The sequence below is a fragment of the Haloarcula sp. CBA1129 genome, from assembly GCF_008729015.1.
Classification (GTDB): Archaea; Halobacteriota; Halobacteria; order Halobacteriales; family Haloarculaceae; genus Haloarcula.
This window is the reverse complement of the sequence record NZ_RKSM01000001.1, coordinates 57,672-113,494: the sequence shown is the minus strand read 5'-3', so window position 1 is coordinate 113,494 and position 55,823 is coordinate 57,672. Positions and strand designations below refer to the sequence as shown.

The following is a 55,823-nucleotide window of genomic DNA, read 5'->3' as shown; positions in this document are numbered from 1 at the left end:
TCGACGAAGTGTGCGAACGTCCCCATCGTGTTCGAGCCGCCGCCGGCACACGCGATGACGGAATCAGGAAGGCTCCCGGTCTTCTCGATTGTCTGCTCGCGGGCCTCCTCGGAGATGACCGCCTGGAAGTCCCGGACCATCTTCGGGAACGGGTGCGGGCCGACGACGCTCCCGATGACGTAGTGGGTGTTCTCGACGGTGGTCGCCCAGTCACGCATCGTCTCGGAAATGGCTTCCTTCAGCGTACCGCGGCCGACCGTCACGGGATTGACCTCGGAGCCGTTGATGCGCATCCGGAACACGTTGGGTCGCTGGCGCGCGATGTCGGTCTCGCCCATGTAAATCTCACAGGGCATGTCGAGATGGGCCGCCGCCATCGCCGTCGCCGTGCCGTGCTGGCCGGCCCCGGTCTCGGCGATGATGCGCTCCTTGCCCATGTACTTCGCCAGCAGTACCTGCCCGAGCGCGTTGTTGAGCTTGTGGGCCCCGCCATGCAGCAGGTCCTCGCGCTTGAGATACACATCCGTGTCGTAGCGGGCCGAGAGCTGCTCGGCGTACTGGAGCGGCGTCGGTCGGCCGCCGAAGTCGGCCAGCCGCTCCCGGAACTCGTCCATGAAGCCGTCCTCGTTTTCGAGCACGTACCGCTGGTAGGCGTCGGTCAGCTCTTCGATAGCTGGCATCAGTGCCTCGGGCACGTACTGTCCACCGTACTCGCCGAATTTGGGGTCGTGTGCGTCGTCAGTGCTCATGTGTCTGTAGTCGTCTCAACCGCATCGGTTTCCGCGTGTGTCAGTCGCCGCGTGTTCGCTTCCACGTCCGTTGCCGCGCCGTGGTCCATGATGGCCGAGCCGATCAGCAGGGCGTCCGCACCGGCGTCGCGCATCCGCAAGACATCGTCTGCTGTCTGTATGCCACTTTCAGCAATGAGTGTGACGCCCTCGGGCACGTCGGGCGCGACGCCTTCGAACGTTCCGAGGTCAACCGCTAACTCGCCGAGGTCGCGGTTGTTGACGCCGATGATCTCCGCGCCTGCGTCGAGTGCTGTCTCGACCTCAGCAGCCGTGTGGGTCTCCACAAGGACCTGAAAGCCGCGCTCGCGCGCAGCCGTGAGAAGGTCTGTGAGGTCGTCCGTTCCGTCAGCTTCGAGAAAACGGACGATGAGGAGGATAACGTCGGCCTCGACGACATCTAGCTGTTCCTCGTGGAGGATGAAGTCCTTCCGCAGAACAGGCACGTCGACGGCCTCGCGAACCGCTTCGAGCGTCGCCGCTGACCCGCCGAAATGCTCCGGTTCGGTCAGGACAGACAGCGCCGCCGCGCCGCCCTCGACCATCTGTCGGGCGAGGTCGACCGGGTCGTCAGCCCGTTCGCCCTCGGCGGTCGGGCTCGTGGGCTTGATTTCGGCGACGACCGGCGTCCGCCCGGCGTCTACCGCCGCGTCGAAGGCGTCCGGCAGCGATCGGGGCGTCACCGAAACACGGTCACCGCCGCCACCGCGTTCCCGCGCCGCGTCGAGAATCGACTGAACCGCTGGTGCTATCTCCTCACTGTCGTCCATTACTGAACACTAACGTACAGAAGTGTACATAAGAGTTGCCCTATTATCTCGGGGAACAGGACACGACCGATACCCTCCGTTGTCAAACATTCCACAGTTCTATACTTCTCCACGTTACATGTTCACGTATGTCGTTTCAAACCGTCATTCGGCCGGCCGAGTCGGTGGATATCGCGGACATCCGCCGGGTCGCCAAGGCGACATGGCATACCGTGTACGATGACATCCTTGGGGCAGAGACAGTGGAAGCGCATCTGAAAGAGGGGTACGCGCCGCCGCTATTGGAGCAGATGATCGAACTCGAAGAGGTCGGCCTGTTCGTTTCGATGGCCGACGATGACGTGGTGGCGTACATGAGTTGTGGGATGACGGACGCGGCCGGCTTCGGCGACCTCGACATATACGTCCACCCGGACTACTGGGGGGAAGGCATTGGGACGGAGTTACTCTACCGCGGCGAGCAGCACCTACACGACCTCTCCGTGCGGAAAATCCGCGACGAGGTGCTGGCCGAAAACGAGATCGGTAACGGGTTTTACCGGTCCCACTTCGAGAAGGTCGACGAGCGGACGACCGAGGTCGGCGGAGACGGACACCCAGTCAACGTATATGAGCGGCGACTGTAGGCGGGTAAGACGGGTATCCGTTCCCAGTGCGTGTGTGACTCACACGCTCTCGTAGCTCGTGTAACAGCGTTTAAGCCGCTGAAACCGCTTCATCGGTGCAATGAGCTACAAGATCGGACTCGTCGGCAAACCCTCTGTCGGCAAGTCCACGTTTTTCAATGCGGCGACGATGAACGACGTGCCCGAGGGCGCGTATCCGTTCACGACAATCGACCCCTCGATGGGCGAGGCGTACGTCCGCGTCGACTGTGCGGCTCCGGAGTTCGACCACACCTGTACGCCCAACCACGGCTACTGCACGGACGGCGTCCGGTTCGTCCCGACGAAACTCGTCGACGTGGCCGGCCTCGTCCCCGGCGCACACGAAGGGAAGGGGCTGGGGAACCAGTTCCTCACGGACCTCAACGAGGCCGACGTGCTCGTCCACGTCGTCGATTTCACCGGCGAGACGGACCTCGAAGGAGAACCCACCGAGGACCACGACCCGCGCGAGGACATCGACTTCCTCGAAGACGAACTGGATATGTGGTATCTCGATGTTCTGGAGAAGGGCATCGAGCGCTACCGTTCCGGGTACCACGGTGAGGACAAGGCTATCGAGGACGACCTCGCCGAGCAGATGTCGGCGTTCAAGATCAACGCCGACGAAATCAAGCAGGTCGTGCTGGCTCTGGATCTGGAACTGGACCCCGACACATGGGACGACGAGGACAGAGAGGCACTCGCTCGGGAAATCCGCATCCGGACCAAGCCGATGCTCATCGCGGCGAACAAGATGGACACCCCAGCGGCGCAAGAAAACTGGGAGCCAATCACCGAGGACCCAGAGTACGAACATCTCACGTTCGTCCCCGTCTCGGCCCACGCCGAGAAGGCGCTGAAAAACGGCAACGAGCAGGGTGTGCTCGACTATCGGCCGGGCGACGAGGACTTCACCGTGACGGCTGACCTGCCCGAGGAGAAGGCTGCGGGGCTGGAACAGATACGGGACTTCGTGACGGCGTTCGGCGGCACGGGCGTCCAGCAGGCCCTCGAAACCGCACTGTTCGAAGAACTGGGCGCTATCGCGGTGTTCCCCGGCGCTCGCAAGCCCCAAGAGGACGGGACCTTCCTGCAGGACTGTTTCGTCCTCCCCGACGGGTCGACCGCAGAGGACTTCGCGTATTTCCTGCACACCGACATCGGCGACGGATTCCTCCACGCCCACGACGTGCGAACCGAGCGGCAGATCGGTGCTGACACCGAACTCGACCACCGCGACGTGGTCGAGATTACGACAACGAACTGACACTGAGAGATTCACCGCTGATACTCCGAGGGTGCGGTTTTTGATAGACCGAGGTAAACGAGTCATATGCACCCCGAAAGGCCCAGTTCCGTCGTTTGTTTGCTACCGGTGTCGAGGTGGCACCGATGACAACGGCAGATGATTCGACGGATCCGCTTGGCCGACTCATGCTTGCGGTCGGCACTGTCCCGATGACAATTGAGCCGTACTTGCCAACGCCGCTCCGTCGGACATTCAGCGCTCGCGTCTTTTTGCTTGCGGCAATGTCGATTGTGGGCGCACCGGCGCTGGCTATCGTGCTGTTTTCCTCCGTGACAGCTGCCGCGGTGTTCATCGGGTTTGTCGTCGCCGTGACCGGTTTTCTGGGCTACTGTGAAATGTACCGCGCGATAATCGAGATCAACCGAAAGGCGACAGCAGTCGACAACGGCCAGTACGACATCGACTTCGGCGCCGACCGGATCGACGAGGTCGGGGACACGTACGCGAAACTCGAACGGGCCGCGGCCTCGCTCGGCCAGAACATCCGGGAGGCAACCGAAGCGCAAGAACGCGCCGAAGAAGCGCGCGAAGCAGCCGAAGAGGCCCGTGAAACCGCAGAGGGTGAGCGAAGTGAGATGGAGGCGCTGAGCAGCCACCTCGAACTGAAAGCGACACAGTACCGCACAGCGCTCGACAACGCAGCCAGCGGCGACCTGACCGCCCGTGTCGACACCGACAGCATGAGCGATGCGATGACCGCCGTCGGAACCGCGATTAACGAGACGCTTGCTGCCCTAGGGACCGCCATCAGCAGCGGCCAGTCGACCTCGACACGTATCGCCACTGGAAGTGAAACCGTGTTGACCGACGGCCAGCAGGTCCGTGACGAGACAGAGTCCGTGGCCGACACTGCATCCGACATCGCCGACGGGGCAGCAACGCAGCGCCAGCAGCTAGATGACGCGACGAGCGAACTCAGTGACCTCTCAGCTACCGTCGAGGAAATGGCGTCGTCCGTGGCCGAGATCGCAGAGCAGAGCAACACTGCCGCGGACCTCGGCCGAGACGCCCAGCGATCCTCCTCGGAAGCCCAGAGCGCCGTCGATGAAATCCGACACTACTCGACGAGCGCCGCGAGCGAGGTCCAGCAACTGGACGATATCGCCGAGGACATGGCCGAAATCGTCGAAGTCATCGACGGCATCGCCGAGGAGACGAACATGCTCGCCCTGAACGCTTCCATCGAAGCTGCCCGTGCCGGCCAAGCGGGGTCGGGCTTTGCCGTCGTCGCGGACGAAATCAAACAGCTCGCAACCGAAACGCAGGCAGCCACCGCCGACGTGGAGGGTCTCATCGGATCGTTGCGGTCTCAGGTCGGTACGTCCGTCGACGCCATGGAGACGATGGAAGACGCTGTCGACCGCGGCAGCAATACTATCTCCGAGACCATTACCACGCTTGAGGACGTGGTCGACGCCACTGTCGATGTCAACGGTGGGATTCAGGAGATCGACCGGGCGACCGACCAGCAGGCGACGAGCGCACAGGAAGTCGTGCGGATAATCGACGACATCAACGACATCGCCGGGGAGACCGCAGCCGACGCCCGTGAAATGGCTACGACGGTCGACCAGCAGGGCCAGACCGTTGCCGGGATGGTCGACTCTGTGGAGCAGTTCGCTGACGACGCCGACACGCTCAACGATGAACTCTCACAGTTCGAGACCACCGGGACCGACGGCGTGGACACGCCAGCCGGCTCCGGCTCTGCGATGAGCGACTGAGACGCGTCGGGTAGCGGTATCCCACACTGTCGGCTGACGGGCGTACGGCTACAGGAAGAGGTGAGCAAGCAACACGATGATGGCGACTTTCTTGACCAGAATCACACCGATAATCAGTTGCGTCGTCGACAGCCCCCGGACGCGCTCGATGCCTCGCCGGAGGAACGCGGGCGACTGGGCGAGTTCACGCACCAGCAACCGGGCCTCCGCGCGGAACGTCTCGACCGCCGACCCCTCGCCGTCGATGTAGGCGGCTTCCGGCCGCGGCAGCCACTGTGAGCCGGTGTATTCGAGTTCGACCAGCGAGCCTTCTAGGTGGCTGGCCTGCTCGAACTGCAGGCCGTTCGCTTCACAGAGCCGCTCGACCTTGGCGATGTCGCGGTCGCTGTCAAGGTCGTAGCGCCGCTGTATCGCATCGGTCGCCCAGTCGAACTGGAACTGACAGACGAGTTCGCTCTCGCCGACCCACACGTCGATGAGTTCGGCCAGTTCGACCGTGCCGACCGTTTCCTTTCGCTTCCGGTGGAGGTGCTCGTACTCGGCGAGGGACTCCCTCGAAGCCGTCACCTTGGACTCCGTCTCGGGCATACCTTCTCGGTATTGGTGTTCGGGTGACGACACTATACGTTTTCTCCCGTGAGACCAGTCGGGACTCCGTCCGAGTCGGAACGAGGGCCGGCCACCGACACAGTCAGATATCGACCGGACAGCCGTTGATCTCGCCGCCGCGCATCCCTTCGGCGAGCCAGTAGACGGACAGAGTCAACACCACGAGTGCCAGCAGTGCGAACTCCAGCCCATCCAGCGGCAGAAACAGCAGCGAGGTCGAGATACCGAGCAGCGACAGCAGCCCCAGCAGAACCGCCGACCCACAGGCCGCACAGCCCGCACCGAGTGTTCCGAGGATGACCCCCGCAGCGCCAGCGCCGCCCTGCTGGAGGTCGAGGCCGTGCTCGCGGAAGTGGTAGGTCACCAGCCCGATGTCGACGCCGGTGAAGACAGCAACGACAATCAGCAGGACCCCCTGTGCGGGGTTGAACGACGTGCCGATGAACGGGTACAGTTCGGCGAGCACGCGCAGTCGGCTGGCAATCGGGAGCGACCCCCCGACCACGAGATCAAGCACCAGCGGGACGTTCAGCGAGACGACGAACACCGTCAGCGAGACGACGGCGGCGATTGCGGCAACCGCCGCGTAGAACGGCAGCGTGAGCACCAGCCTGACCGTCCGGCCCATGAGCCGCCAGTCCCCGCGCGTCGTCGGCAGACGGAGCCCCCGTGCGGTGCTCATCCGTCGCGCTCTCCCAGTGCCTCCGAGATGAGGTCGTAACTGACGCTCCCGTTGACCTTCGTCACGAACTCACCGTCTTCGAACAGCAGAATAATCGGTGTCGTCTCACCCAGTCCAGCGTTCTCGGCCGCCTGAATATCCGCCTGAACAGCGTCGTCGTGTGCCCGCTCCCGCGCGTCGCTCGCGACCGCCTCGCCGTCTACCGCCGTTTCCTCGGTGAGAAACGTCGCTGTTCGCTCTAGAACGTTGTCCGAGTCGAACGACGACTGTTCGGCGAAGTAGTGGTCGAACAGCGCCCAATAGGCCTCGCTGTCGCGGGCGAACGTCGACTCCAGCGCCTGCGTCGCCGGCTCACCCCACGGGTAGATGACAGGATACGTTCGGACGACGTACGCGCCCTTGCCCGCGTCCACGATGTTCTCCCGGATATCCGGTAGCGTGTTCTCGTGGAAGCGGCGACATGTGGGACAGGAAGGGTCTTCGAACGCCAGAATGACGTGGCCGCCCAGTTCGCCACGGCGGGGCTGGGCTTCGAGGTCGGCGGCCGCCGGGTGACTATCGACGGATTCAGCGCGGTCCGCCTCGCTACTGCACCCCGCTACTGCGCCGACGACACCCACCCCGGAAAGTGTGAGAAAGCGTCGTCTGTTCATAGATGACTGGTTGGCCCGCGTTGGTTTAGCGTTTGTTCTACTGTGTGGCCCCGATGAGTAACCGTCTTGTCGCCGGCGGCAGTAGCATCTGCCGGCCGATGACGACGACTCACGGGGCCGAACCGGGGTGACTCCCCGTTGGTGACGAGCCCTATGAGTGCCGAGGCTTTCCCCAACTGCTAGCTGTAGCTGACGACGGTTCGCCGAGTGTGTTCCAACATCTCAATTTCAACTGACATGAACAGTATTTAGCACGTCAGTCATTGTGATGCCACCTCTGTAGAGAGGCCCTCTGTGGACACTGCCGATAGCTAGACTCTAAATTGTACACGGTTGTACTGTTCTAGTATCACTGTTGATACTCTCGGCAACGGCTTTTTGACTCTCATTAGCTACAGGTTGAGCAATGGTAGATGAAAGACGGCAGCCGTGGACCGGAAGCCGGCGACGGTTGCTCGGAATGCTCGCGACTGGTGGAACCGCCACACTGGTTGGTTGTTCGAGCGGCGGAGACACAGAATCAAGTACAGCCGAAAGTGGAGCCGGAGCGGCCGGATCAACCGACGGCTCTCTGTCAGTTGTTGTCAGTTCGAAAGGCTACACGGAACAGTTGAATCTCGGGTACATCGCCTACGAATTGCTCGCCAACAACACGAGCGCGAGTCTCGTGGATGAAACTGGCTTCGGAGGGAACGCGGCACACGCCGAAGCGTATCGGGCCGGCGACATCCACGCGTACTACGATTACATGGGGTCGCTGTGGGCTGCGCACCCACCCCGTCACGACGAAGCCAACTTCGAGACACCCGACGAACAGTACGAGGCGTTAAAGTCCGAGATGGAATCAGAACACCCAATTCGGATTCTCGACCGCGCAGACTGGCAGAACACGTGGGCCGTATTTATCCGCGAGGACGCTATCGAAGGAACCGGTATCGAGACAATCAGCGACCTCGCCGGCTACGTCAACGACGGGAACTACGATATCCGCCCGGCATTTGGCGACGGGTTCAGGACTCGCAGTGACGGGTTCGATGCCTTGCTGGACTACTACGGGTTTGACTCCGAGCACGTGGAACGCTGGGAGGCCGAACAGGAGTTCATCGAGGCGGCGTCGGCGCAGGCAGCTGGTACGGCCGTCGACGAAGGGTATGCTGACCTCAGCTTTGGGTACAGCACCAGCGCGTGGCTCACGACTGTCGAAGACATCGTGTACCTCGATGACGACCGGAACTTCTGGCCGTTTTTCCACCCGGTCGGTGTTGTTCACGAGGACGTCGCAACGGACGCCGTGGTGTCGGCGCTGAACAAGATGCCGGACGTCATTCCTGACGCGAAGACGATGCAAGAGCTGAACAGCCATGCAACCGAGGTCGGCAGCCAGCAGGCGGTTGTTGACCACCTCAAGGCCAACGGCTTCATCTGAATCAGTATGGACGAATCTACAGCACACGCAGACGGCGGTGGCGACGAGTCATCAGATGCACCAGCGTCAGCGGCCTCGGAGACGACAGTACTGGACCGGGCGAAAGCCATTGCGCTACTGCCAGTTCGGTCGTACCTCGTCAAGTTCGCCGTGGCGTTGCTCGTGATTGTTGTACTCATCGCGGCCGGCGGGTTCTGGGTACAAGGGAACGCAACTGCCACACTCGAAGACGACACAGCACAACAGCTCGTACAGGAGGTCAACGCCGAAGCCGGCCTGTTGAACGAGTGGGTTGAGCGCAACGAGCGGCCGGTGCTGGTCGCGTCGAACAATCCGCTACTCGGTTTCAACGCGACCCGCGGAGACCAGCAAGCCTACGTGGAAACACTCGCCGCGGATGAGCTACAGTCCGACCGCGTCGCTGCCGTCCATCTCGCAGATCCCACAGTCGGCACAGCAGGGGAGGCAAGGATTGTGGCGAGTACTGACGACACGCTCCGCGGAACGCGCGTCACATCGGACACCCATCCGTGGGTGGACCGGACTCGGTCTATCGGCCGCGACACAGTAGTCTCGTCGAACCCGTACACGAACGCGAACGACAAACGAGTGGTCAGTTCGATGAGCGTCGCCGCCGACTTCACACACGTACTCGTGGTCGAGTACGACGCTACCGACCTGAGCAAGCAGTTCAGCACTGGTATCGATGGCACGTTCACACAGGTCGTTCGTCCGACGTCGAGTTCGACTGAAGTCCTGTTCTCAGACGCAGGTACCAGTGCTGTCGGGCAGCCGTACATCCCGAACACGTCGCAGTCTGCCATCCCAGAGATTAGCACAGCGACGGAACAGGGCACCTTCACCAGCTCGCCAACAAAGGAAGAACTGCTCGACACCGAGCACGTCGCCGCGTACGCGACTATCCCCGGAACAAACTGGGTCGTTATCAAACACACACCTGCGGCGAATGCGTTCGCACTGAGCGAGCAGATTCGGACTGATATCTTGGCGTTCATTCTGCTCGCGCTCGGTGGTGTTGTCGTCGTCGGTGGAACGATTGGCCGGAACACGGCGACGTCCGTGCAACAGCTCTCTGCGGCCGCCACTGCCATCGAGCAGGGAGAGTACGACGTCAACGTTTCGAGCTCTCGTCGAGACGAAATCGGGCAGTTGTTCACGTCAATCGGGAGTATGCGCGATGCCCTCGTCTCGAAAATCGACGAAGCTGAGGCTGCCCGTGAGCAAGCAACAGACGCCCAGCAAGAAGCGGAGGAAGAGCGTGCCCGCGCCGAGCAGGCAAAGGAAGAGGCTGAGACGCTGGCGGCGGAACTGGAACAGCAAGCAGAGATATACAGCGACGTGATGGAAGCGTGCGCGGACGGCGACCTGACCCGTCGTCTCCCCGAAAGCGAGACCGACAACGAGGCGATGGCGGCTATCGCGTCGTCGTTCAACGATATGCTCGCACAGTGGGAGCGCACTATCGTCGACATTCAGGAGTTCGCGGATACCGTCACAGCCGCCAGCGAGGAGGCTGAAGTCGGGGCGGCTGACGCCGAGCGTGCGAGTGGTGAGGTCAGCGAATCGGTGCAGGAAATCGCGGCTGCCGCCGACGAGCAACGCGATATGCTGGACACGGTCTCGGGAGAGATGACTGACCTTTCGGCAGCCATCGAAGAGGTAGCCGCGTCCGCTGACTCGGTTGCAGAACACTCGAACCAGACCGCCGACGTCGCCCGAGAGGGCGAAGACACGGCCAGAGTCGCGCTCGAAAGTTCGCGCAGGGTACAGGAAGCCATCGACACGACTGTCGAGAACGTCGAACAGTTGGACGAGCAAATGGCGGAAATCAGCACCATCGTCGAGCTGATTGCAGACATCGCCGAGCAGACGAATATGCTCGCGCTGAACGCGAACATCGAAGCTGCACGTGCCGACAAAGACGGCGACGGGTTTGCCGTCGTGGCCGACGAGGTCAAGGAACTCGCCGGGGAAACGCAGGCATCGGCGACCGAAATAGAGCAGCTCATTACCGATGTCCAGTCACAGACGGAGACAACTGTCGACGAGGCCAGAGTAGCTGAGGAATCGATGGAGGCAGGCATCGACGCGGTCGAAGAGGTCATGGCGGCGTTCACAGAAGTATCGGAGTACGCCGACAAAACAGACGCCGGCGTTCAGGGGATCAGCGACACCACTGATGATCAGGCCGCCAGCACTGAAGAGGCGGTGTCGATGACCGAGGAAGTCGCTGACCTCAGTGAATCCACTGCTGATGAGGTACAGAGCGTGTCCGCCGCCGCAGAGGAGCAGGCGGCCTCGATGTCGGAGATTAACGACAGCATCAAATCGCTGAGCGGGCAGGCCGAACAGCTCAAGACGCTCCTCTCGGAGTTTGAGGTCAGTGTCGACGGGGGCGAACACTCCCGGGACCGCTGATCGACAGCCGCGTGAACAGGGCTGGCGCTCGGCGCAGTCCAGTACGCACTTTTCTCTGCCGTTTCGCTACGTGTGTCGACTGCAACGCGGCCCGATACGATCAGTGATCCAGTCGCAGTTCGCGTACGTTGCAGAGACAGCGTAGCTGTTCGTCGAGCAGCTCCGCCCTCGCGGTCGGTTTCGGTGCGTGAGAATCCCCAGTACGCCTTTATTTTGGTCGGCTGAGTAACACACATGAGCGTCATCTGTGAATTCGAGTTGCAGTCCGCAGATATGCCGCTGTGTGCGGTCGCTGCCGAACTAGATACCCAACTGATCGTCGACAGCGTCGTCTCCGGAACGACTGCGGAACCGGCGCTCGTGTTCTCCGCGACGGGTGTCGACCCGGACGCACTCGAATCGGCGTTGCTCGGCGACGAGTCAGTCGTGGAGTTCGTCGCTATGGACTCGGCTATCGTCGAGTCCCGATATCGTGTCGTCCTCGATACGAACTACGTCGAGATGTACACCCAACTCGTCGACCGGCAGACGTATCCGATGGGTGCGCTCGTGACCGAACACGGGTGGAAGGTGAGCACGCAGTTCGCCGACCGAGCAGACCTCGAAGCGTTCCGGGACACCTGTCAGTCACGCAGTGTCACGTTCCGCCCGCACCGGCTCTGCGAGACGGAGCACGGCGGCGACGATTACGGGCTCACCGCGCCACAGCGAGAGGCGCTGCTGGCAGCCCACCGACTGGGGTATTTCACCGTCCCCCGCGGGGCAGATCTGACGGAACTCTCAGCGGAACTCGACGCGACGGCGTCCGCGATCTCAGAGCGCCTCCGCCGTGGGACGGACCAGTTGATCGACCACACGATTGCCAGTTCCGAACAGTGACAGCACACTAGCCAGCGCGCGGCTATTTCGGCGATATCTCTCCCTCTTATAAATTGCTGTACATATGTTGGCAACGGTTAGGGCTGTGACTTGCGTACCACTACATGACGGTGACTCAATATGACTATCCACCAGCACCCACACGTCACTGACCGCGACGCACACTTCGTCGGGGGCGGTATCGCCTCCCTCGCTGGCGCAGCGTTCCTCATCCGGGACGGCAACATGCCCGGCGAGAACATCCATGTCTACGAAAAGCTGGACGTCGTCGGTGGCGCGATGGACGGGGCCGGCGACCCGGACGAGGCGTACCTCATTCGAGGTGGCCGGATGTTCAATTACCCGACGTACGAATGTACGTGGGACCTCTTCGAGTCCATCCCGTCGCTCGAAGACGATTCGCGGTCGGTCAAAGCCGTGATGGACGAGTTCAACGAAGCGAACCCCTCGTACGCGAAAACGCGGCTGATGCACGAGGGCGAACGAATCGACGCGGGCGAGTACGGACTGACGCGCCAGCACCGGCAGTCGATAGCTCGACTGCTCCTCACGCCCGAACCGCGACTCGGTGATACGCGCATCGAGGAGTGGTTCGACGAGTCCTTCCTTGAAACGAACTTCTGGTACGTCTGGGCGACCATCTTCGCGTTCCAGCCGTGGCACAGCGTCGCCGAAGTCCGACGGTACATGTACCGGTTCCTCCACGAGTTCCCGCGCCTGCACACCATGGAGGGCATCGACCGGACGAAGTACAACCAGTACGACTCGATGATCCTCCCGCTCCGGCGCTGGCTCGAAGACAGGGGCGTCAGCTTCGAGCACGGCCACGAAGTGACGGATATGGACATCGTCCCGTCGCGGACGGGGCGCACCGTCGAGCGAATATACTGTGAGACCGACAGCGGCACCGAATCGGTCCCCGTCGAGCCGTCCGACCTCGTGTTCGTGACGAACGGGTCGATGACCGACGGCTCGTCTATCGGCGGGATGGACGAGGCCCCGGAACTGAACGAAACCGGCGCGTCGTGGGAGCTGTGGAAGTCCATCGCCGAGGACAACCCACAGTTCGGCAATCCGTCGGTGTTCGCGGACAACGTCACGGAGACGAAATGGGAGTCGTTCACCGTCACCCTGCACAACACCGAGCTGTTCGACCACATCGTCGACTTCACGAACGAGGAGCCGGGTAACGGGCTCGTCACCTACCTCGGGTCGAACTGGCTGTTGTCGACGGTCGTCGCCGCCCAGCCACACTTCGCGAACCAGCCGGACGACGTGAAGGTGTTCTGGGGCTACGCGCTGTTCCCGGACCGCGAGGGGAACTACGTGGAGAAACCGATGTCCGAGTGTACCGGCCGGGAAATCCTGCAGGAACTGTGCTACCACCTGCAATGCGAGGACCGCCTCCCGGAGCTACTCGACGACGTGACCTGCATCCCGGCGATGATGCCGTTCATCACGGCGCACTTCCAGCCCCGAGAGCCCGGTGACAGGCCAGAGGTCGTACCGGACGGGTCGAACAATCTGGCGTTCCTCGGACAGTACGCCGAACAGCCGCGGGACGTCGTGTTCACTGTCGAGTATTCGGTTCGGTCGGCGATGACTGCCGTCTACGAGATGCTCGACCTCGACCGCGAGGTCCCCTCGGTGACCAAACACTACCGAGGGTGTCATAGAACTCTTCTCACACCGTGATGAGCGTACTTCCCGGATTGTCTCCGCGTTCGTAGTTGGTGATTGCGACGACGAGACGAAGACACAGGGCGAGAAACACCTGTGCTCGGGCGTGGACGCGGCCTCGGGCGTGCGTTCGCCCGAGGCCGCAGTCCTTGACTGATTCGTTGGTTCGTTCGACTCCAGTGCGGCGGTTGTACGTCTCGTCTAAGGTTGATTGCTTCAGCTGAACGTCCTTGCTGTGTTCCTCAATACGGTCTTCGACCCTGTACTCGATGTCTTTCGGATCGTCGGTGTTTCGCGCGTTGTACGGAGCGACTGGCACGACCCCTGCGGCCAGCAGGTGGTCGTGCCAGTCGAGCGTGTCGTAGGCGCTATCGCCAATCATCCATCTCGGCTTGGTGACGGCGAGCGCGTCACGCGTGACGCGCATCGCCGTCTCCTCTGGCGCTTGTTTGCTCTCGGTGAACTCGGCTGCAATTGGGATCTTTTGCCCGGTCGAGACGATCGTACAGCCGTAGCCGTAGTAGTACTCGTCGTCGGTGGGATCGTAGCACTTCGAAGCGTCTTGATCGGCAGGCATCGCTCTCACGTCGGTCGAATCAATGCAGTAGGTCAAGTCGAGCAGGCCGCGCCAGACGGCCTGCTCGACGAGGTGGTCGAAGACCTTGCCAACGACGTGTTCGAGATCGGTGAGAAAGCGATCGACCGCGTCTCTTGACGGCGGTCGATCGAAGCCACAGCTCAGCCAAACTACCGTGTTCTGAAGCTCCCGCTCAACCGGACGAATGCCGTAGATGTCCTTGTAGTAGCAATGGAGGAAGCCACGCATCAGCTCTGGTGGCTCGTGCTCTCGTGTTCGCCCCGTCTCCGCCGGGGCGAACACGTCGAACTCTGCGAGAAACTCGAAGGAGAGATGCTCAAGCAACGCTAACGTCTCCGTCTCCGCGACATTGAAGAACGACTCTACCGAAGGATCATCTTGCAGGGTCGCTGAGTCCATACCACCTCAGCATTCACCCTGCTCTTTGGTGTGGTAACCGTTCTATGACACCCTGACTACCGGAAACCCAGTGTCCTCGCGGACACTGTTCGCGCCGCGTACCGCTGAGAAGCGACGGCGGTACGGGCGAGTGTATTCCAGCATTTTAGTACAGTGACGGAGATGGGTGTGTATGAACGCACCGACGCTCGCCGCCCGGGGGTTGCGATGGTAAATCTCGTACTTTCGGCGGCACAGCTCGTCTTGGCGCTTGGACTCGTTGCACTGAACGGCTTTTTCGTCGCTGCGGAGTTCGCCTTCGTTCGAGTCCGCGGGACCTCTGTCGAACAGCTCGCCGACGAAGGACAGGCCGGCGCAGGCTCGCTTCAGGCAGTGATGGCGGACCTTGACAACTACCTTGCAGTGACCCAGCTCGGCATTACGCTCGCCTCACTGGGGCTGGGGTGGGTCGGTGAGCCCGCCGTCGCAGCGCTTCTGGAACCTGTTCTGGCCCCGGTACTGCCGGAGAGCCTCCTCCACCTCGTCGCGTTTGCGGTCGGGTTCACCATCATCACGTTCCTCCACGTCGTCTTCGGCGAACTCGCACCGAAGACGTTCGCGATTGCCCAGACTGAGCGGCTCTCGCTGTTGCTCGCGCCGCCAATGCAGTTGTTTTACTACCTGTTCTATCCCGGTATCGTCGTGTTCAACGGCTCGGCCAACGCCTTCACGAAGCTGCTGGGTGTCCCACCGGCCTCGGAAACGGACGAGACGCTCGGCGAGCGCGAAATCCGGCGAGTACTGGCCCGGTCCGGTGAAGAGGGGAACATCGACGCGTCCGAAGTCGACATGATAGAGCGCGTGTTCGACCTCGACGATACCAACGTTCGGGAGGTCATGGTCCCGCGGCCAGACGTTGTGAGCGTGCCGGCCGACGCGACGCTGTCGGATATCCGGGCCGTCGTTCTCGACGAGGGGCACACCCGCTATCCGGTGGTCGACGCCGACGACAGCGACCAGATTGTCGGGTTCATCGACGTCAAGGACGTACTGCGGGCCGGCGAGGAAGGAAACGAGAGCGCGACTGCCGGCGACATCGCCCGGGAGATACCGGTCGTCCCAGAGACGACAGCTATCAACGACCTCCTGTTACAGTTCAGGCAGGACCGCCGGCAGATGGCCGCGGTTATCGACGAATGGGGGTCGCTGGAGGGGATTGCGACCATCGAGGACGTGGTCGAGGCCGTCGTCGGTGACCTGCGCGACGAGTTCGATGTCGACGGCCGCGAACACGCCATCCGCAAGCAAAGCGACGGGAGCTACGATGCCGACGGCGGTGTCCCGCTGTCGACAGTCAGTGAAGCGCTCGGTGTCGACCTCGACAGCGACGCGGTCGAAACCATCGGCGGGCTGGTACTGAGTCACCTCGACCGCGCGCCGGAAGTCGGCGACACCGCCGAAGCGGCCGGACACGAGTTCGAGGTGACGAGCGTCGACGGCACCCGTATCTCGACGATCCGAATCAGCGAGAGCGGCGTTGACGACTCGCCGTCGACTGAGTGACCCGGCGTTCATACTGTCAACGGTACTCTGTGGCGGATTCCACTATCCCAGAATAGCGAATCGCTCGAAGTATACAGCGAACAGGCTCAGAAGAACTCGTCCAGATAGACGGATTCGGGCCGGAAAACGTCCGCAAGCGGCTTGCGAACCGAATCATCGAGTATCTCCAGTCCGGCCAGACGGTCAGCGGCGTCGACGCCGTGCGTGCCGACGGCCAGCTGGGAAAGGGTCGCAATGTCGACGGTCACATCGGCTGCCGAGTCGCTGGCCGGAAGCGGATCGACCGTTGCGGTGCCACCGCTCACGGACAGTTCGAACAGGCCGTCGTTGCGGTCGAGCAATGGATCGCTGACCGAGAGCAGACAGTCGAGGTCGCCGTCGGGCCAGTCGAGGCGTTCGAGGTGCCTGACATCGGTGAGCCGCACCATCGGCCCGGCTTCGACGGTACAGTCGACCGCGCCGGGGTCGTCGACGCGGTGGAGGAGGGCAGCGTCGGGTGGCAACTGGAGCGTGACGCGTTGGATCTGTGCGCCGTGGTTCCCGAGGAACGCGAACAGCGCGCGGCGGGCCTCCTCATCGGCGGCCGCGAAGTTCGAAACCGAGAGCGTGTTGTCAGCATCGTCCGCGACGGTGTACACGACGTACCCCCGGAGTTCCCCATCACATTCGTAGCCGTAGCAGTACGGGCTACCGCCGTCGTCCCAGTCAGCGAGCGTCCGCTTGCGCCACCACGCTTCCGAGCGCCGGAGCGAGAGCGCCGTCCCGGCGGCTGCAGCGGTCTCGACCCGACGGAGTCGTTCCCAGCCGTCGGCGTCGAGAGGGACGAACTGTCCGGCAGTATCGTAGTCCGGGAGCGCTGACGGCGGCAGGTCGAAGCGGCGATAGGTGTTCGCCGTGCCCCAGCCCAGCCGCCGGTAGAACGGCGTCGAAAACGGCCAGAGAGTGACGAAGGTGACAGCAGCCTCACGGTACTCGTGCAATGCGTGCCGACAGAGGTCGGCAGCGTACCCCTGTCCGCGGTGTTCGGGCGGCGTCGCGACTGCGCCGAGGCCGCCGACCGTCACCGCTTCGCCGCGAACGGTCGTGTCGTGATAGTAGAGCTTGCAGACCGCCCGGAGGCTGTCGCCGTCGTAGAGGCCTCGCTGGTCGAACAGCGACGGCGGCCAGTCGTCATCCGTCTCCGACAGCACAGGTCCCCGTTCGGGGGCAAACGCGTACTGAAGCATCCGTTGGCAGGCTTCGCGGTCAGTCGTCGGGACAGGGCGCAACTCGGTCATACCGTCCCGAGTGGTCGCCAGCTACAGAAACCTAGTCATCTGCGGGTCGGTGTCACAATCCTTCGCGGGAGTGGGCCGTCACGGCACGTACCAGATACCCCGGTCACGGTCGAGGACCGACCCGACGACGATGTGGGGTAGCGCGACGATACTGATAAACACGCTCCAGAACGCCACCGCGCCGGGGAGCAGGTCGCTCGTGCCAAGCGGGTTCGGGAACGCCCAGTAGACAGCGACGAGGACGCCGAAGGTGGCCAGCGCCCCGACGACGAGGACGACCCAAGCCCGCAGTGCGACGGTCGAGGGCTCCGCACCGCCGAGCAGGTCCCAGCGCTCGTCGCCGACTGGTTCTTGTTCCACGGACGCTGTCCGCGCCACCTGCCGGGCGGAGTACCAGAACGGGAAGTACAGGCCGACAGCGACGAGGACCGGAACGAACGCGAAATAGGCCGCCAGCAGCACCGACTCCCCCGCATCGACGAGCCAAGCGCGGCTGCCGCCACGCACGTATCCCAGCAGGATGTGCGCCGTCAAAGCGAGGCCGTAGGCGGACCCGACGACGAGCCGGGTCGTGTCGAACGAGCCCGCGTACGGCGATAGCGCGCCGGGTTCGACGAGGCCGACCATCAGTGAACTGAACGCGTGGAACGTCTCCGGCCAGAACACGATGGGGACGAGCATCACTGCCCCACCGCGGACGGCTGCCGCCAGCCAGCGCTGGAACCGAGTCTGCAGGTGCTCGGTGCCGCTCGTCGCTTCCAGCACCTGTAGGCCGCCGAGGCCGCCCTTCGCCATGGCAACGGTCAGCGCCAGCGCGAGGCCTGCAACGGGAGCGGCGAGGAACAGGCCGACGAACCCGCCGATGGCCGCCAGATACACCGCGACGTACCGCCAGCGAAATCCGGGACGACGGCGACGGAGGTTCTCGAAGTGCTCGTAGCCGCCATGCGGGAGGTTGAGCGCGACCATCCCGACGAGGTACACGACCATCTGGGCCCGGAGCGGAACCCTGACGCCGACAGCACCGAGGAGACCGAAGGTGACGGCGAGTACCAGCAGGCTCGCCCGCGAAAGCCAGAGCGACGGATGACGGTCGGCGTCCCGGTGGCGGTTCCAGACGGAGCCCAAGCTGATTGTTCGCATACGGCGACGCTAGGGAAAAGCTCAGTATAAACGAAACAAGCGATTCCAGCGAACTGAGAACGGCCCAGTGAATTAATGATGACGGTGTCTGTTGTGAAGTCCTGAGAATCCGAGGAACCCTTTTTCAGGCATAGTCGCTAGCGGTCGATATGCGTGATGGCCTCCCTCGCGACCGGACGGTGACCGTCGTCGGCGGCGGCTTCGGCGGCCTCTCGGCTGCGTGCTACTTGGCCGACGCCGGGGCCGACGTGCGACTGCTCGAACGCCACGACCGCCTCGGCGGCCACGCGGGCGTTCTCGAACGCGACGGCTTCCGGTTCGACACCGGCCCGTCGTGGTACCTGATGCCCGACGTGTTCGAGCGCTTCTTCGACCACTTCGACCGCGAGCCCGCGGACTACTACGAACTGGAGCGGCTGGACCCCCAGTACCGGGTGTTCTGGAAGGACGGCGACCGCGTGACGATGCGGCCAAACCGCGAGAACGCCCGCGAGGTGTTCGAATCCTACGAGGAGGGGGCCGGCGACGCGCTGGCCGACTACCTCGACACCGCCGAGCGCAACTACGACTTGGCGATGGAGCGGGTCGTCTACGAGGGCCGCGAGCGGTTGCGGGACTACGTCGACACTAACCTCCTCCCGCTCGCGCCGCGGGCGCGGCTGTTCGGGTCGATGGACGACTACGTCAGCCGCTACATCGACCACCCGAAGCTCCGGCAGTTGCTCGAATACACGCTGGTGTTTCTCGGCGGCGCTCCTCACAACACGCCGGCGCTGTACAGCATCATGAGCCACGTCGACCTGAACATGAACGTGTTCTACCCGGCGGGCGGCATCGCCGGCGTCGTCGATAGCCTCGGGTCGCTGGCACAGGAACTCGGCGTCGATGTACAGACTGGGACCGAGATCCAGCACATCGCTGGCGAGGCAGGCGCGTTCGAACTGACCACCGAAGACGGCGTCGTCGGCTCCGACATCGTCGTCAGCAACGCCAACCCCGCCTACACCGAACAGAATCTGCTCGACCCGGCCGCGCGCGACCACAACCCCGAGTACTGGGACGACCAAACCTACGCGCCGTCGGCGTTCATGCTGTATCTCGGTGTCGAGGGCGACGTAGACCCGCTGGCCCACCACTCGCTGGTCCTGCCGACAGACTGGGACGGCCACTTCGAGCAGATATTCGACCGCCCGGCGTGGCCTGACGACCCGGCGTACTACCTCTCAGTCACGTCCAAGACCGACGAAACGGTCGCCCCCGATGGCCACCACGCCGTCGTCGTCCTCGTTCCCATTGCGCCGGGGCTGGACGACGGCCCCGAGATTCGCGAGGAGTACCGCGAGTTCGTACTGGACGACCTCGCCGAGCAGACCGGCGTGGACCTCCGTGACCGTACCGTCGTCGAGGAATCGGCGTGTGTCAGCGAGTTCGCCGACCGCTTTGGCGACCCGCAGGGAACGGCGCTCGGGCTGGCCCACACGTTGTTCCAGACCGGGCCTCTCCGCCCCGGCCACCGCGCCGGGCTGGACGGACTCTACTACACCGGGGCCTACACGACGCCCGGCATCGGGATGCCGATGTGTCTCATCAGCGGCGAACACACTGCCCGCGACATCATCGAAGACAGCCCGTTCGAAACGACGCAGGAGCGCCCGGCCTCGACGGCGGACTGAGGCCGTCGCTCTCGGTTGGTCGTGTGGGCAGACTACCCGAGCCACGGTCCGATACAGTCACTCACACACCACGGCCCGGCCTCGAACAGTTTATTATCTCCCTTCAGGTAACGGAGGCATGGAGAAGCTCCGCGAGTCGCTACACGAGGCCCCGATCATCGACAAGGATGGATACTCCTACCTAGTCCACCCGCTCAGCAACGGCGTGCCGATGCTGGAGCCGGAACTCCTCCGCGAGGTCGTCGTCGGCGTGACGCGGGCAGCCGACCTCGACGTGGACAAGATCGTCGCACCGGAAGCGATGGGTATCCACATCGCGACTGCGCTCTCGCTGCAGACGGACATTCCACTCGTAGTCATCCGCAAGCGCTCCTACGGCCTCGACGACGAGGTCCCGCTGCACAAGACCACCGGCTACTCCGAGTCGGAGATGTTCATCAACGACATCGAGGCGGGCGACGACCTGCTCATCGTCGACGACCTGCTCTCGACCGGTGGGACGATGGCCGCGATCTGCGAGGCGCTCGACGACATCGATGCGAACATCTCGGACATCGTCGTCGTCTTCCGGAAACAGGGCGAGTCGGCGCTCGATGACACCGACTACGAGGTGACCAGCCTGCTCGACATCTCGGTCGATCAGGACGGTGTGACCATCCACGATTGAGGCTGGCCGCTGTAACTGATTACGACTGCTCGACAGCGGCGGCCATGTGCTCCCGCGCTTCCTCGGGCGTCATCCCGCGGACGCCACACGCACAGGAGAGCAGTTCGGGGTCAGTCAGATCATCGACCTCCTCGGCGCTTTCCCGTTCGAGCGCGTCTTCGCTGGCGTCGTAGTCGAAGGTCACCCGATACGTGACCTGTGCCACGCCCTCTATCTGGTGGGACTCGTTCGGGTCCGGGTTCGCGATGGCGTCGGCGTGCTCTTCCTGCATCGCCGACTTCCACTGTTCGAGATTCGCCTCGGGGTCCGAATCGTCGGGCATACGCTGGCTGTCGGCGGCGAGACTGAAAAAGCGGGCGTTGCCGAGCCACCCAAACGCGGGTCTCGGAACGCTTTTTTCGCCGGCCATCGCCGGCTTTGCTGTGGTCGACTCCCGATTCGTCTCCGACCGATCTCAGCTCCTGTTGGCCGCCGCGACTGTCGTCGCCGCCGTTGCGACGGCCGGCAGCCTCTATCTCTCGCTTGGTCTCGGACTCACGCCCTGTCGGATCTGCTGGTATCAGCGTATCCTCATGTACCCGCTGGTGGTCGTCCTCGGCGTCGCCGCCGTCGAGGACCGCCCCGGCGTCGTCCGGACGGCGCTCCCGCTTTCCGTGCCGGGAGCCGCTATCGCCGCGTATCACTCTTGGCTGCAGGTGAGCCAGACGACCTGTGGCCTCGGAGCGATTAGCTGTGCACAGGTACAGTATCGGGTGCTCGGTCTGACCGTGCCGAACCTCTCGCTGGTAGCGTTCCTTCTGGTGTCCGGGCTGGTCGTCGCAGCGTCCACGATGCGGTCGTAGGAGTACCGGACAGCCTTCGCCGGGACCGCGCCTCTTTTTCCGCCTGCCCGACGTGCCCCCGATATGGAGTACACCAGACTCGGTTCGACCGGGACAACGGTCTCACAGCTCTGTTTCGGTACGTGGCGCTTCGGCCGGGAGACCGGCGGCGTCGTCGAGACCGACCGCGAGGAAGCCCACGAACTGCTCGACGCTGCGTGGGAACGGGGCATCAACTTCATCGACACCGCTAACGTCTACGGCAACCCCAACGGGACCAGCGAGGAGTACATCGGGGAGTGGCTCGACGACTACGACCGCGAGGACTTCGTCATCGCCTCGAAGGTGTACTTCCCCTTCGACGGCCGCGGCGAGCCCGGTCCCAACGACTCCGGTCTGGGCCGCAAGCACATTCGCGCCCAGATTCAGGGGACGCTCGACCGCCTCGACACGGACTACCTCGACCTCTACTACATCCACCGCTGGGACGAAGAGAGCGACATCGAGGAGACGCTGTCGACGCTTGACGACCTCGTCCGCGCGGGCAAGGTCCACCACCTCGGCGCGTCGACGATGGCCGCCTGGCAGCTGACGAAGGCGCTCTGGAAAAGCGACGTCGAGGACTACGAGCGCTTCGAGGTGACCCAGCCGCTGTTCCACGCCGGCTACCGCGACGACGTGAAGGACTACCTCGATGTGTGTGCCGATCAGGACATGGCCGTCTGTCCGTACTCGCCGCTGGCCGGCGGATTCCTCACGGGCAAGTACGAGCGCACGGACGACGACGACCCGACAGCCTTCGAGGGACCAGCGGGCGCTCGCGGCTCGCTGTCCGACCGTTTCGAGGACTTCTACCTCTCCGAGCGCGGCTGGCACGTCCTCGACGAACTCCGTGCTGTCGCGGACGAACTCGACGCCACGCCCGCGCAGGTCGCACTCCGCTGGCTCATCGAACAGCCGGACCTCACCTGCGTCCCCATCGTCGGCGCTCGTACTGTCGACCAGCTCGACGAGAACGTCGGCGCGACCGACATCTCGCTGTCCGACGACCAGTTCAACCGCATCGTGAGTGCGCGGTACGGCGACGACGGCGAGCGCTGGGGCCACCGGGAATGAGCGTTCGGTAATACGTTAGAGACCGTTATTTATCTCTGCAGGCAGACCTCTAACAGCCAGAAAGCCCCGCGTAGCTGAACTCGGGGGACTCGCTGCGCGCTTCTTCGCTCCCTTCGGTCGCTCATGTAGTGCTTGCGTCGTCCGCCATCGTTCAGCTACCCGCCCCTTTCAGTCCGACCCAACACAGATTGACCAGCCGGCTACGGGTGGGACTTTCTGAATCTTTGCGGTTGTGATCACTCGGAACGTTCCAGAAAAGACCCAAAACTCGTCTACTTACTCCGCTTCGGCGGGGTCGACAACCTCATCAGCGGCCGGATACACACCGACTTGGTCGCAGTGCCCCGCGAGCGGACACGCGTCGGGGTCGTCCAGACAGGCCGGCTTTCTGGCCGAGCAGTACTCTCTGCCGAACTGAATCATCGCGGTATGTCCGAAGCCGCACTTCGCTGCGGGCACGTCGCGCTCCAGAGACTCGCGGACCGTCTCGTGGTCGGCGTCGGCCGGGGCCAGCCCCATCCGGCGGGCGATGCGGTGAACGTGTGTGTCGACGGGGAAGACGCCGCCACGGCCGCCCGCGAACAGCAGGACGCAGTCGGCGGTCTTCGGACCGACGCCGTTCATGTCGAGCAGCGTCGACCGAACTGCCTCGGGGTCGCCGTCTCGGACGAACTCGTCGAAGCCCGCTTCGCCGCCGTACTCCTCGCAGACACGCTGAGCGAGGGCAATGATGCGCTCGGATTTTTGATTGTAGAGCCCGGCCGAGGAGATGGTTTCGGCGAGTTCGGGCTGATCGGCGTCGGCCAGTGCGCGGGCAAGACCGGTCCCGTCGGTATCTCCCTCGCTGTCCACGTCCCCGCCGCTTCCGTACCGCGCCATCAGCTCGTCGTGGGCCGGCTGGCTCGCCTTGTCGGAGGTGTTCTGGCTGAGAATCGTCCGGACCAAGCACTCGAAGGCGTCCCGGCCGCCGTATGTCTTCGTCCAGTACATTTCACCGAGACGGTCGACGATGGCTTCGGCCCGTGTCCCCGCCGTTTCCGGGTCGAACGTTGCCGATTGGCCGCCGCCAGCGGTCCCCCCGCTGATGTTCTCCGCTGGTTCCTCGTCGCTCATAGTCGGTGTCAAGGCTGGCGGACCCAAAACGCCTGTCCCGAAATACCAGCACCAGTGTCGACTCATCGGACACCAGTGGCTGGCAAGAATCAGTGGTTCCAGCGTGGTCCACGGCGAAGGACCTGAAATGGGGCGTCCTTGGGGCGAGACGCCCACGGGACAGACACGAAAAACTCGTGGCGCGCGGCGACGGGCTATGCCCACGGTGGTCGTCGCCGCGAAAGATGGTCGAAGCTGACAGGTCAGTACACGCTCACGTCCAGACTCTCACCTCCCGTCGGGCGGGGTTTGCGCGGACGACAGGGACGGCAGTACCCGACTCGCTACGGCGACAGATGTCCCGCCTCGATGTGGCCTGTTCGTCCGGCATACAATTATTTAGGTAACCCTAAAACACAAAAAGGCATCGGTTTTTAGGCTATCCAAAAAATAGCGGCGCTACTCTTCGACGATAACGGTGCCGACCATCCCCGCGGCTTCGTGCGGAATACAGACGTAGCCGTGCTCGCCGGCCGTCTCGAACGTGTGGACGTAGCTCTGGCCGGACTGCACAGCCCCGTCTCCGTTCTCCCAGCCCTCGCGTGCGGCCGATTCGCTTTCGAATCCACCGGAGGCCCAGTAGGACGCGTCCTCCGGGATGTCATCTTCGATGGCGGTGACTGAGTGGGCTTCGCCGCCGACGTGTTCCCAAGCGACTTTGTCGCCGACGCTGACGGTGAGTTCCTCGGGCGCGAACGCCACTGCCTCCATGTCGACGACGTGGTCCGCGTCGTCGGGAACGCCCTCGACAACGTTCGGGCCACCCGAAAGCGACGATTCGGTCTCCTCGGACGCCTCGCCGCCGTCGCCCGCGGACCCGCTTGGAGCGTTGTCGACAGCGCCGACGACGGCGAACTGCGCGGTTCGCGTCGCGTCCGCAAACACCGTCGGGTCCGCGTCCCCGCCCGTGAGCCCCTGCGAGTAGTCGTTCAGCGCGGCCTCGAAGTTCTCGTAGGCGTCGTGGTCCGCTTCCTCCAGCATCTCGTGAACTTTCGCCCCCTCGAACGTCGCGAAGACATCCTGAATGACTGCCGCCGCGGCCTCCCCGTTGCCGCCAGCACTCCCGGCGATGGCGTACGCTGCCGCGATGGCCTCGGCGTTGAACGCCGTTGCCGCGGCGGTGACGTCGCCGCCGTCCTCAGCGGCGGAGCGAACATCCGCAAGCGTCGCCTCGAAGCTCTCGTAGGTGTCCTCGTCGGCTTCTTCCAGTGCCTCGTGGAAGCCCGCCGCACCGCTCTCGAAGTGAGCGAAGGTGTCCTGAATGACGGTCGCCGCGCGGTCGGTCTCCGACAGCGCTGCGAGTCCAGCCGCGTCGAAGGCCCGACCGATCATGTAGTCCGCCTCCGCGCCGCTGGCGACGGCCGTCGACAGCGCCCCTTCGAAGTCAAGCAGCGCCTGCTGGACTCCGTCGTGGTGGGTCGCCACGGCCGCACTGTCGTCGTTCTCGTAGGCCGACTGGAGCGATGTGAGGTGTTCCTCCTCGAAGCGGTGGTAGAGGTCTTCGCTCTCGTGCTCCATCGTCTCGTGGAAGCCGAGTTCGTTCTCCTCGAAGCGGGCGAAGACGTCCGAGACAATCGTTGCCGCGCTGTCTGCGTCGCCGAGGCGATACAGTTCGCGGGCGTCCGCGATGCGGGCACGGAAGAACGCCGACTCCAGCGCAGCGCGGGCGTCCTCACCGCCGACCAGCGCTTCGATACCCGTCACGAGGTTCGTATCGACCGTTTCGATGGCGCTGTCGATGCCGTCCGCGTTGCCGTTCTCAATAGCACCGGAGAGGTCCTCCAGCCCGCCCTCGAACGCTTCGTAGGCCTCGCCGTCGGCCTCCTCCAGCGCGTCGTGTGCGTTTGCTCCCTCGAAGTGAGCGAAGACGTTCTCGACGGCCGTCGACGCTGCAGCCGCCGCGTCGTTGGCAGCGAGCCAGTCCGCATCGGCGACGCGGGCACGGTAACTGTTCAGCGTGACCGTGTGCGCGTACGCCTGTCCGGGACCGCCAGCGGAGGCGAGTGCGGCTGCGTCCCAACCGCGGGCCTGCATTGTCGAGAGGTGGCCCGCACCGGCGACTACCTCCTCGGAGATTAGCGCGTACGCACCCGAAACAGTCGCATCGAGCGCGGCGCGAGCCTGTTCGGTGACACTGCTTCCGTCTTCATTGCCCGCAGCGGAGCCGATACCAGACAGTGCGCCTTCGAAGGCCTCGTACGCCTCGCTGTCGGCCGCCTCCAGCCTGTCGTGGACCAGCGCGTCCTCGAACGCGGTCGTCGTCTCTTCCGCGATAGCGGCAGCCCCTTCAAAAGCGCCCAGCGTCGCGGCCATGGCAGCGTTACTCGCTCGGCTGCCCAGCAAGAGCAGGTCCAGCACTCTGGTAGCCTGCTGTCCAGCAGCGGCCTGCTGTGCGGTCTGGAGGTGGCCTGACGCCTCGTCTGCTGCCGAAGCGGCCCCCGACACGTCCCCCTCGGACAGCGACGACTGGACAGCGCCGAGTGCGTCTTCGAACCCCTCGTATGCCGATTCGGACGTGGATTCAAGCTGTTCGTGGGCCCCATACTCACCCGATGCACCTTCGAACCGAGCGAAAATATTCTGTGCGACGGTCGCCCCTGCACCGGGCACACCGGCCCGGCCCAGCGCGACGGCGTCGTACAGCCGCGCCCGGTAGGCGTTCCACTCAGTCGCGACAGCGGTCATCGCTCCGACCGAACCGCCGCTTTCGCCCCCATCGTCGGTTTCTGCAGCCGTTACCTGTTCTGTCGCTGCTTCGGTATCCGCTGACGCCGTGTTCGAGTCGGACGACCCCACCCCGGGACAGCCAGCAAGGAGTCCCGTCGCAGCGATCCCCACCGTCTTCAGCAAATCACGTCTCTGTGGCATACAATCGATTAGGCAGGCCTAAAAGACTTAACAGCACCGATTTTTCGGCGAGCCTAAACTGCCGCGAAATCACACGTCGTCACAGTGACATGGTGACTGTGTCGCCGGCACTGACACCGAACGCCTCGTCGCCGCGACCCCGATTGACCGCGAGTTCGACGTTCCCGTGGCTGCCGACGGTCACGAGTCGCTGGTCCTGATCGACGGCGGCGTAGGCGCGGCGGACTGGAGCATCATGCCCGCTAACGCCGATTGTGTCCCCAAACCGGTCCGCGAGTACCTCACCGGGAATGTTCGTCACAGCGTTCCCGAACTCATCGACGACGAGTATCTCACCGGTCGCTCTGTCGCCCTCGACTGTGGCCGCCGGAAACCGAAGGTCGACGTAGTCGTCGGTCGAGTCAGTTTCGGGCCGTGTTTCGATGTCGTCGACGCCGGTGTCGTGGACGGCCGCCGCGGCTGGCGCAAACACGTCCCGTCCGTGGAACGTCGTACTTGGCGGGTCGTCGTACGCCCAAGTGAACACCTCGAAGGTGTCCGCTGCACCGGTTGCGTTCTCGGCCAGTTCGCGGGCGGCCGGCAGGAGGACGCCGTTGTCGGGACCCACGAGCGCGTGCTCGCCTGCGCGAACCACAAGCGCGTCCCTGTCGGTCCCAACGCCCGGGTCAACGACCACACAGTGGACTGCCGGCGGGAAGTACGGGAGCGTCTGCGTGAGCCAGAAGGCCGCCGCCCTGACATCCTGTCGCGGAAAGTCGTGGGCGATATCCTCGATACGTGCGTCCGTCGCCTGACAGATGACACCCTTCATCGCCGCGGGATACGGAGAGCCGAAGTCTGAACTCAGCGTAATCATCAGTCGTCGAGGTCTTCGAGAGACTTCTCGACCGACTCGTCGGCGGCGGTGTACCGTTCGAGCGAGTCGCTGTCCGAGACGTGCTGGAGCCGCTTGATGCCGTGGATCTCCTCGATGACCTCCACGACAGACGACGGGACGCGGTCGCGCCACGACTCGTCGTCGATCATCCGCTGGCGGATCTCGCTGCCCTCCAGCCGGTCACGGTCGAACATCGGCGACTGGCGAACCTCGATGCCGGCCTCCTCGAACAGGCGGACGACAAGCGGGTTGTTCGAGTAGGCCACGTCGAAGTCCGGACACATACTCTCGACGTGACTCACCCAGACGGCGTTGCGGTTGATGTCCTCAAGGGGCACGACATAGGTCGTCAGGTCGTACTCCGCGACGGCCTTCGTGATCATCATGATCCGCTCACCGGCGGTAAAGGGGTCATGTGTGGTGTGTGAATCGTCGGCGCTTCCGATGCCCAAGACGAGCTCATCGACTTCCTCGGCGATGCGCTCGACCATCGAGTGATGGCCGTTGTGGTAGGGCTGGAAGCGGCCGATGTAGAACCCACGCATATTCCCCAGTGGGTGTGGTGGTTTGATAAACCCGACGACGCGGTACTGCCGGGATACAACCCCGGCCAATTCGGGCGCTGTACTGCGGTTTCAGGGGTGTTGCAACAACCGACACGGGGAGAAAGTATATCAGTCGACAGGCCTTCCGTGAGTATGTTAGCAACGTTTGTATGAGCGACAACACCGACACCGACGCGACTCCCGACCCCGACCGGGAGGCATCCGACGCTGGGGAGGAAGAGGCGTCGACCAACGGGGCCAAACAGGACCCCGACGAACCTGCCTCTGAGCCCTCGGCCGACGAGCCATCCGACCCGCCTGAGGACCGATGGGGCGGCGAGGGAGAAACGTCCGAAACGACACTCGGAAGCGATGTCCAAGTTGACGGCGAGTCCGAACTGGACGGAGACGAGGAGAATCTCCTCGGCGGTCTCGAAATCGATTCGACCGCCGACATCGAAGTACCAGACCGACTCGTCGACCAAGTCATCGGGCAGGACCACGCCCGTGACGTGATCAAGAAGGCGGCCAAGCAGCGCCGCCACGTGATGATGATCGGCTCCCCCGGGACGGGGAAGTCGATGCTGGCGAAGGCGATGTCCCAGTTGCTCCCACGAGAGGAACTGCAGGACGTTCTTGTCTACCACAATCCCGACGACGGCAACGAGCCGAAAGTTCGCACCGTCCCCGGCGGCAAAGGGGAACAGATTGTCGAGGCCCACAAGGAGGAGGCCCGCAAGCGCAACCAGATGCGGACCTTCCTCATGTGGATCATCATCGCCATCGTCATCGGCTACGCCCTGATCCTCGTCCAGCAAGTCCTGCTGGGGATTCTCGCGGCCGGTGTCATCTATCTCGCCTTCCGCTACGGCTCGCGCGGCAGCGACGCGATGATTCCGAACCTGCTGGTCAACAACGCCAACCAGAAGACCGCGCCGTTCGAGGACGCCACGGGCGCTCACGCCGGTGCGCTGCTCGGCGACGTTCGCCACGACCCGTTCCAGTCCGGTGGGATGGAGACGCCATCTCATGACCGCGTCGAACCCGGCGCGATCCACCAGGCAAACAAGGGCGTGCTGTTCGTCGACGAGATCAACACGCTCGATATCCGCAGCCAGCAGAAGCTGATGACGGCTATTCAGGAGGGCGAGTTCTCGATTACGGGCCAGTCCGAGCGCTCCTCGGGCGCGATGGTCCAGACCGAGCCAGTCCCCTGTGACTTCATCATGATCGCGGCGGGGAACCTCGACGCCATGGAGAACATGCACCCCGCGCTGCGCTCCCGTATCAAGGGGTACGGGTACGAGGTGTACATGGACGACACCATCGAGGACGACCCCGAAATGCGACGGAAGTACGCGCGCTTCGTCGCCCAAGAGGTCGAGAACGACGGTCGACTCCCACACTTCACCGAGGAGGCCGTTCAGGAACTCATTCTGGAGGCCCGGCGTCGCGCCGGCCGCAAAGGCCACCTCAGCCTGAAGTTCCGCGACCTCGGTGGGCTGGTCCGCGTCGCCGGCGACATCGCCCGCGCCGAGGACCGTGAGCAGACCGAGCGCGCGGACGTGCTCCAAGCGAAGCGGCGCTCCCGATCCATCGAGCAACAGCTCGCGGACAACTACATCGAGCGCCGCAAAGACTACGAGCTCACCGTCAATCAGGGCGACGTGGTCGGCCGCGTCAACGGCCTCGCAGTCATGGGTGAGGACAGCGGTATCGTCCTCCCCGTCATGGCCGAGGTCAGCCCGTCACAGGGTCCCGGCCAAGTCATCGCTACGGGACAGCTAAAGGAGATGGCCGAAGAGGCCGTCCAGAACGTCTCGGCGATTATCAAGAAGTTCTCCGACGAGGACATCTCCGAGAAGGACGTCCACATCCAGTTCGTTCAGGCCGGTGAAGGCGGCGTCGACGGCGACTCCGCCTCTATCACGGTTGCGACCGCGGTCATCTCCGCGATAGAAGACGTGCCGATCAAGCAGAACCTCGCCATGACCGGCTCACTGTCTGTCCGGGGCGACGTGCTCCCGGTCGGCGGTGTCACGCACAAGATCGAGGCCGCCGCCAAGTCCGGCCTCGATACGGTCATCATTCCCGAAGCGAACACCCAAGACGTGATGATCGAAGACGAGTACGAGGACATGATCGAGATCATTCCCGTCTCGCACATCTCAGAAGTCCTCGAGGTCGCCCTCGCCGGCGAAGCCGAGAAGGACTCGCTGGTCGACCGCCTCAAGTCCATCACGGGCAAGGCACTCGACCACGAGGTCGGCCGGCAGAGCGGCAGTCCGAGTCCCCAATAAATGCCCGAGTGGGCCGCGTTCGTCGGCCTCACGGGGTTTCTTTTAACCGCGCTTCTCGGTCTCGCACGGCTCTCACAGGGAGCCGTCCGGTCCGACGGCGGCGTTTCGTCGGCTGTCGACGGGGTCTCGATGCCCGAAGGAGACCCGACCATCCCGCGTTTCGAGACCCAGCGGGCAGCGGCCCAGCGACGACAAATGCGCGACACGCTGGCCCCGGGTGACCTCTCGACCGGGGCGTTACTTGCCAACGTCGCGTTCACGCAGGGGCTGTTCGGTGTCCTGCTCGTCGCCGGTGCGTTCTACTTCGCGATTCCGGCCAGTGCGTTCGGCATCTCCGCGGACGCGCTCTCGACAGGACTGCCGGCGATGGCCGTCGGCATCGGCGCTGGTATCGGGTTCTGGCTGGGCAACGAACTCGCCGCCGCCGTGGCCGACGGCTTCGGCGTCGCCTTCGACGAGTCGCTGCGGGAACTGCTCGCCCCGGACTCGGCTGGCGGCTGGGTCGTCCTGCTCGGGGTCGTCCTGCCAGTCATCGCAATCGTCGAGGAACTCCTTTTCCGGGCGGCTGCTATCGGCGTCCCCGTCGCGGGATTAGGCGCACCAGCGTGGGCGATGGCTGTCGTCGCCTCCGTCGCTTTCGCGCTGGGTCATGGCGCACAGGGCCGGGCGGGTATCGTCGTCACGGGCACGCTGGGGCTTGCGCTCGCGGGCCTGTTCATCGCGACAAACAGCCTGCTAGCCGTCGTCGTCGCCCACTATCTCGTCAACGCCCTCGAACTGATCGTCCACGAAGGGCTGGGTGTCGACCGGCTCTGGGCCTAGAGGCCCTCGATAGCGCGCAGTTTCTGCTCGACGGGCGGCGGCGCGGCGCTCGGCCCGTCACGAACCCGGTGATCCGGAATCAACAGCGGTACGGGGTTCGCGGCCAGTGCTTTCCGGACCTGTGCTATGTCGTCCTCGTCGTCATCGTCCAAGTCGGGCGTCATCCGCGCGACCTGTGCGACGGACGCGTCCTCGCCGTACGGGATTTCTCTGATGGCTTCCAGCACTGTGCGCTGGTCCGTCGGGACCGTGAGGCCGACGGTGACATCCGTGAAATCGTCCTCAGCCCCTTGGAGATACTCGTCGATGCGGTCAAGCAAGGCGTGGTCCTCGCCAGCGTCGGCCTCTGGCTGGGACGGAAACGACAGTGAGATGATCCGGTCGCCGGCCTCACCCAGCTGGACGTACCGGTCGAGATACGACGACTCACGCGCGTAGATTCCTGCATCCCCGGTCGGTGCTTCCATACTGTCGTTGTCGGCCGGTCGCCCCTTCAACATTCGGCCTCGATGTGCGTCAGTTCTGGGACGGGAGCACGCTGGGGTAATCTGAGATGAGTCCATCGACGCCAGCCCGGACGAGCTCCTGTGCCTGATACCATGTGCTAACCGTCCAGACGTTCAACTCCCGGTCTTCGTCAGCGGCGATTTCGGCGAGGTCGACGTCGCTCAGGTCGGAGTCGATGTAGCCGCTGTCGTTGAAGAATGGCGTTCCCTGAACCATGTTCCGGGGGACGTTCATCGCGGCACAGTCGTAGCGGCGGGTGATCTCAAGCCCCTCCTCGATGTCGTCCCAGAAGAGACAGGCAATGGGAATCGAGTCGTCGTAGTCCCGAACAGTCGCGAGCGCGGCTTCGTAGAACGACGAGACGAGAATGTCGTTGTCGTACTCGCTGACGAGGTCGAGCGCGCGCTCGGTGTATGGTCGCCACAGCTCTCGTTGTGTCGACAGCGTCTGGTCCGGCAACGACTCGGCGAAACGGAGGTCCTGACTGCCGGGGTTTTTGAACTCCAGATTGACGGCGACGCTCGGCGGAATCGAGTCCATGACCGTTTCGAGCGTCGGAACCGTCTCCTCGGTCCCGAGAACGGTCGCGCTGGTCACGGTGTCGGTGTCGGTCTCGAAGACCAGCCCATCAGCGCCGGTCAGGCCGCGCTCGCCCCCGTCGCGTTCTGACAGTCCGTTGTCGTGGAAGGTGACGAGCGTGCCGTCGGCCGTTGGCACGACATCGACCTCGATCATGTCGGCGCGCCGGTGGACCGTCTGTGTCCCCGGGCCGCCGAACGAGGCCGCCTCGACGGCCAGTTCCGTATTCTCCGGGTACGCGCCAGCGAACCCACGGTGGGCGATAAGGGTCGTCTCGCCGGTCATCGCTTCGGACTCGTTGTCATCTGCGTCACTGTTGGTCGTTTCGCTGTCGTCCGATTCCTGACGCGGTGTGCTCCCCACGAGCCCCGCGCTTGCCAGCGCCGCCGCTGAGCCTTCAACGAACGTCCGCCGGCCGAGATACTGTGACATGGCAGATACGGCTGGCAAGCGGTCGTGAAAGACCCTTTATATGAGGGATATATTTTTCTCAGTAGACGTGACCCACATCGGCCGGGTCTGTAGCCGTCTACGTCGAACGGGTCACGATTACGTACTGTGGCGCTCGCGGGCCGCGGCCACGACCAGTGGGAGTGTAATCGTCGCGTCGGCATACACCGAGACATTCCGGGCGTCCTTTTCAAGCTTCCCCCACGAGCGGGCCTCGTCGAGCGTCGCGCCGGAGAGACCACCGGTGTTCGACGGGTCCATCGTCAGCTGGACGGCGTAGTCGTAGGCGTCGGGCGAGACCAGCATCGTCTGGAGGACGTAGTTCTTCGGGACGCCGCCGCCGACGACCATCGCGCCGGCACTGTCGGCCTCGTAGGCGATGTCCGTGATCTGGGTCATGTCCGCGAGCGCGTCGACCGTGAACTCGCTGGTCTGGGAGTACATCCACGCCTGCAGTCCGAGCACGGAGTCCTGAAAAGCCGGACAGTACACCGGCACGTCGTTCTCGTAGGCCGCCGCGAGCACGCCGGCGTCCTCGGGCACGTCCTCGCGCTCGTTGACCTCGCTGTTGGCCCGGCCCAGCTCCTCGGTCATGCGCTGGATCGAGACCGCGCCCTCGTCTTCCAGCGTCGAGAACACTTCGTCGCGGAGGTGGTTCTCGAACAGGGCGAAATGCTCCTGCGGGAGATAGACGTTGTAGATTCGGTCGACACCCTCGTCCCGGAGCGTCTCGTCGTGTTCGCGCTCCGTTTGCCCCTCGGGCGTGACCTCGCCGTGGTGGTGCTTCCCGCCGATGGCCTCGATGCTGTCGTGGGTGCAGTTCGCGCCGGTCGTGACGAGCACGTCGATGTGCCCGTCGCGGATGAGTTCGCTCACAATGGCCCGCATCCCGGTCGGGACCATCGCACCAGCCAGCCCGAAGAACGTCGTCACGTCGTCGTCGAGCATCTCGCTGTAGATGTCGACGGCCTCGTGGATGTCGTTCGCGCCGATGCCGGCCTCACCGTAGCTGTCAGCCAGTTCGCCGACCGTCATCCCGGCACGGGCTTCCGCGTGCCCGATCGGGTCGTGATGGAACGTCTCCCGCTCGTCGGTGTGGTCGCTCATTACCATGGAGTCGAATGGCGTCGGGTTTCAACGTCGTGGTTCGCCGTGACGGTTACGGACTATGTGTCGACATAACATCACATACTGCCACTGAAACGGAGGGCTTAGACGCCCCTACGTTGGACTGGGAGCTATGGATACTGCTGCCTTCAGGCGCGGCGTTCGCGATGTTGCGCCGCTCCTGCTGGGAATTATTCCGTTTGGCCTCGTTGCCGGCATCGCTACCGTCAACGCCGGACTGGGGCTACCGACCGCAGTCGGCCTCTCGGTGGTCGTCTTCGCCGGCGCATCACAGCTCGCAGCGCTGGAGTTGCTCGGACAGAACGCACCACTGACAGTCGTCGTCGCGACAGCCGTCGTCATCAACCTCCGACTGCTGATGTACTCGGCATCGATTGCACCGTACTTTCGGGAGTTCACCGGCCGGTGGAAAGCGGTGCTCGCCTATGTGTTGACCGACCAAGCGTACGCACTCTCTGTCGCCAGCTACCGGTCCGACCGTGAGACGAACCGGAAGTGGTACTACCTCGGCGTCGCCCTGACGCTCTGGGGAGTCTGGCAGGTCACGACCATTGCCGGGGCGCTACTCGGCACTGGCGTCCCGGACGCTTGGGGTCTCGAATTCGCGATCCCGCTTGTCTTCCTCGCGATTCTGGTGCCGGCAATCGAAGACGCAGCGACCGGCGTCGCTGCTGTCGTCGGTGGTACCGTTGCCGTCGTTGGCGCTGGCCTCCCGCTCAATCTCGGGCTGCTCGTCGCAGCCGGCGTTGGCATCACTGCTGGCGTTCTCACTGAATCCGCCGTGGGAGGGACCGATGGCGACTAATTACGGCCCGGTTGAGATAGCCGGCGTCATCGCTGTCATCGGCGTACTGACGTACGCCTGTCGACTCTCCTTTATCGCGCTGTTCGGCCGGCTCGACGAGATTCCGCCGGTCGTCGAACAGGTGTTGCGGTTCGTCCCCGCAGCTGTCCTCGCCGCGCTCGTACTCCCCTCGTTCGTGACACTCGACGCCGGTAGTTTCGCTCCGGACAAGTTCGTCGCCGGCGCGCTCGCAGCAGGTGTCGCCTGGAAAACCGAAGACGTGTTCGCCACGATGGTGACCGGGATGGGCGTCCTCTGGGCCATCAGGTTCTTGCTATAGTCAGCCCAGCTCTAGCGCCGCCCCACAGCAGTCAGACTGGTACTGTTCGCGCTGCTCGATGAGCTTACAGTCCTGATAGCGACGAGCGACGAGGTCGCCACACGCCCCGCAGGTGAGGACGTGCTTCGGATCGGCGAATGCCGGACAATGGACGGCAGTGTCGAGCTGGTCGGCCCGCTCCCGGAAGGCTCGGCCGTGGTCAGTCGTTCCGTCGCGCTGGTACTGTTCGACGTGGATGAGTTCGTGTCGCAGCGTCGACTCCCACTCGGCGCGGTCGAAGGCCGAAAACGCATCCCAAGTCAGCGACACCGTACACGGGAGTGGGCGGCCGTCGCTCCTGTCGATGCTGTCCCAGTCGTACCGGTCGCCGACAGTGGCATCGTCCAGCCTCGGCCGCTTGACCGCGGCGGCTCGGCGCTTGGCGCGATGGGATACCGTCCAGTCGACGAGGTCGAACCGAACCGAGACGCCCCGCTCGCGGCGGACCTGTCGGCAGTACTGCTGCGACCAGTCGATGAGGGCCGCATCCGAGCGAATACCCACGTACGAAACGCTATCGGCCATCGCCTCAGAGACCGGTCGGACAGTCGATGTAGGTCGTCTCCACCCCCCAGTCCTCGGCGACGGTCTGGAGCGACTGGACGCCGAACGTTTCCGTCGCGTAGTGGCCGGCGAGAATGACGTTGAGTCCCTGTTCGCGCGCCTCGTGGAAGGCCTGCTGTTTCCCCTCGCCGGTGATGAGCACGTCGGCGTCTTTCTCGACTGCCTCCTGCAGCCAGTCGACGCCGCTGCCAGTGACGATTGCGACGTTCTCGATAGTCGATGGGCCGAAATCGAGTACCTGAACATCCTGTCCACCAGTATCCAAAATTCCTTTGAGGGTATTAGCTAATTCAGAGACCGTCTGAGGTTCTGTAAGGACCCCGCGCTGGCCGATGTTCTCACCACCCATCGACCCGAACGGCGCGCGGTTGTCGAGGTCCAGCAGGTCCGCGACGCCGGCGGCGTTGCCAAGCGACTGATGGCCGTCCAGCGGGAGATGGGCGACGTACAGCGCGAGGTCGTTGTCGATCAGCGGTGCGACCCGCCGGTAATTGGTTCCGGTCACGCGTTCCATCCCGCCCCAGACGATACCATGATGGGTCACGAGCAGGTCAGCGCCCGCCTCGGCGGCGCGGTCGATAGTTTCGACAGCCGCATCTACTGCGAAAGCGACGTGCTCGACCGGCTGGGTCGCCGGCCCGACCTGCAGGCCGTTCGGGCTGGCGTCGATGTCAGCGTAGGCATCGATGTCGAGTCGGTCGTCGAGACGCGTCGCGATGTTGCCTGCGTTCATAGCGCGGCCTTCGAGAGGGCCGGTGGTATGCTTTTCTCTACTGGCGTCGGGCTACCCGTCCGATTCGACCAACTGGCCGTTTTCCTGCCCGATGAGGCCCCGGTCCACGGCAGCGTCGATGATGGCGTCGAACTGCTCTCCGTCGATGTCGTAGGCGTTGACCGCGACCTCACGTATCTCCGCGCGGTCGACCGGCATCTCGCGGTTCTGGAGCAGGCGCATCACCTTGTTGTACTCCAATTTCGTCAGCGAGGGGCCGTCTGTGCTGCTATCGCTGGTATCGCTGCTGTTGCTGCTGTCGGTGTCCCCGCTTTCCGTCTCGGCTGTAGCCGTTCCTGTGTCATTTGTTTCGGTCGGTTCCGCCGGTCGCTCATCTGGAGTGTCCGCCTTGGACGTTCCCGTTGCATCCGATTCCGCCGTCGAGTTCGCTGGCTCCGCCGAATCCTGCTCCGGGGTTGAGGCCGCTGTCTCCGCCGACTGCACCGATCTCTCTTGGTCGTCTGCGGTTGCGCTGTCGCCGCCCAGTAGCGAGCCGTCGTCGGCCGGCTCGACCACGCTGTCGGTGGTCGTTGGTTCGTCGGCTGTCGTCGTCTCAGACTCCGCCAGTTGTCCCGGCGGCTCCGCAGTCCCGTCGTCGGTAGCCGTCTCCGCCGCGTCGCGGGCGTCTGCCTTCGCCGCCTCGACGGCCGGCTCGACGATAGTCGCAAGCTTCTCTCGACACGTCGAACAGAGCACGACGGTCCCCTGCTTCTCGGCTTCCGGGTCCAGCGATTTCGGGATAATCGGATACTCGGAGAGTGAGACATCGAGCGCACCGCCACAGAAGTAACACGACGATAGCTGGTCCATGCCCGCAAGAAAGATAGCCCGTTTAATAAAACACGTCGTGGCGTATCGGCTCTCAAGAACCGACAGCCTACATCACCGGTCCCGACAGCACTGATAGAACGTGTCTGCAGTGTATGACATTGGATACATTTTACTGGTCGAGAAATGTCCGGACTAGTTCGGCAACAGCATCGTCCGGCTCCAGCCACGGTGTGTGGCCGTGGCCGGGGAGTTCGTGGAACGCAGCGTCGGGCATCTTCTCGGCGACGGGACGACCAACGTCGGGCGGCCAGAAGGCGTCCTCCGTTCCCCAGACGAACTGCGTCGGGCGGTCGATCTCCACGATTTCGTCCCGGATATCAAACAGCGGGTGGGCGCGGCCGTAGGACCCCTGTGCGGTCGCCAGCGACCGCTGGCTTTCCTGTCGCCCTAGCAGGTCCTGCCCGACGGCGAGTAGTTCGTAGACGGCGTCCGGGATGGCCGAGGCGTCGACGACGTTGACCCGCTCCATCGACTGCCTCGCGTTTTCGACCGGGTCACCGCGGTTGAGTAGCCACAGCAACACGCGGTTGAGTCCACGAACCGTCAGGAGGCGAAACGGGAGCGGGAGGTCCCGTGAGACGCCGCCCGGCGCGCCGACCAGTTGCAGTCGGTCCACGCGGTCGTGGTCGATTGCGAGCAGGAACGACTGGAGGCCGCCGTGGGAGTTGCCGACTACGTGGGGCCGCTCGATAGCGAGGTCCTCAAGCAGGTCCAGCAAGTACGTCACCAGAAACGACCGGAGGTCCCGGTCGCGGTAGCTCGGCGCGGCGGAGAGGCCGAGGCCGGGTCGGTCGGGAGCGTACACACGGTACTCGTCGGTAAGCGCCGGGAACAGGGGGAGCCACGTCGCGGCCGGTGTGCCAACTCCGTGAAGGAGGAGCACGGGGTCGCCGTCTGGGTTCCCGCCCACAAGATAATGAACCCGGCCCGCCGCGTCCGTCTCGGTCGCTCTGGACTCGACGGTGAGGTCGTAGTGGTCGGCAAGGCGGGCCTGGGCGTCCGCATAGTCTCGCTCCGCCGGATGGGACCAGTCATCGGGCGACAGCGCGCGGTCCTGCGGAATTGTGGTACCAGTACTCATACGCTGATAGTCTGGTCCCGGGCGTATCAGTATACCGTGGCCCAAGCCTGTGACGGGGCGGGCTTACTCGTCGGTGGCGTGGGCGAACACGAACGCTCGCAGGAGTTTCGCGGCCAGCGTCGCCGCCTGACCGTCGTCGCGGTCGTTGACCTCGACCACGTCGAAGCCGACGGCCTGCGGCGCGACGGCCCGGACCACGTCGTGTATCTCTCCCGGGTCGAGGCCGAACGGCTCCGGCGTTCCGGTTCCCGGCGCGAACCCGGGGTCGGCGGCATCGATGTCGACGGAGAGATACACCCGCTCGTCGTCGAAGTCGGGCGTCCAGTCGGCCACGTCCGCTGGCGGAACGGCGGTCACGTCGTCGGCAGCGGCGCGGTCCCACTCGGCTTCCGACCCGGTGCGTGCACCCAATACAATCGCTTCGTCAGCCACTGAAAGCGCGTGGTGGGTCACCGTCGCGTGGGAGTACTCATCCCCGGCGTAGGACTCCCGTAGGTCCAGATGGGCGTCCAGACAAACGAACACGTCGGGGTCGAGGGCGCGCACGCCGGCGACGGAGACGGTGTGTTCGCCGCCGAGGACGAGGGGGACGGCCCCCTCGCTATCGAAATCCGAGAGGGTGCCCTCAAGGAAGGTGAGGTACTCGGCGACATCGGCCGTGGGACCGATATCGCCGTGGTCGTACACAGAACAGTCAGTGAAGTGCTGGCCGGTGCGGTGGTCGTAATCGTCGAACTGCCGACCGAACTGACGGATGCGGCGCGGGCCAAAGCGTGCGCCGGGGCGAAACGACGTGGATGCGTCGAGTGGTGCGCCGACGAGCGCGTAGTCGGCCGCCCCGCGGTCGGCCCCCGCACCGGGCAACATCGTTACGAGCGTGTGATCTTGCGCTGCTCTTCGTACTGGAGGTACTCGATCTCGTCGTCAGGCTGGAGGTCGATGTCCTCAGGGACACGCATCGTGAACGTGTCGTAGGTGTCGAGGTCCATCACCTGTGCGTCGTTACCGTCCGTGGAGACGACCTGCCCCTGCTTCCGGTTGACGATCGGGACCCAGACCTTCGCGTCGACAGGCTGGGACAGCGAGCGCTTCTTCCCGTCGAAGACGCCCTTGGCGTCGATTCGGGCCTTGGCGCTGCCGTGCTTGCCCGGCTTGGCCGTGCTGTAGGAGTTGATCTTACACGGCGTGTCCTCGATCATGACGTAGCTTCCTTCGTCGAGCTCTCGAACTTCGGTCTGCTCTCTTGCCATACCGCCGGATTACCCCTGTTTGGGTATAAACGGTTTGGAATGCCGTAAGCCAAGGCCGTCGCTACTACCGCTCTGTCGGTGGGCGTCCGCCGTGGCTGGGTTTCGACCGGTCTGAACGACCTGACAGCAGTACCGCGCCCCACGGCCGTTCCCAGCCCCACCCCCACAGTTCAAGTGAGATTGCACTAACCACACAGGTGTGGCACTCTCGTTCGACCTGTTCGAGACGCTCGTCGCGGCAGACCGGCCGTCGGAGCCGTGGGACGCCGTCGCAGCGGCGCTTTCGGCCCGGTCGGTTCGGGTACCGGACGACTGGGAGGACGCCTACCGTTCGGCCCACCGCGACTACGACCGCGGCCGGGAAGCGCCGCTTGACGAGCACGTCCGTCTGGCGCTTGCCAGCCGCGGGGTCGAGGTCACCGAGGCGACGGCGACCGAGGCCGTTCTCGACGCGTTCGACGGCCCGGTAGCGGTCCGCGACGGAGCCATAGAGGCACTAGACGCCGCAGCGAAGCGGGGACCGGTCGGAATCTGCTCGAACTGCAGTGTCCCGGGGTTGGTCGAGCGAACAATCGAGCGGGCGGCCATCGAATCGCAGAGCGGTCACTCGTTCGACGCCGTCGTCACCAGCGTCGGCTGTGGGTGGCGGAAACCCCATCAGCGCATCTTCGAGGCGACTGCCGACGCGCTCAACGTGGCGCTCGCCGACCTCGTCCACGTCGGCGACGACGCCCGGACAGACGGCGGCGCGGGTCGCGTGGGCGCACGGTCGGTTCTGCTGGACGACCGCTCGCTACCGGCAATAGCCGAACAGCTCCTGGAGGGGGAGCTGTGTTGAGCGCGCTGGCCGTGGCCGTCGCCGGCGGGCTAGAACTCGCCGTCGGCGAACCACCGACCCGCTTTCACCCAGTCGCGTGGTTCGGGCGGCTCGTCGGGGCTGTCGACCGCGAGTGGGAGCACCCGCTCGCAGTCGGGACGCTTGCCGCAGTGTTGTTGCCGCTCGGAGCCGCCGGGGTCGTCGGCGCGGGGGTCGCACTCGTCGCGAGCCTCGCACCGCCGGCCGCCGTCGCGCTCGCCGGCCTCGCGCTGTTTTTGACCACGAGCCTCCGCAGCCTCCTCTCGACCGCCCGTGACGTCATCGCCGACACGGAGGGCGACCTCCATGCCGCTCGTGAGGGGTTGCTTGCACTTGCCGGCCGCGACGCCGGCGATCTCTCGGCAGGCGAGGTCCGCAGCGCGGCCGTCGAGAGCACATCGGAGAACCTCGCTGACGGTCTCGTCGCGTCGCTGGCCGCGTTCGTTCTTGGCGGGGCCGTCGCAACGGGCGTCGGCCTGCCACCGCTTCCCGTCGCCGCTGGCGCGGCGGCGTGGGTCAAGGCCGTCAACACGATGGATTCGATGTTGGGCTACCGCTCGAAGAGGGTCGGGACGCCCGCGGCGCGGCTCGACGACGCCGTGATGTGGCTCCCAGCCCGAATAAGTGCGCTCCTGCTCGCGCTCGCCTGTGGGTCGCCCCGGTCGGTGGCCCGCGCTCGGTTCTGGCTGGACGGCGTTCCCTCGCCGAACTCCGGGTGGCCGATGGGGACAGCCGCCGCAGCGCTCGACGTTCGACTCGAAAAGCCGGGCGTGTACGTCCTGAACCCCACAGGACACCTTCCCGACGTAACGACGGCCCGGCGCAGCGTGCAGCGGGTCGGCGTCGCCGGAGTGCTGGCATACCTGCTGGCCGGGGTGGGGGTGTTCGCGTGGTTCTGACCGCGGTCCGGGGTGCCATCGGATTTCTCTCGCGGCTCCCAGTGGGCCACAGCGAACGGGCGTGGGACGCCTTCGTCGAAACGCCGGCGGCGTTCCCGCTGGCCGGCTACGTCATCGGCGGCCTCGTCGCGCTTCCGTTCCTTGCTGCCGGCCTGCTCCCGGCACCGGTCGTCGCCGCGGCGTATCTCGGAAGCGTCGTCCTCGTCACCGGCGTCAACCACGCGGACGGCCTCGCAGACCTCGGTGACGCCGCTGTCGTCCACGGCGACCCCGCGGAGCGCCGCGATGTGATGCGGGACACGACCGTCGGCGTCGGAGCCGTCCTCGCGCTGGGGACCGTGCTTCTCGCGCTCGCACTGGCCGCGCTGGCCGCTGCCGGGCTCCCACCGCTAGTCGCTCTCGCGCTCGTGGTCTCGGCCGAAGTCAGCGCGAAGCTTTCGATGGCGACGCTTGCCTGCATCGGCCGTCCGAGCCACGATGGGTTCGGGTCAACGGTCCTCGACGGGACCGGCCCGAAGCAGCTTCTCGCTTCGCTCGCCGTCGCGCTCCCGGCCGCTGTCGTCGCCGTTCCGGCGACCGCAGTCGCAGTCCTCACCGGTCCGCTGCTCGCCGTTGGCCTCTCACGATGGGCCGACCGCCGACTGGGTGGCGTCGGCGGCGACGCCTTCGGCGCGGCCAACGAACTCACACGGGCTGTCGCGCTCCACGTCGGCGTCGCTGCATGGTCGGTTTTTGGGACTCTACTGGGCGACTGGGGGGTGCTCGCATGGACGCTCTCGTGATGTGTGGCGGGCGCGGGACGCGACTGGACACCGATGCCGAGAAACCGCTGTTCCGGGTCGACGGCGTCCCGATGGTTGACCGGGTCGTCGGCGCACTGCAGGATAGCACCGTCGAACGGATTATCGCTGTAACGTCGCCGAACGCGCCGGAGACGCGGACATATCTGGACGTGCCCTGTATCGAGACGCCGGGTGAGGGGTACGTCGCGGACCTCAACGCGGCGCTCGACGACGACCGGCTCTCACGGCCGGTACTGACCGTCGCCGCCGACCTGCCGCTGCTTGACGGGGAGATAGTTGACCGCGTACTCGACGAGCACAGCGGCGGGTCGCTGACAGTGCTGGTCCCGGCTTCGCTGAAGCGAAGACTCGGTGTGAGCGACGACACGACGTTCGAAAACGGCGACAGAGAAGTCGCGCCGACGGGCGTCAACGTCGTCGGCGACGGCCCCGATGATGCTTGGCTCACGCGGGACCGACGCGTCGCAGTTAACGTGAACACGCTGTCTGACGCCCACGTCGCAGAACAGTGGCTGTGACCGTGGCTACGTTGCAAGAGTGGGCCCGGGTCGCACTCTGATACTTGTTGGTTGGTAAGCAAATATTACCCGGGAGGCAGTATGTTCGATAATGGCCGATACGATCCGTGTGCTCCACGTGGATGACACACAGGGGTTCGCCGAGATGGCGGCCGAGTATCTCGAACGAGCAGCCGACGACCTGACAGTCGTCACGGAGACGCGCCCCGAGACCGCCTTAGCCCGCCTCGACGATAGTTTCGACTGTGTCGTCAGCGATTACGAGATGCCGGAGCGAAACGGGTTAGAGCTGTTCCATCAGGTCCGGAATCGCTATCCGGATCTGCCGTTCATGCTCTTTACCGGGAAAGGAAACGAGAGTGTTGCAAGCGAGGCCATCACGGCGGGTGTCACGGACTACCTCCAGAAAGACGGGAGCACGGACCAGTACACGGTTCTGGCCAACCGCATCCGGAACGCCGTCGAGCGCCGGCGCGCCCGCCGGGAGCGCGAACGGAGCGAACGGCGATTCGAAGCCGTCTTTCAGGACCCACAGACACTGGTCGGCGTTCTCGATCCGGATGGGACAGTCCGCAAGGCGAACCAGACGGCGCTGGAAGCGGTCGACGCCTCGCGAGAGACGGTCATCGGCCAGCCGTTCTGGGAGCTATCGTGGTGGCCCGATGGGCATTCGGCCGAGGTTCAAGAGTGGGTCGACCGCGCCGCCGCCGGCGAGTACGTCGAGATCGAGATCGATCACACCAGAATCGAATCAACGCAGTTCAGCTATCACGGCTACATACGGCCAGTCAGAGACGACAACGGCGATATCGTCTCGCTCGTTGCATCGGGCCACGACGTGACAGGAAAGAAAGAGCGCACCGAGAAACTCGAGCGGACGCGCGACCTGCTCTCACAGACCGAGCAGCTCGCGTCAGTCGGGGGGTGGGAAATCGATGTGACCGACGGCCCGCCGTACGAGGGGAATCCGACAGCGGGGTTCTACCACCTTCACGGTCTGGACCCTGACGAGCACGTTCCCGTAGAACAGACCGGTGAGTTGCTCCACCCGGAAGATCGCAGGCAGGTGAAGAATGCACTCTCGGCGCTCTTGACAGACGGCGAACCGTTCGACGTCGAGGCCAGAATCGTGACGCCGGACGGCGAGACGCGGTGGGTGCGGTCCATGGGCGTCCCCGTTGGAGAGGCGAGTGAGTTCAGCAAGTGCCGCGGCGCGATGGTCGACATCACCGATCAGAAGCGACAGGCGGCGGAACTCGAACGGACGACCGATCTGCTCCGGCATACCCAGCAGATCGCAGATGTCGGTGGGTGGGAACTCGACATCTCCGAGCCGCCGTACGAGGCGACGTGGACAGACCAGCTTTTCGAGATCTTCGAGATCCCACCGAGAGACCCCCTGACTCCGGAGGACGTGCTCAGTTTCGTTCACCCCGACGACCACGACCGCGTTGCAGCGGAAACGGAACGGCTCATTGCGGAGGGAGAGGGACTCACACAGGAGTATCGCATCATGACGGGCGAGGGCAAGGAGCGATGGCTCCGTGTCATCTCGGAGCAGCCCGAGCACCGAGACGACATCATCCGTGGAGCAACCCTCGATATCACTGACCAGAAACAGACGACGCGGGCGCTCAAAGAACGAGAGCGGACGCTGAGACAGCACAAGGAGTTCACTGATGACATTCTGGATGCCGTCGACGACGTGTTCTTCCTACTCGATGAGAACGGGCGGGTCAGGCGCTGGAACAAACCCCTAGAGCGCGTGACCGGGTATCCCGGTGACACTCTCTCCTCGATGGATGGGGAGGCGTTGTTCCGAGCGGAGGACTGCGAGCGCGTCTCCGACGCGTTCCGGACTGGCGACACCACGCTGGAACTACCGCTCGTGAACGACGACGGCGAACCCGTTCCGTACGAGTTCATCTTCGACCGGGTCAAAAATCCTGCGGGCGAGACACGAGTCGCCGCCATCGGACGCGATATCTCGGCTCGGAAAGAGCGTGAAGAGACACTCGCCAGAGCGAACCGACAGCTCCAGACGATCCTCGAAACCACGACCGCACTGGTGTTCGTCAAGGACAGCGACGGACGGTATCAGCGCATAAACCAACGGTTCCGGGAGATATTCCTCGAGGGGGCGATAGACGCGGTTGGCAAGACTGATGCGGAACTGTTCCCGGAGCAAACTGCCGAACGATTTCGCGCTGACGACCGGGAGGTGATAGAGACCGGCAAATCGATCGAGCGCGAGGAAGAAGTCCCGACTACCGACGGCACACGGACCTTCCTCACACTCAAGAACCCGATTTACGACGACGAGGGAACCGTCACGGGGATCTGTGGTATCGCCACCGACATCACCGAACGGGCCGAGTACAAGGCCCATGTCGAGCGCCAGAAGGAGCGCCTCGACGAGTTCGCAAGCATCGTCTCGCATGACCTCCGGAACCCACTCGATGTTGCAATGGGGCGGACACGACTCGCCAAGGCGGACCAGTCGGGGGAACATCTGCCAGTCATCGAGCGGTCGCTCAACCGTATGCAGGAACTTATCGACGACCTCCTGACACTGGCCCGTCAGGGAGAATCCGTCGCCGAGCTTCAGCCGGTCGCCATCGGAAACGCAGTCGAACAGGCTTGGCGGAGCGTCCAGACCGGGACGGCCACGCTCGAAGCTGACACTGAAGACCCGGTAGTCGCGGACCCAACGCGACTCCAGCAACTGTTCGAGAACCTTATTCGGAACAGTATCGAGCACGGCACAGCGGTCTCGACGGAGGAAGCACAGGAGGGCGACGTAACGCCGGTATCAAACGCGCAAACGAAATCCGAGACACGGGCCGGGATGACCGATGACAGTGTCACCGTCAGCGTCGGCGATCTTGCCGACAGCTCGGGCTTTTACGTGGCTGACGATGGCACCGGCATCCCCGAGGACGAACGCGAGGAAGTGTTGCGGAGCGGGTACTCGACCTCGGAGGACGGGACCGGGTTCGGCCTCGCCATCGTCCGGGAGATCGCCGAGGCACACGACTGGACAGTCACCGTGACCGAGAGCGCTGACGGGGGCGCTCGGTTCGAGTTCCGTGGCGTCGATACTGCAGAGTGAGTTCGACTGGCCGCCTCAGGTCTCCGTGCAGTCAGCGGGTGATACTCCCAAAACAACTGCACTGTGACCGTTCTGGGGACAGTATGAAACGGCAACTGAGATGAGGAGGCAGAGCGGTGAGGTGGCGGACGACACAGTGGCTGGCGCACGATAGTTGAGAGTGAGAGCCTGCCGCGAAACCTTCTCCACATCGCCCGCCGTAATCTCCGTCAATGGATCCTGATTCGGTCGAGAGCTTGCGGGCGGGTGGTGGTGGCAGGGCCGAAGACGCTATCGGTCCGGACGGCCGCGTTCCGCACGGCAGTAGCGACGATCCGGACCTGCTGGACTTCAGCGCGAACACGAACCCCCGCGTCCCGCCGGACGCAGGGAAAGCGTACCGAGAGACCTTCGAGACCGCCCGCTCGTATCCGGCGGACGACTACCCCGAATTCCGAGCGGCCGCGGCGTCCGTTGTCAGTTGCGAGCCGGAGCAGGTGATACCAACGGCCGGCGGCCTCGAAGCGATACGTTTGGCGATCCAGACAACGGTCCGAGCGGGGGATCGGGTGCTCGTCCCGTTCCCCAGTTTCGGCGAGTACGCCCGCGAGGTCCGTCTACAGGGCGGGACACCGGAGTTCGTTCCACACGACGAACTGCTGACTGCCGACCCGTCCGGCCACGCGCTGGCAATCGTCTGTAACCCGAACAATCCGACCGGAGAGGCCGCCGACTCGCCGGCGCTCCGGGCCTTCGCCGACGACTGTCTCGCGGCCGGGACAACACTGCTGGTCGACGAGGCCTTTCTCGGATTCACCGACAAACGGTCGCTGGCAGGCCGAGAGGGGGTCGTCGTCGCGCGCTCGCTGACGAAACTGTTCGGCCTTCCCGGTATCCGAATGGGCTACGCTGTCGGCTCGGGCGAGGTGCTGGACCGACTCGCTACCGCACGCCGCGCCTGGTCGATGAGCGCGCCGGCGGCCGCGGTCGGGACACACTGCTACGGCCAGACTGAGTTCGTCGCCGAGACAAAGGCCCATGTCGAGTCCGAGCGAGCACGGATGCGTGACCGGCTCTCGGCGCGGTTCGACGTGTTTCCTTCCGATGCACCGTTCCTCCTGCTGTCGGTCAGCGACGCGGACAAGTCCGTCGATGACATCCTTGCCTCGGCCCGCGAAGCTGGTCTTGCCCTCCGCGACGCCCGAACGTTCCGCGGTCTCGGCTCGCACATCCGCGTCGCCGTCAGAGCCCCCGAGGAAAACGACCGGCTGCTGGACGCGCTAGATGTTTGAGACGACCGTTCGGGACGGCGTCTGTCAGATTCGCCGCGAGGGAGCACACTGGCTCTCGACGGCGTGGGACGGGGGCTACCGGACCGCCGACACAGTCTACAACGTCACCGTCCCGGAAGGGTTCGAACGGACTGACCTCGACACGTACCGCGCTGAGCGGCTGTCCGCGACCGGCTTCCCCGCCGGTCCGGCGTTGCTCACCGGCGTCCACATGGAACACGCCCGCTGTGCCCGCTGTGGCCCGGTGTCGGTGCTGGCAACCGCTGGCATCTCGAACCCTGCGGCGTTGCCGATGACGGCGGGGGCGACGCCGGATGCGGCCGCCGGTCCGTCTGACAGCCCCGACTGGCGACCCGGAACGGTCAATCTCATTGTCGGCGTCGACCGCGCGCTGGACGACGGCGCGCTGGCGACGCTGCTTGGCACGGCCGTCGAGGCGAAGGCCGCGACGCTACTCGACACAGCGGGCGTTCCGGGAACAACATCGGACGCGGCCATCGTCGGCTGTGTCCCGAGCGCTGAGCGCGCATCCTTCGCCGGCAGTGCAACAGAAGTTGGGGCCGCTGCCCGCGTCTGTGTCCGTGATGCCATCCGGGCAAGTCTGGCCGCCCGCTACGACGGGGATGCGTTGCCGACCGTCGAGGACGCGGCGTACGGCGTCGTCACCGACCGGGACACTGTGGTTTTCGAGCCGTGACAGATCAGTGTCTCGCGCGACGTTCCCGAAGTCCAAACGGCTAAACAGAATCCGGTCGAACAGACTGGCATGAGCGACAACACGGCCGGACCGACCGCCGAGCCCATCAGTCCGAGCACACCCGAGGAGTTCGGGCTGGTACAGGTCTGGTGGGGCGACGGCAAGGGCAAGACGACGGCGGCACTGGGGATGGCGACCCGCGCCGTCGGCCACGGCTATCGGGTCCACCTCCTGCAGTTCATGAAAGGCGGGACCAGCACCGTCGAGGACGTGCGCGGTGAGTACAACGCTATCGCCGCGCTGCCGGGCTTCTCCTACGAGAACGCCGGCCACTACGGCTGGCACGGCTTCCTCGACGGGAGCGAGGACGACGAGCACGAGGCCCGCGCGAAGGGAGCACTCGACCGGGCACAGGAACTCGTTCAAGCCAGTGCTGACGCCGACCTCTCGACGCCGCGGGACGCCGACGGGCCACCAGAGGAGGGCGTCAATATGCTCGTCTTCGACGAGATTCTCTACGCCGCGAACCGCGGCCTCGTCAACCCCGAAGACGTACTCGGGCTTATCGAGGCCAAGCCCGACGACCTTGAACTCGTCCTGACAGGCGGACACGAACGGCCAGAGTTCCTGACCGACCACGCGGACCTCATCACGGAGGTCAGCAAGGAGAAACACCCCATCGACGCTGGACAGGGCGCGCGGAAAGGCACAGAATTCTAAACGGCACCAAGCAGATAGTCAAGACAGACGCCGAAGACTAGCGAGTACGTCACGTTGGCGATACTCCCCGTGAGATAATACGTCGTGTTCCCACTGGAGATATCTTGCCAGCGGACGATTGATTTTGCGGTAAACACCAGCCCTAGTGCCGTGTATGCGCCGAGTAGCGTCAACGTAAGTATCAGAACATTCTCCACTTTCCCGACCGCACGTCCCGTATCCGCTTCTTCTTCACTCACATCGGCACCGGCGTATTGGAGAGCGCCGGAGACCATGGTCCCACTTGTCGACAGCAACAGAGCGTACCCGGCACCAATTACGACCGCTGAGCGAAATGATATAGACGAGGTCAAATCACCGGTCGCCCAGACAAGACAAAGGATAGCACCGACTGTGACTACGGCTGACGCTGGTGTCCGCCAACTCACAGAACTCATTCCCAGACCTCCGTCATAGCCGCTTCAAGATTCGCTTCGGTTGACAGTACCATCTTCGCCTTTGCCCGCGAAAGCGTCTGTGAGACGGCCTGAATCGATACGTCTCGGTCGTCAGCCAACGCCTGCATACTCTTTCTTTCGCGGTACTCACGAACGATTGACGCTTGGTGTGGCGTCCATTCCTGTTTCCACGCAAACAGCAGGTGTATCTGGTCGGCAAGCAGTGAAAGTAGCCAAGACTTCACGACAGGATCGTGCAGCGCAACGGCCCGACCGTTTTCCGTGATGTCAGCTAGCAACGTATCTGCTTTGTGGAACGCAGGGCCATCCATCTCTGAAACCTCGCTCGTTGTCATCCCCACGTCAACTTCTCCGTGGACAACCGCAAACCGAATCGCAGTCGGGTGTATCGATTCGGTGATTTCCCGGATAGCGCGGTAAGCATGTCCGGGGTTTCTGATGACCCCTCCGACTTCGTCAACCCCCTTCAACACCGAGAACGGCGCAACCGTCTGGTCGGCGAGTGCGTCGGTCGCTCGTGACACGCCCTGATTGAGCGACGCCCGCAACGCCTCTCTATCTGTGACTGACCGTGACCCGATGACATCACCGATGATGACGCACCACCGTTCCGCCATACTCGCTGACTCAACCTGATAGGGTTTACTTATTTTGGTTAAACTGTTTAACATTGAATATCGCGTGAACTGCTAACCCGGATTCGATTAATGAGGTGGTGTTAAATGGATATCAGTTTAGTCATCTGAGCGAAAGACACCAGTGCGTTCGTCTCCCAACACAGCCTGATGGCCCACACGCTGCTGGTCGCCGGGACGGCCAGCCACGTCGGCAAGTCCACCGTCGCGGCCGGACTCTGTCGCTATCTGGCCGACTGCGGTGTCTCGGTCGCGCCGTTCAAAGCCCAGAACATGAGCAACAACGCTCGGGCGACGCCGGGCGGCGAGGTCGGCGTGTCCCAGTACGTTCAGGCTCGCGCGGCCGGCGTCGTGCCCGCGACCGACCACAATCCCGTCCTGCTGAAACCGCGAGGTGACGGCGAATCACAGCTTATTCTGCACGGCGAAGCGGTCGGCCACTTCGAGGCCCGTGGCTACTACGACGAGCACTGGGCGGACGCGCTGGAGGCCGCACGCGCGGCCCACGGCCGACTCGCGCAGTCCCACGACGTCATCGTCGCCGAGGGCGCTGGCTCTATCGCCGAAATCAACCTCCACGACCGCGACCTTGCGAACGTCGAGACGGCCCGGTTCGCCGACGCCGACATCCTGCTCGTCGCCGACATCGAACGCGGCGGCGTGTTCGCCTCGCTCGTCGGCACGCTCGAACTCGTTCCCGACGACATCCGGGATCAAGTGGCCGGCGCAGTCATCACGAAGTTCCGCGGCGACCGCTCGCTGCTGGAGCCCGGAATCGAGGAGTTCGAGGACCGAACCGACGTGCCCGTCCTCGGCGTGATTCCCTACGACGACCCCGGACTCCCCGAAGAAGATAGCGTCGCGCTGCCGCCGGTCGGCGAGCGCTCCGTGGTCGGCGCTGACGACGGCGTGCCCGCCGACGAGAGCGTCACTGTCGCCGTCCCGCGACTCCCGCGCATCTCGAACTTCACAGACCTCCAGCCACTCGCCCGCGAGCCCGGCGTCCGAGTCGCGTACGTTCCGCCCGACGGCGGACTCGACGATGCCGACGCGGTGGTCTTGCCGGGGAGCAAGAACACCGTCGACGACCTGCTGGCGCTTACCGACGCTGGGTTCGGGGACCGGCTACGGGCGTTCGGCGGTCCCGTCGTCGGTCTCTGTGGCGGCTACCAGATGCTCGGCGAGGAGATCACAAACGCCGACATCGAGGGGACCGGCGACGGGGACCGAGTGGACGGTCTGGGACTGCTCCCCGTGACGACGGAGTTCAGCGAATCGAAGACGGTCGAGCACGTCCAGCGGGACCTCGATGGGGTCGGACCGCTCTCCGGAGCGAGTGGGACTGTTGAGGGCTACGAGATTCACATGGGCGACTCGACGCTGACCGACGAGGTAGCCCGGCCGTTCGACAGCGACGGGGCAGCGACCGACAGCGTTCTCGGAACCTACCTGCACGACCTCTTCGTCAACGACACCGCGAGAGATACCTTTGTGCGAAATGTGTTCGAGGCTGCCGGTATCGAGCCGCCAGCGACGCGCGAGCGAGACGACGGGGACCCGTACGAACGAGCGGCCGGCCTCATCGCCGAGCACATCGACCTGAGACCGCTCGGACTGCCCGACCAGTGAGTGTTTGATACTCTCTTAAATTCCGGAAATTTATATACAGCTAGCTCGCAATATTCCCCAATGGTCGAAGTGTTCGCGGTCGCCAGTGGGAAGGGCGGAACTGGCAAGACGACGAGCACCGTTGCCCTCGGGATGGCGCTCGCCGACCGCTACGATGTGACGGTGGTCGACGCCGACACGGGGATGGCGAACCTCCTCTTTCACGCCGGTCTCTCCGACGCCGAGACGACGCTGCACGACGTGCTGGCCGACGACGCGCCCGTCGAGGCAGCCATGTACGACCGGTTCGGGCTGACGGTCGTTCCCTGCGGGACGAGCCTTGATGGATTCAAGGACGCCGACCCGGGCCGGCTCCGGGACGTGGTTGCGACGCTTGCACAGGAGACGGAGATCATCCTCCTCGACTCGCCGCCGGCACTCGACAGCCGGACCGCCGTCCTTCCTATCGTGCTGGCCGACCGCATCGTCGTCGTCCTCCAACCGACGATTCCCGCCATCTCGGACGGGCTGAAGGTTCAGGAGTACGCGACGACCTACGACACGGACGTGGCCGGTCTCCTGTTCAACAAGGTCCGCGAGTCCGAGTCCATCGAACAGGTCTCGGACAAGACCGAGCGATACTTCGACGGACCCACGCTGGCGTCGGTCCCCGAGAGCGAGCGGGCCCGCGAAGCACGCCGTGCCGGCCGGCCGCTGCTTGCCCATGCCCCCGAATGCGAGGCGGCGACGGCCTACCGCGAGGCCGCCGAGGCGCTCACAGTCCAGAACGGGACAGCCGCCGACGCCGCCGACCGGTTCCGAAGCGCCGTCATCCCCGAGTCACTATGAAGGTGCCCCGCGGCCGACTCGACAAGTCCCGCGTCGTCACGGACCCGCGGGACACGCTCGCCGACGTGCTCGACCGCGAGCTGACCGGTTATGCCGTTTTCGAATCCCAGAAGACGCTCCTGCTCGACGGCGAGGGACGGGGCATTATCACGTTTACCGACGGTGTCCCCGTGCTGGCCTACCACACCGGGACGGACCGCGGTGGCCCGCCAGCGCTTGCAGACCTCGCCATTCCCGGGCCGTACCACGTCTCGCTGTATGCGCTCGACGCTACCGACTTGGAATCGGTACACGAAGCGGCCGACCTTCGGGTCCCGCCCGGGATGCCCGCTGAACGGCTTGGTGGCGACCCGGCGCTGGCCGACAGCACGCGACGAGCGGCCCCTGACGAGCGACTGTCGACAGCGAACGACGACGTAGCAGCTGAGGATGGAACTGCCGAACAGAGCGCCGTCGAGGCGTTCCTCGACGATACGGAGAAAATAGAGGCCATCAAACAGCAGGCGCGTTCAGAGGCCCGCGAACGCGCTCAGCAGTGGGAGTTCTGAAGGCGTCGCATGGCGATACAACCGACCATCCCGTCAGCCTCTGTTCTACAACTCCTCAGTGTGTGTCGCGACACGGGCCCAATTCCACGCCGAGTGTGAACCGCCTGACGGCTCCTTCCGATAGTCGTAGCGATGTACCGGGACGTGTCGATCCCGTGAGCAATCCTCGCCGAACGTACTCTGCACCACTCTATATCAGTCTGCTCGGACCGGAATCCACCACACCCGCGACCGACCCCCGACTTTCTTGCTCGTGATATCCGTCTCCGATTCGAGGTCGTGGAGTTTGTTCAGCGCGGTCCGGCGCGAACAACCAAGTCTATCCGCTACCTCCGACGCTGTGAGTGGCTCCGCATAATCGCTTCGGTGTTTGAACACCTCGATAACGTCCGATTCAGTGTACTGGATCTCCCGTCCGGGCGGAGACATACTTCTGTCAACGATTGCCACATACTTATACTGTCGGCAATTATTTCAATCTGGGTGAAAGTACAGAAACACTGTCTGTTGTTGTCGCCGGATGGGCTCGAACGTCGGAGTCGAACGCCATGACCGTCGTTAAGTGTTACAGCCCCTGTAACATGTATTATCCCTCGAAACAGTTACAGCGAATAAGTATAGGCACTCACCGGCTATACCATGGTTCGGGGATACGCCATCCCGCCCTCCAGTGAGTGCTGGCGCGCCGACCAGCGCTCCCTTCGGCCCTTCCATGCCGGACTCTGTCAGTAAGCGACTGGATTACTGCTTGTGGTCCTGCATCGACAGGACCGATTCAAGCGGCTGTGACCGCGCTCTGTATCGGTCGAACACTGTCTCAGCCCAGCTATACACACCCGTGGCGTCGGATTCGGCTATCGCCCGGACGTTGTTCCGGTCGTCGTAGGCCGCCAGACAGACCCGCGAGCGGTCCAGTGCGAGGCCGATATCGAGCGGCGTATCGTGGACGTAGGTATCGATGTTCTCGTGTTCGACGCCTCGCTCCAGTGCGTCTGAGAAGTCTGACGCGGACCGTTCGAGGACACTGTGGTCGATGATGAACTCGATATGTGTCCCCGTTTCGAGCAGTTCCACCGCGGCGTCGTTGAACACTGACGTTACGATGGGCGAGATGGCTCGAACGTCGCCGTCGACCTCGTGCAGCCAGTCCGTGAACCGATCAATCGCGGCTAGTGGGTTCTGTTCGGAGGTCGTCGTGAGACAATCAGGGTCTAACAGAGCCGCCGGGATGTCCGCCGCGATAGTACCGAGGTGGGCGGCCAGTGGCCCGACCGCCCGAGCCCGTTCGACCTCGCTTATCAGTGCCGTGTACTGGTCGAACACCCGCTGTCCAGTCACCGTAAGCCGGTACTCACCGTCCCGTTTGACGACCCACTGTCGCTCGGAGAAGCCCGCGAGTATCCGCTGGATTGTGGTCCGAGTCGCGTCCACCGCATCGCACAGATCGGTGGGCCGTGCCGGATTCGCTCGAAGTTGGGCCAGCACCGCGAACCGCTGTGGTGACCCGGTAAGGAACCGGCAGTCCTCGAAAACGGTGTCGTCCGGACCCTCCGTCATTGGACATATTTGAGTGGGCGACCGTCTTAGCCTCTTTGGCGTTTGGCAACATTGGTCGAGCCCTGACGAACTATTCGTCACTGAACGAGCCGAGACTGGTCTGGGTCCCGCCGTCGTCCGCGCCGTTCGACGCATCCGTCCCGTGTTCCGCAGCGATACGTGCGGCGGCTTCGCGGCCGCCGGAGAAGGAGGCGCGGCGCGCAATAACCGGGTCGCTCAGGGCAGCGGCCGCATCGGCACGTACTGCCTCGTAACGCCTGCGAAACGCCTGTCGGGCTCCGTCGTAGTCGACGACCGGGTGCGGGTAGTCTTTGCCGATATCGACACCACAGGACGCCTGAACGTGTAGCGGTGTCTGCTCGGGCCGGGCAAGGTACTCGTCGGGGAGCGCCTCAAGTTCGGGTACCCATCGACGGATAAACTCGCCGTCCGGGTCCTGATCGCGGGCCTGCTTTCGGGGATTGTACAGCCGGAGCGTCGGCTTGCCGATCAGGCCGCACTGGGACTGCCACTGAGTGTAGTTGATCGCTGCCGAAGCGTCGATGAGGTGGTGGTAAAACCAATCCGCGCCGATTCGCCAAGGCTGCTGGAGGAGGTGGAAATACACCGAGGCACACATCGCCCGCATCCGGAAGTTGAGCCAGCCCGTCGCTTTGAGACAGCGCATCGAGGCGTCGACCATCGGAAACCCGGTCCGGCCGTGCTTCCAAGCGGCCACCAAGTCAGGGTCGTACTGTTCCGCGTTGAACCCCTCGAAAACCGGATTCACAGCCGTCTCAAGCCAGCCAGCCCAGTCTTCGAGTTTCTGTTCGTAGTGTTTGTTCCAGAACAGCCGCGAGATGAACATCTCTTTCCCGCGACCGTCGGGTGCGTACTCGTTGATATACTGGATGACCTGCCGCACGGAGAGACAACCGAAGGCGAGATACGGCGAGAGCCCGCTGGTCCCATCTCGGGCATCCGTCGGCGCTGAGATGTTCCCCAGGTAATCATCGATCCGCTCGGCGAACGCCGACAGCCGCTCGCGCGCAGGACCGGTCCCCCCGCGGGGCACGTCGGTTTTCGACGGCGTGATATCGTAGCGGTCCTCAACCACGCCGATGTCGACGCCGGTGTCGAAGCGCCGCGAGGTGACTGTGCTTGGGTCCCAATCGAATGGGTCGGCCGAGAACCACGCCGAAACGTCATCCTGCCACCCGTCGCGAGTCTCCGCTCTGTCGCGAACCAGCCCGTCGCCGTCGATGAATGTCACGTCACACTGTTCCCGGACGCGACGGTCCCGCTGCCGGCCGTAGCGCCCTGTGGGAACGGCCATCGTTACGATGTCCCAGCCGGCCTCGCGGAACCGCCCCAGCACGTCCACGGGGTCCCCGTGGGCGTAGGTGAGCCCACGACCGGTCGCGGTGTGGTACTGGTCCGAGAGGTCGGTCAGACAGTCATGCAGGAACCGGACGCGGCTGTCACAGGCCAGCCCGTCCGTGCCATAGAACGCCGGGTCGAACACGAACAGCGGAAGGACGTGCTCGGCCGCTGCGGCTCTCGCTACCGCGGCCTGATCGCG

The 55,823-nt window shown here is 64.2% G+C and carries 54 protein-coding genes (2 of these 54 cut by a window edge); 27 read left to right on the top strand and 27 right to left on the bottom strand.

Translation table 11 applies throughout. The annotated features are described in order from the left end of the window. Together trpB and trpC are read right to left on the bottom strand one after the other, a co-directional pair. Positions 1-749, bottom strand: partial view of a tryptophan synthase subunit beta gene (trpB, locus tag Har1129_RS00515; protein WP_151098864.1) — the 5' portion only. It extends 562 nt beyond the left edge of the window; only the first 749 of its 1,311 coding nucleotides appear in the window; the start codon lies at positions 747-749; the stop codon falls past the left edge of the window. Then, positions 746-1,558, bottom strand: coding sequence for an indole-3-glycerol phosphate synthase (gene trpC / locus Har1129_RS00510; protein WP_151098863.1), 813 nt, complete (start codon positions 1,556-1,558; stop codon positions 746-748). Before trpC ends, trpB begins: the two co-directional genes overlap by 4 nt. A 128-nt stretch (positions 1,559-1,686) precedes the next feature. On the opposite strand from trpC, the gene Har1129_RS00505 reads away from it, so the two are divergent. From Har1129_RS00505 to Har1129_RS00495, 3 genes are all read left to right on the top strand, one after another. Beyond that, positions 1,687-2,184, top strand: a complete 498-nt coding sequence (locus Har1129_RS00505; protein ID WP_151098862.1) for a GNAT family N-acetyltransferase — start codon at positions 1,687-1,689, stop codon at positions 2,182-2,184. A gap of 100 nt (positions 2,185-2,284) precedes the next feature. After that, positions 2,285-3,472, top strand: a complete 1,188-nt coding sequence (locus Har1129_RS00500; protein ID WP_151098861.1) for a redox-regulated ATPase YchF — start codon at positions 2,285-2,287, stop codon at positions 3,470-3,472. 125 nt (positions 3,473-3,597) lie between these two features. Then, entirely contained in the window at positions 3,598-5,238 is a 1,641-nt protein-coding gene (locus Har1129_RS00495; RefSeq protein WP_151098860.1) for a methyl-accepting chemotaxis protein, read from the top strand. 48 nt (positions 5,239-5,286) lie between these two features. Here the strand turns inward: Har1129_RS00495 and Har1129_RS00490 are convergent, their stop codons facing one another. The 3 genes from Har1129_RS00490 to Har1129_RS00480 all read right to left on the bottom strand — a co-directional run bounded on the left by Har1129_RS00490 (position 5,287) and on the right by Har1129_RS00480 (position 7,182). Then, positions 5,287-5,826 (bottom strand): hypothetical protein, encoded by a 540-nt coding sequence (locus Har1129_RS00490; protein WP_151098859.1) that lies wholly within the window; start codon positions 5,824-5,826, stop codon positions 5,287-5,289. Positions 5,827-5,929: 103 nt separating this feature from the next. After that, positions 5,930-6,529, bottom strand: a complete 600-nt coding sequence (locus Har1129_RS00485; RefSeq protein ID WP_151098858.1) for a hypothetical protein — start codon at positions 6,527-6,529, stop codon at positions 5,930-5,932. After that, a complete protein-coding gene (locus Har1129_RS00480) occupies positions 6,526-7,182 on the bottom strand; it encodes a thioredoxin domain-containing protein (RefSeq protein WP_151098857.1) in 657 nt (218 codons plus the stop codon). The genes Har1129_RS00485 and Har1129_RS00480 overlap by 4 nt, the downstream gene beginning before the upstream one ends. A gap of 406 nt (positions 7,183-7,588) precedes the next feature. On the opposite strand from Har1129_RS00480, the gene Har1129_RS00475 reads away from it, so the two are divergent. The 4 genes from Har1129_RS00475 (at position 7,589) to Har1129_RS00460 (ending at position 13,621) form a co-directional block, all read left to right on the top strand. Beyond that, positions 7,589-8,608 carry a glycine betaine ABC transporter substrate-binding protein gene (locus Har1129_RS00475; protein WP_225307708.1) on the top strand — a complete coding sequence of 340 codons (1,020 nt, stop codon included), beginning with the start codon at positions 7,589-7,591 and terminating at the stop codon, positions 8,606-8,608. Positions 8,609-8,614: 6 nt separating this feature from the next. Further along, positions 8,615-11,047 (top strand): methyl-accepting chemotaxis protein, encoded by a 2,433-nt coding sequence (locus Har1129_RS00470; RefSeq protein ID WP_151098856.1) that lies wholly within the window; start codon positions 8,615-8,617, stop codon positions 11,045-11,047. A gap of 234 nt (positions 11,048-11,281) precedes the next feature. Then, positions 11,282-11,926: a helix-turn-helix domain-containing protein gene (locus Har1129_RS00465; RefSeq protein ID WP_151098855.1), complete on the top strand. Its 645-nt coding sequence runs from the start codon at positions 11,282-11,284 to the stop codon at positions 11,924-11,926. A gap of 120 nt (positions 11,927-12,046) precedes the next feature. Continuing rightward, a complete protein-coding gene (locus tag Har1129_RS00460; RefSeq protein WP_151098854.1) occupies positions 12,047-13,621 on the top strand; it encodes an oleate hydratase in 1,575 nt (524 codons plus the stop codon). Here Har1129_RS00460 and Har1129_RS00455 read toward each other — a convergent pair. After that, entirely contained in the window at positions 13,611-14,603 is a 993-nt protein-coding gene (locus tag Har1129_RS00455; RefSeq protein ID WP_151098853.1) for a transposase, read from the bottom strand. The genes Har1129_RS00460 and Har1129_RS00455 overlap by 11 nt on opposite strands. 162 nt (positions 14,604-14,765) lie before the next feature. Here Har1129_RS00455 and Har1129_RS00450 point away from each other — a divergent pair, with 162 nt between their 5' ends. Next, the gene (locus Har1129_RS00450) at positions 14,766-16,145 is read left to right on the top strand and encodes a hemolysin family protein (protein WP_151098852.1); all 1,380 of its coding nucleotides are present in this window, start codon (positions 14,766-14,768) and stop codon (positions 16,143-16,145) included. An 86-nt stretch (positions 16,146-16,231) separates the two neighbouring features. On the opposite strand, the gene eis is transcribed toward Har1129_RS00450, so the two are convergent. Both eis and Har1129_RS00440 read right to left on the bottom strand, forming a co-directional pair. After that, positions 16,232-17,422 carry an enhanced intracellular survival protein Eis gene (gene eis / locus Har1129_RS00445; protein WP_151098851.1) on the bottom strand — a complete coding sequence of 397 codons (1,191 nt, stop codon included), beginning with the start codon at positions 17,420-17,422 and terminating at the stop codon, positions 16,232-16,234. Between the two features lie 78 nt (positions 17,423-17,500). Beyond that, positions 17,501-18,565, bottom strand: a complete 1,065-nt coding sequence (locus tag Har1129_RS00440) for a Brp/Blh family beta-carotene 15,15'-dioxygenase (RefSeq protein WP_151098850.1) — start codon at positions 18,563-18,565, stop codon at positions 17,501-17,503. Positions 18,566-18,714: 149 nt separating this feature from the next. Between Har1129_RS00440 and Har1129_RS00435 the strand changes: the two genes are divergently transcribed. Together Har1129_RS00435 and hpt are read left to right on the top strand one after the other, a co-directional pair. Next, a complete protein-coding gene (locus Har1129_RS00435) occupies positions 18,715-20,238 on the top strand; it encodes an NAD(P)/FAD-dependent oxidoreductase (protein WP_151098849.1) in 1,524 nt (507 codons plus the stop codon). Positions 20,239-20,356: 118 nt separating this feature from the next. After that, positions 20,357-20,905: a hypoxanthine/guanine phosphoribosyltransferase gene (hpt, locus tag Har1129_RS00430; protein ID WP_151098848.1), complete on the top strand. Its 549-nt coding sequence runs from the start codon at positions 20,357-20,359 to the stop codon at positions 20,903-20,905. Positions 20,906-20,924: 19 nt separating this feature from the next. On the opposite strand, the gene Har1129_RS00425 is transcribed toward hpt, so the two are convergent. Beyond that, the gene (locus Har1129_RS00425; RefSeq protein ID WP_151098847.1) at positions 20,925-21,227 is read right to left on the bottom strand and encodes a hypothetical protein; all 303 of its coding nucleotides are present in this window, start codon (positions 21,225-21,227) and stop codon (positions 20,925-20,927) included. Positions 21,228-21,327: 100 nt separating this feature from the next. On the opposite strand from Har1129_RS00425, the gene Har1129_RS00420 reads away from it, so the two are divergent. Then, entirely contained in the window at positions 21,328-21,747 is a 420-nt protein-coding gene (locus Har1129_RS00420; RefSeq protein ID WP_151098846.1) for a disulfide bond formation protein B, read from the top strand. A 63-nt stretch (positions 21,748-21,810) separates the two neighbouring features. Next, the gene (locus tag Har1129_RS00415) at positions 21,811-22,842 is read left to right on the top strand and encodes an aldo/keto reductase (protein WP_151098845.1); all 1,032 of its coding nucleotides are present in this window, start codon (positions 21,811-21,813) and stop codon (positions 22,840-22,842) included. Between the two features lie 276 nt (positions 22,843-23,118). Here Har1129_RS00415 and nth read toward each other — a convergent pair whose 3' ends face one another. From nth to Har1129_RS00395, 4 genes are all read right to left on the bottom strand, one after another. After that, positions 23,119-23,955: an endonuclease III gene (gene nth, locus Har1129_RS00410; protein WP_151098844.1), complete on the bottom strand. Its 837-nt coding sequence runs from the start codon at positions 23,953-23,955 to the stop codon at positions 23,119-23,121. A gap of 438 nt (positions 23,956-24,393) precedes the next feature. Next, a complete protein-coding gene (locus tag Har1129_RS00405) occupies positions 24,394-26,862 on the bottom strand; it encodes a DUF5059 domain-containing protein (protein ID WP_151098843.1) in 2,469 nt (822 codons plus the stop codon). 79 nt (positions 26,863-26,941) lie between these two features. Then, entirely contained in the window at positions 26,942-27,718 is a 777-nt protein-coding gene (locus tag Har1129_RS00400; protein ID WP_151098842.1) for an S-adenosyl-l-methionine hydroxide adenosyltransferase family protein, read from the bottom strand. After that, positions 27,718-28,284 (bottom strand): nicotinamide-nucleotide adenylyltransferase, encoded by a 567-nt coding sequence (locus Har1129_RS00395; RefSeq protein ID WP_151098841.1) that lies wholly within the window; start codon positions 28,282-28,284, stop codon positions 27,718-27,720. The genes Har1129_RS00400 and Har1129_RS00395 overlap by 1 nt, the downstream gene beginning before the upstream one ends. 170 nt (positions 28,285-28,454) lie before the next feature. On the opposite strand from Har1129_RS00395, the gene lonB reads away from it, so the two are divergent. After that, positions 28,455-30,584 carry an ATP-dependent protease LonB gene (lonB, locus tag Har1129_RS00390; RefSeq protein WP_151098840.1) on the top strand — a complete coding sequence of 710 codons (2,130 nt, stop codon included), beginning with the start codon at positions 28,455-28,457 and terminating at the stop codon, positions 30,582-30,584. After that, positions 30,585-31,406 carry a CPBP family intramembrane glutamic endopeptidase gene (locus tag Har1129_RS00385; RefSeq protein ID WP_151098839.1) on the top strand — a complete coding sequence of 274 codons (822 nt, stop codon included), beginning with the start codon at positions 30,585-30,587 and terminating at the stop codon, positions 31,404-31,406. It begins immediately after the preceding gene. Here Har1129_RS00385 and Har1129_RS00380 read toward each other — a convergent pair. From Har1129_RS00380 to Har1129_RS00370, 3 genes are all read right to left on the bottom strand, one after another. Continuing rightward, the gene (locus Har1129_RS00380; protein ID WP_151098838.1) at positions 31,403-31,906 is read right to left on the bottom strand and encodes an MGMT family protein; all 504 of its coding nucleotides are present in this window, start codon (positions 31,904-31,906) and stop codon (positions 31,403-31,405) included. The genes Har1129_RS00385 and Har1129_RS00380 overlap by 4 nt on opposite strands. A gap of 16 nt (positions 31,907-31,922) precedes the next feature. After that, complete coding sequence (locus Har1129_RS00375; protein WP_151098837.1) at positions 31,923-32,924, bottom strand: glycerophosphodiester phosphodiesterase; 1,002 nt, start codon at positions 32,922-32,924, stop codon at positions 31,923-31,925. A gap of 117 nt (positions 32,925-33,041) precedes the next feature. After that, positions 33,042-34,049, bottom strand: coding sequence for a deoxyhypusine synthase (locus tag Har1129_RS00370; protein WP_151098836.1), 1,008 nt, complete (start codon positions 34,047-34,049; stop codon positions 33,042-33,044). Between the two features lie 133 nt (positions 34,050-34,182). Here Har1129_RS00370 and Har1129_RS00365 point away from each other — a divergent pair, with 133 nt between their 5' ends. Both Har1129_RS00365 and Har1129_RS00360 read left to right on the top strand, forming a co-directional pair. Beyond that, complete coding sequence (locus Har1129_RS00365) at positions 34,183-34,875, top strand: AzlC family ABC transporter permease (RefSeq protein ID WP_151098835.1); 693 nt, start codon at positions 34,183-34,185, stop codon at positions 34,873-34,875. Continuing rightward, on the top strand, positions 34,865-35,194 hold the full coding sequence (locus tag Har1129_RS00360; RefSeq protein WP_151098834.1) for an AzlD domain-containing protein: 330 nt from the start codon (positions 34,865-34,867) through the stop codon (positions 35,192-35,194). Before Har1129_RS00365 ends, Har1129_RS00360 begins: the two co-directional genes overlap by 11 nt. Here the strand turns inward: Har1129_RS00360 and Har1129_RS00355 are convergent, their stop codons facing one another. The 6 genes from Har1129_RS00355 to Har1129_RS00330 all read right to left on the bottom strand — a co-directional run bounded on the left by Har1129_RS00355 (position 35,195) and on the right by Har1129_RS00330 (position 39,731). Beyond that, positions 35,195-35,758 carry a SprT-like domain-containing protein gene (locus Har1129_RS00355; RefSeq protein WP_151098833.1) on the bottom strand — a complete coding sequence of 188 codons (564 nt, stop codon included), beginning with the start codon at positions 35,756-35,758 and terminating at the stop codon, positions 35,195-35,197. 4 nt (positions 35,759-35,762) lie between these two features. Then, complete coding sequence (locus Har1129_RS00350; protein WP_151098832.1) at positions 35,763-36,530, bottom strand: Nif3-like dinuclear metal center hexameric protein; 768 nt, start codon at positions 36,528-36,530, stop codon at positions 35,763-35,765. A gap of 51 nt (positions 36,531-36,581) precedes the next feature. After that, positions 36,582-37,379, bottom strand: a complete 798-nt coding sequence (locus Har1129_RS00345) for a hypothetical protein (RefSeq protein WP_151098831.1) — start codon at positions 37,377-37,379, stop codon at positions 36,582-36,584. 130 nt (positions 37,380-37,509) lie between these two features. After that, positions 37,510-38,481 carry an alpha/beta fold hydrolase gene (locus Har1129_RS00340; RefSeq protein ID WP_151098830.1) on the bottom strand — a complete coding sequence of 324 codons (972 nt, stop codon included), beginning with the start codon at positions 38,479-38,481 and terminating at the stop codon, positions 37,510-37,512. Positions 38,482-38,544: 63 nt separating this feature from the next. Then, positions 38,545-39,348, bottom strand: a complete 804-nt coding sequence (speB, locus tag Har1129_RS00335; protein ID WP_151098829.1) for an agmatinase — start codon at positions 39,346-39,348, stop codon at positions 38,545-38,547. A 2-nt stretch (positions 39,349-39,350) separates the two neighbouring features. Continuing rightward, positions 39,351-39,731 carry a translation initiation factor IF-5A gene (locus Har1129_RS00330; RefSeq protein ID WP_004515075.1) on the bottom strand — a complete coding sequence of 127 codons (381 nt, stop codon included), beginning with the start codon at positions 39,729-39,731 and terminating at the stop codon, positions 39,351-39,353. A 199-nt stretch (positions 39,732-39,930) separates the two neighbouring features. On the opposite strand from Har1129_RS00330, the gene Har1129_RS00325 reads away from it, so the two are divergent. The 8 genes from Har1129_RS00325 (at position 39,931) to Har1129_RS00290 (ending at position 48,607) form a co-directional block, all read left to right on the top strand. After that, the gene (locus tag Har1129_RS00325) at positions 39,931-40,569 is read left to right on the top strand and encodes an HAD family hydrolase (RefSeq protein ID WP_151098828.1); all 639 of its coding nucleotides are present in this window, start codon (positions 39,931-39,933) and stop codon (positions 40,567-40,569) included. Beyond that, on the top strand, positions 40,563-41,486 hold the full coding sequence (gene cbiB, locus Har1129_RS00320; protein ID WP_151098827.1) for an adenosylcobinamide-phosphate synthase CbiB: 924 nt from the start codon (positions 40,563-40,565) through the stop codon (positions 41,484-41,486). The genes Har1129_RS00325 and cbiB overlap by 7 nt, the downstream gene beginning before the upstream one ends. Then, a complete protein-coding gene (cobS, locus tag Har1129_RS00315; RefSeq protein WP_151098826.1) occupies positions 41,477-42,268 on the top strand; it encodes an adenosylcobinamide-GDP ribazoletransferase in 792 nt (263 codons plus the stop codon). Before cbiB ends, cobS begins: the two co-directional genes overlap by 10 nt. After that, on the top strand, positions 42,268-42,807 hold the full coding sequence (locus tag Har1129_RS00310; RefSeq protein WP_191906190.1) for an NTP transferase domain-containing protein: 540 nt from the start codon (positions 42,268-42,270) through the stop codon (positions 42,805-42,807). Before cobS ends, Har1129_RS00310 begins: the two co-directional genes overlap by 1 nt. 91 nt (positions 42,808-42,898) lie before the next feature. Then, a complete protein-coding gene (locus Har1129_RS00305) occupies positions 42,899-45,919 on the top strand; it encodes a PAS domain-containing protein (RefSeq protein ID WP_151098824.1) in 3,021 nt (1,006 codons plus the stop codon). 212 nt (positions 45,920-46,131) lie between these two features. Next, the gene (locus Har1129_RS00300; protein WP_151098823.1) at positions 46,132-47,190 is read left to right on the top strand and encodes a threonine-phosphate decarboxylase; all 1,059 of its coding nucleotides are present in this window, start codon (positions 46,132-46,134) and stop codon (positions 47,188-47,190) included. Beyond that, positions 47,183-47,887, top strand: a complete 705-nt coding sequence (locus Har1129_RS00295) for an adenosylcobinamide amidohydrolase (protein WP_151098822.1) — start codon at positions 47,183-47,185, stop codon at positions 47,885-47,887. Before Har1129_RS00300 ends, Har1129_RS00295 begins: the two co-directional genes overlap by 8 nt. Before the next feature lie 69 nt (positions 47,888-47,956). Then, on the top strand, positions 47,957-48,607 hold the full coding sequence (locus tag Har1129_RS00290; RefSeq protein ID WP_151098821.1) for a cob(I)yrinic acid a,c-diamide adenosyltransferase: 651 nt from the start codon (positions 47,957-47,959) through the stop codon (positions 48,605-48,607). Here the strand turns inward: Har1129_RS00290 and Har1129_RS20815 are convergent. Together Har1129_RS20815 and Har1129_RS00280 are read right to left on the bottom strand one after the other, a co-directional pair. Further along, a complete protein-coding gene (locus tag Har1129_RS20815; RefSeq protein WP_225307707.1) occupies positions 48,604-48,882 on the bottom strand; it encodes a hypothetical protein in 279 nt (92 codons plus the stop codon). The genes Har1129_RS00290 and Har1129_RS20815 overlap by 4 nt on opposite strands. Before the next feature lie 158 nt (positions 48,883-49,040). Beyond that, positions 49,041-49,682 carry a SatD family protein gene (locus tag Har1129_RS00280; RefSeq protein ID WP_151098820.1) on the bottom strand — a complete coding sequence of 214 codons (642 nt, stop codon included), beginning with the start codon at positions 49,680-49,682 and terminating at the stop codon, positions 49,041-49,043. A 168-nt stretch (positions 49,683-49,850) separates the two neighbouring features. Between Har1129_RS00280 and Har1129_RS00275 the strand changes: the two genes are divergently transcribed. The 3 genes from Har1129_RS00275 to Har1129_RS00265 are packed head-to-tail and all read left to right on the top strand — an operon-like array spanning position 49,851 to position 52,705. Beyond that, entirely contained in the window at positions 49,851-51,329 is a 1,479-nt protein-coding gene (locus Har1129_RS00275; protein WP_151098819.1) for a cobyric acid synthase, read from the top strand. A 60-nt stretch (positions 51,330-51,389) separates the two neighbouring features. Next, on the top strand, positions 51,390-52,157 hold the full coding sequence (locus Har1129_RS00270; protein ID WP_151098818.1) for an AAA family ATPase: 768 nt from the start codon (positions 51,390-51,392) through the stop codon (positions 52,155-52,157). Next, the gene (locus Har1129_RS00265; protein WP_151098817.1) at positions 52,154-52,705 is read left to right on the top strand and encodes a hypothetical protein; all 552 of its coding nucleotides are present in this window, start codon (positions 52,154-52,156) and stop codon (positions 52,703-52,705) included. The genes Har1129_RS00270 and Har1129_RS00265 overlap by 4 nt, the downstream gene beginning before the upstream one ends. A gap of 195 nt (positions 52,706-52,900) precedes the next feature. On the opposite strand, the gene Har1129_RS00260 is transcribed toward Har1129_RS00265, so the two are convergent. The 3 genes from Har1129_RS00260 to Har1129_RS00250 all read right to left on the bottom strand — a co-directional run. Continuing rightward, positions 52,901-53,134 carry an HTH domain-containing protein gene (locus Har1129_RS00260; RefSeq protein ID WP_004591182.1) on the bottom strand — a complete coding sequence of 78 codons (234 nt, stop codon included), beginning with the start codon at positions 53,132-53,134 and terminating at the stop codon, positions 52,901-52,903. Positions 53,135-53,446: 312 nt separating this feature from the next. Further along, positions 53,447-54,262: a winged helix-turn-helix domain-containing protein gene (locus Har1129_RS00255; RefSeq protein ID WP_151098816.1), complete on the bottom strand. Its 816-nt coding sequence runs from the start codon at positions 54,260-54,262 to the stop codon at positions 53,447-53,449. 70 nt (positions 54,263-54,332) lie between these two features. Next, positions 54,333-55,823 carry the 3' portion of a cryptochrome/deoxyribodipyrimidine photo-lyase family protein gene (locus Har1129_RS00250; RefSeq protein WP_151098815.1) on the bottom strand. 114 nt of this gene lie beyond the right edge of the window, so 1,491 of the gene's 1,605 nt are visible here — the last part of the coding sequence; its start codon lies beyond the right edge, outside the window; it ends in the stop codon at positions 54,333-54,335.

Excerpts from the sequence above, each read along its gene's own strand:
- trpC (WP_151098863.1), bottom strand. The coding sequence starts at position 1,558 with ATGGACGACAGTGAGGAGATAGCACCAGCGGTTCAGTCGATTCTCGAC.
- Har1129_RS00505 (WP_151098862.1), top strand. The coding sequence starts at position 1,687 with ATGTCGTTTCAAACCGTCATTCGGCCGGCCGAGTCGGTGGATATCGCG.
- Har1129_RS00500 (WP_151098861.1), top strand. The coding sequence starts at position 2,285 with ATGAGCTACAAGATCGGACTCGTCGGCAAACCCTCTGTCGGCAAGTCC.
- Har1129_RS00495 (WP_151098860.1), top strand. The coding sequence starts at position 3,598 with ATGACAACGGCAGATGATTCGACGGATCCGCTTGGCCGACTCATGCTT.
- Har1129_RS00490 (WP_151098859.1), bottom strand. The coding sequence starts at position 5,826 with ATGCCCGAGACGGAGTCCAAGGTGACGGCTTCGAGGGAGTCCCTCGCC.
- Har1129_RS00485 (WP_151098858.1), bottom strand. The coding sequence starts at position 6,529 with ATGAGCACCGCACGGGGGCTCCGTCTGCCGACGACGCGCGGGGACTGG.
- Har1129_RS00480 (WP_151098857.1), bottom strand. The coding sequence starts at position 7,182 with ATGAACAGACGACGCTTTCTCACACTTTCCGGGGTGGGTGTCGTCGGC.
- Har1129_RS00475 (WP_225307708.1), top strand. The coding sequence starts at position 7,589 with ATGGTAGATGAAAGACGGCAGCCGTGGACCGGAAGCCGGCGACGGTTG.
- Har1129_RS00470 (WP_151098856.1), top strand. The coding sequence starts at position 8,615 with ATGGACGAATCTACAGCACACGCAGACGGCGGTGGCGACGAGTCATCA.
- Har1129_RS00465 (WP_151098855.1), top strand. The coding sequence starts at position 11,282 with ATGAGCGTCATCTGTGAATTCGAGTTGCAGTCCGCAGATATGCCGCTG.
- Har1129_RS00460 (WP_151098854.1), top strand. The coding sequence starts at position 12,047 with ATGACTATCCACCAGCACCCACACGTCACTGACCGCGACGCACACTTC.
- Har1129_RS00455 (WP_151098853.1), bottom strand. The coding sequence starts at position 14,603 with ATGGACTCAGCGACCCTGCAAGATGATCCTTCGGTAGAGTCGTTCTTC.
- Har1129_RS00450 (WP_151098852.1), top strand. The coding sequence starts at position 14,766 with ATGGGTGTGTATGAACGCACCGACGCTCGCCGCCCGGGGGTTGCGATG.
- eis (WP_151098851.1), bottom strand. The coding sequence starts at position 17,422 with ATGACCGAGTTGCGCCCTGTCCCGACGACTGACCGCGAAGCCTGCCAA.
- Har1129_RS00440 (WP_151098850.1), bottom strand. The coding sequence starts at position 18,565 with ATGCGAACAATCAGCTTGGGCTCCGTCTGGAACCGCCACCGGGACGCC.
- Har1129_RS00435 (WP_151098849.1), top strand. The coding sequence starts at position 18,715 with ATGCGTGATGGCCTCCCTCGCGACCGGACGGTGACCGTCGTCGGCGGC.
- hpt (WP_151098848.1), top strand. The coding sequence starts at position 20,357 with ATGGAGAAGCTCCGCGAGTCGCTACACGAGGCCCCGATCATCGACAAG.
- Har1129_RS00425 (WP_151098847.1), bottom strand. The coding sequence starts at position 21,227 with ATGCCCGACGATTCGGACCCCGAGGCGAATCTCGAACAGTGGAAGTCG.
- Har1129_RS00415 (WP_151098845.1), top strand. The coding sequence starts at position 21,811 with ATGGAGTACACCAGACTCGGTTCGACCGGGACAACGGTCTCACAGCTC.
- nth (WP_151098844.1), bottom strand. The coding sequence starts at position 23,955 with ATGAGCGACGAGGAACCAGCGGAGAACATCAGCGGGGGGACCGCTGGC.
- Har1129_RS00405 (WP_151098843.1), bottom strand. The coding sequence starts at position 26,862 with ATGCCACAGAGACGTGATTTGCTGAAGACGGTGGGGATCGCTGCGACG.
- Har1129_RS00400 (WP_151098842.1), bottom strand. The coding sequence starts at position 27,718 with ATGATTACGCTGAGTTCAGACTTCGGCTCTCCGTATCCCGCGGCGATG.
- Har1129_RS00395 (WP_151098841.1), bottom strand. The coding sequence starts at position 28,284 with ATGCGTGGGTTCTACATCGGCCGCTTCCAGCCCTACCACAACGGCCAT.
- lonB (WP_151098840.1), top strand. The coding sequence starts at position 28,455 with ATGAGCGACAACACCGACACCGACGCGACTCCCGACCCCGACCGGGAG.
- Har1129_RS00385 (WP_151098839.1), top strand. The coding sequence starts at position 30,585 with ATGCCCGAGTGGGCCGCGTTCGTCGGCCTCACGGGGTTTCTTTTAACC.
- Har1129_RS00380 (WP_151098838.1), bottom strand. The coding sequence starts at position 31,906 with ATGTTGAAGGGGCGACCGGCCGACAACGACAGTATGGAAGCACCGACC.
- Har1129_RS00375 (WP_151098837.1), bottom strand. The coding sequence starts at position 32,924 with ATGTCACAGTATCTCGGCCGGCGGACGTTCGTTGAAGGCTCAGCGGCG.
- Har1129_RS00370 (WP_151098836.1), bottom strand. The coding sequence starts at position 34,049 with ATGAGCGACCACACCGACGAGCGGGAGACGTTCCATCACGACCCGATC.
- Har1129_RS00365 (WP_151098835.1), top strand. The coding sequence starts at position 34,183 with ATGGATACTGCTGCCTTCAGGCGCGGCGTTCGCGATGTTGCGCCGCTC.
- Har1129_RS00360 (WP_151098834.1), top strand. The coding sequence starts at position 34,865 with ATGGCGACTAATTACGGCCCGGTTGAGATAGCCGGCGTCATCGCTGTC.
- Har1129_RS00355 (WP_151098833.1), bottom strand. The coding sequence starts at position 35,758 with ATGGCCGATAGCGTTTCGTACGTGGGTATTCGCTCGGATGCGGCCCTC.
- Har1129_RS00350 (WP_151098832.1), bottom strand. The coding sequence starts at position 36,530 with ATGAACGCAGGCAACATCGCGACGCGTCTCGACGACCGACTCGACATC.
- Har1129_RS00345 (WP_151098831.1), bottom strand. The coding sequence starts at position 37,379 with ATGGACCAGCTATCGTCGTGTTACTTCTGTGGCGGTGCGCTCGATGTC.
- Har1129_RS00340 (WP_151098830.1), bottom strand. The coding sequence starts at position 38,481 with ATGAGTACTGGTACCACAATTCCGCAGGACCGCGCGCTGTCGCCCGAT.
- speB (WP_151098829.1), bottom strand. The coding sequence starts at position 39,348 with ATGTTGCCCGGTGCGGGGGCCGACCGCGGGGCGGCCGACTACGCGCTC.
- Har1129_RS00330 (WP_004515075.1), bottom strand. The coding sequence starts at position 39,731 with ATGGCAAGAGAGCAGACCGAAGTTCGAGAGCTCGACGAAGGAAGCTAC.
- Har1129_RS00310 (WP_191906190.1), top strand. The coding sequence starts at position 42,268 with ATGTGTGGCGGGCGCGGGACGCGACTGGACACCGATGCCGAGAAACCG.
- Har1129_RS00305 (WP_151098824.1), top strand. The coding sequence starts at position 42,899 with ATGGCCGATACGATCCGTGTGCTCCACGTGGATGACACACAGGGGTTC.
- Har1129_RS00300 (WP_151098823.1), top strand. The coding sequence starts at position 46,132 with ATGGATCCTGATTCGGTCGAGAGCTTGCGGGCGGGTGGTGGTGGCAGG.
- Har1129_RS00295 (WP_151098822.1), top strand. The coding sequence starts at position 47,183 with ATGTTTGAGACGACCGTTCGGGACGGCGTCTGTCAGATTCGCCGCGAG.
- Har1129_RS00290 (WP_151098821.1), top strand. The coding sequence starts at position 47,957 with ATGAGCGACAACACGGCCGGACCGACCGCCGAGCCCATCAGTCCGAGC.
- Har1129_RS20815 (WP_225307707.1), bottom strand. The coding sequence starts at position 48,882 with ATGGTCTCCGGCGCTCTCCAATACGCCGGTGCCGATGTGAGTGAAGAA.
- Har1129_RS00280 (WP_151098820.1), bottom strand. The coding sequence starts at position 49,682 with ATGGCGGAACGGTGGTGCGTCATCATCGGTGATGTCATCGGGTCACGG.
- Har1129_RS00275 (WP_151098819.1), top strand. The coding sequence starts at position 49,851 with ATGGCCCACACGCTGCTGGTCGCCGGGACGGCCAGCCACGTCGGCAAG.
- Har1129_RS00270 (WP_151098818.1), top strand. The coding sequence starts at position 51,390 with ATGGTCGAAGTGTTCGCGGTCGCCAGTGGGAAGGGCGGAACTGGCAAG.
- Har1129_RS00265 (WP_151098817.1), top strand. The coding sequence starts at position 52,154 with ATGAAGGTGCCCCGCGGCCGACTCGACAAGTCCCGCGTCGTCACGGAC.
- Har1129_RS00260 (WP_004591182.1), bottom strand. The coding sequence starts at position 53,134 with ATGTCTCCGCCCGGACGGGAGATCCAGTACACTGAATCGGACGTTATC.
- Har1129_RS00255 (WP_151098816.1), bottom strand. The coding sequence starts at position 54,262 with ATGACGGAGGGTCCGGACGACACCGTTTTCGAGGACTGCCGGTTCCTT.